Origin of the sequence: Streptomyces sp. NPDC001714, assembly GCF_042892755.1 — a bacterium.
In the GTDB taxonomy this organism is placed as follows: Bacteria; Actinomycetota; Actinomycetes; order Streptomycetales; family Streptomycetaceae; genus Streptomyces.
The window spans coordinates 111,453-166,622 of record NZ_JBIAUL010000012.1; the positions used below are offsets into that span (position 1 = coordinate 111,453).

The window sequence follows — 55,170 nt, forward strand, 5'->3', positions numbered from 1 at the left end:
CCATACAGCGGGGGTGGAACAGGCCACCGTACGAAACCCGGAAGTCGACTGGAGCGTGATCCGCGTGCGGCCCTCCGCCGTCGGCTGACGTAGGGGCGGGGGCCGCGGGGCTGACGGCGGCGACCCTATCCGGCGAGGCACCTCACCTCATGCCCGGCGGATCAGCGTCGCCGTGTTGCCGACAGGTCGTCCACCACCAGTCCGGCCAGGGCCTCCGCCCTGGCGAGACAGTCCGCCTGCTGCATGTGTTCCAGACTGCCCAGGCGCCGCGCGAGAGGTTCCTGGACCAGTCCTGAGACGGGAGCGATTCCAGCGAAGAACACGACATCCATCGGAACACGTGTCATGCCCCCGGAGGCCGTCAGCCTCGCGATACTGGGCACGACGAGGGCGAACGTCGGCTCGATGTCACGCTCGTAGAGGTACTCCAGCCGCTCGCTGTCCCGTGCGGACTCGTCCGCCATCAGCCTGGCGAGGTACGGCTCGTCGATACTGACACGGCAGAACTCCGTCACGAACTGCCGCACCAGGGCATGGACATCCACACCGACAACATCACCTGGACCAGCGCCGCCAAGGAGATACCCGACGAGTCCACCCGCTGGACCAGCCCGACCAGCGGCAAGAGCTACCCCACGCGCTGGAAGGTCACCGTCTGGCCGCGCCGGCACTGGGGTGCGGTCGATCGCGAGGTCGTCGCGGGTCATGAGGCAACCGAACAGCCCTGAGATGCTGGCGAGTCGACGCTTGATGGTCCGTGCCGAGAGCCCTGCCTCACCGTCCTCCAGCCGGACGACTCGGGATCCTCGCGGTCCTCTCCGCGGCTTGTTCAGCGCGGTGACGAAAACGAGGATGTCCGCGGTGACGACGTCGGTCGGCTCCTTTGGCATTACGGAGAAGAAGACCTTCAGGTCGTAGGCGGTGGCCAGCAGAGCGTTCCGTTGGCAGCGGCCTGCCGCGAACTCCAGGTAGTCGTCGACCAAGGCGTGCCCGAGCGATGCCGCAGGTTTCCCGCGGCTTCGACGCGACGCACCAACTGGGGCGCCAGGCCATCCGAGCTCCTCGGCGGGAGCGACCATCCTGGCCGGAATCGGCAGCCGCCCGGCAACCGCGACGGGGCTCCGCCCGCGCACGCCGGTCCGGATTGACGCAACCATCTGGTTGCCATAGTATCGCAATCAAGTGGTTGCTATATCTGTGGAGGTAGTCATGGCATTCCCTGATCGCATCGAGCGGACCATCGAGATCGCGCACCCGCCGGCCAAGGTGTGGGCGGCGCTCACCACGGCCGAGGGACTGAGCGCCTGGTTCGGCCAGCAGGCGGGGATCGATCTGCGCCCGGGCGGCTCGGCCTGGATGAAATGGGACGGCGGCCACACCGCCGACATGCGGGTGGAACGGGTGGAGGAGCCGACGGTGTTCGGCTACACCTGGAAAGTCCCGGGGCTGCCCGAGGACGATCCGCGCCGCACCTATGTGGAGTTCACGCTCGAACCGGTCGCCTCCGGCACCCGGCTGACGGTGGTCGAGACCGGCTTCGCCCAGCTCCCGGACGAGGTCCGCGGCAAGGAGTACGACGACCACACCAAGGGCTGGACGCACGAACTGGGCGAACTGGTAGACCACCTCGATGCCGCAGCCTGACGCCGAGGCGATCGCCGAACAGGTCTTCGCCGCCCTGGCCGACCCGAGCCGGCGCGCCATCCTGGCCGCGCTGGCTTCGGGAGGGCCGGCCACGGCCACGGACCTGGCCGCGCGGCTGCCGATCACCCGGCAGGCGATCGCCAAACACCTGGCCCTGCTGGCCGAGGCCGGCCTGGTGACGGCCGAACCGGGCGAGCGGCGCCGGGTTCGGTACCGGCTGTGCTCCGCGCCGATGCAGGTGGCGCAACAGTTTCTGGCCGCGCTGGCGCGCGACTGGGACGGCCCGCTCGGTGCGCTGAAGGACCACCTCGACGACCAGGCGCGCGGATCCACGTGACCGGGACCGGCGCGGAAGGAGATCCGATGGTGCACTCCGAATCCCGGCGGCCGGCCGAACCGGCGATCGCGGCGGGGGTGGCACTCGGGCTCGCCGCGACCTGCTGGGCGGCCTCGCTCTGGCTGATGCGCGGCATGGACATGGGGCTCGCGACCAGGCCCGGGGCGTCGGGGCTGTTCGCCGCGACGTGGACCACGATGATGGCGGCGATGATGCTGCCTGGCGCGGCTCCGGCCCTCGCCAGGCATGTCCGCCGGAACGGCGGGTTGCGTGGTGCACTGCCGTTCACCGGGTCCTACCTGGCCGTCTGGGTACTCGCAGGCGTGGTGGCGTACGCCCTGGACCGGCCACACGGGTCGGCGGCCGCCGGCGTGGTGGTGCTCGCGGCGGGCGCTTACGAACTCACGCCGGTCAAGCGGCGCTTCCGGCAACGCTGCCACGAGGACGCCGGTGGCGGACTCAGGTTCGGGTTGCACTGCGTCGGCTCCGGCATCGGGCTGATGGCGATGCTGGTGGCACTGGACGTGATGAGCCCGCTGTGGATGTCGCTGGTTGCCGTCCTCATGTGCGCCCAGAAGCTGCTGCCCGCGAAGATCGCGATCGACGTTCCGGCGGCCTTGGCGATCATCGGGCTCGGACTGGTGATCGTCGTCGCACCCTTCCTGATCCCGGGGCTCGCACCACCACCGATGTAAGAGCAGAACAGCAAGACAAGCACATCGAAGGAAAGCAAGAAACAAGACAAGGAGACAGACGATGACGACTCATAAGACGGGGACACGCGAGGAATGGCTGGCCGCGCGGCTGGAACTGCTCAAGGCGGAGAAGGAGCTCACCCGGCGCGGTGACGAGCTGGCCCGGCAACGGCAGGAGCTGCCCTGGGTCCGGGTGGACAAGGACTACCGCTTCGAGACCAGCGAGGGCACGGTGTCACTCGCCGGCCTGTTCCAGGGACGCTCGCAACTGCTCGTCTACCATTTCATGTTCGGGCCCGACTACACCGCCGGATGCCCTTCCTGCTCGGCGATCGCTGACGGTTTCGACGGCTCCGTGATCCATCTCGCCCACCACGACGTCGCGTTCTGGGCGGTGTCACGGGCCCCGCTCGCCAAGCTCCACACGTACCGGCAGCGGATGGGCTGGAGCTTCCCGTGGGCGTCGTCCTACGGCAGCGACTTCAACTTCGACTTCGGAGTGGCACACACCGAGCAGGAGTGGGAAGCGGGAGCCGTCGCGTACAACTTCGGCGAGCAGGACCTGCGGCTGGCGACGGCCGACGAGAAGGGTTCCCGCGACGCCTTCACCCAGTCGATCGTAGACACGGACTGGCAGACGTACCGGCGAGAAGGCCCCGGCATGAGCGCGTTCGCCCTGCAGGACGACGCCGTCTACCACACCTACTCGTCGTATTCCCGCGGCCTGGACGGCCTGTGGGGCATGTACCAGTGGCTCGACCGCGCCCCCCTCGGCCGCAACGAGAACGGCTTCTGGTGGCGCCGCCATGACGAGTACGACAACCAGTGAGCGAGGTGCCGGAAGTCGCTCACTGTTCTAACTTCGAACTCCCATCATTGAGGCGGGTGTGAGTCGCTGATCTCGTACTCGGGCTGGTCACGGGCGGGATGTCTGCTCCCGGGATCGGCTGCCGGCGGGCGACTTCGGTGGTGGTCAGCACGAGCAGCGCCCGCAGCAGTGTGGGGGCGTGGCGAACGTTCAGGCCGAACTTGGTGAGGATGCGCCAGTTCTTCAGACGTGCGAAGGCGTCCTCGCAGACCGCGCGGACGGACGCGCTCAGCGTGTTGCCCTGCTTCCGAACCGCCGTGAGCGGTTCGGTGCGCGCGGCCTTGTAGCACGTCAACGGAGTTCGACGGCGTATGTGGCGCCGGGGAACTCCCATCCGTCGGTGCCTTCACCGATGTCCTCGATGATGACGTCGTCGATGAAGTGATCTTCGAACTCGTCGTCGGTGAGCTCACCGGCCAGCCAGAGTTCCTCGATGTCGTCCCAGCGGCCCCGGCTGCCATCGATCCGCAGCGGCGAGGCCCGCCGGGTTCCGCGTTCGCGTTCGTCGTCGCCGGTCTTGACGATGCCGCTGATCTCGAACTGACCGCGCTTGACGTGGTCGGGGATCGGGTCGGCGGGGACGATCGCGGCGTTCTCGTAGGCGGTGTGGATGATGTCGCGGTAGCTGCGGCGGACGTTGTACTCCGAGTCGGACAGCCAGTTGATCAGCGTCTGGGTCGTCACCCCGAGGCCGGCATCCTCCAGGGCCTGGTAGCCGCGGCGGGTGCCGGTCAGCTGAGAGAGCTGGGCATGCCAGTGCCGGGCGGTGTACGTGGACAGCCGGTGGCGGGCGGTGACCTGGGAGCGCAGCAGGTCGCCCAGGGCGGCGCCGAGGGAGCGGCCGCGGCCGGTGGGCCCGGCCATCAGTCGTCACCTTCGAGGATGATCTCGCCGGAGTGGACGAACTTGCTCTTGACCTCGCCGAAGCCCGTGCCGATCCGGTACGTGTCAGGCGGCGCGCCGGGAGGGGTCCAGAAGATGCCCTGGTCGACGTTGCGCAGGCCAATGAGAAGGTGGCCCGCCTGGACGGCCCTGAAGGCCATGGACCAGTGCCGGACGGAGGCCTCGGCGACCACGCTCATGCGCCAGTCCGGCCGCCAGAACGGGGACCTCTGCTCGGTGCGTTTGGGCCACAGTAGGCGCAGCGCGATCGACAGCCGCGTCTTGTATGCCTTGTACGGCTCGCCGCCGGCGTCGACGAGTTCGGCCCGCGCCTTCTTGGTCGCCTCGTAGAACGGCTTGAACAGCGACTCGTTGGCCTTCCCGGTCCAGGAGTCGTGGATGGCCGGCGCGGCCTCGAGGTGGCCTTCGCGGACGAGTTTCTCCAAGTGCCTGATGTGCGGGGTGGTCACCCACACCCGGCCCTCCTCATCGGGCCGATCGACCAGCCGACCCAGCGGATGCGGCATGTCCCTGCGAGCCCACTGCGGGATGTCGATCAGATAGATGCCTGCTTTGGTCTTGTCGAACGCGTCAAGCGGACCGGTGTGCAGCAGCTTGTTCGGCGCGAGCGGCACCGCCGAACAAGCTGAAGGATAGGAGCCGTTGCGGTCGATCAGGCACAGCACGCCCTCGCCGAAGGAATCCGGGACATCGATCCTGTCGCGGCGTACGGTCCTGCCGTTGGACCTCGTGTAGGGGACGCGGGTGAGGGTGACGTCGGGGTGGACCCAGCGCGGCTCGCCGTCCATGTCCTCGCTGATCAGCGTCCACGGGGCCTGGTCACGGTCGTCGGCGCGGATCACGGGGATCGGGTGCATCTTCGAGCGGCCGACCGCGTCCTTGAGGATCCTCAGGCCCGGGAAGACCGCGCCCTCGGGTTCGTCCTCCTCGTCCCCGGGTTCGAGCCGGTCCCGTTCGTCCTCCTCTTCCTCAAGGTCCTCCGTCGCATCGTCGTGGACCTGTCCACTGTCCGCCGGGGTACTGCCGGTGGTGCTCGGCCCGGCGTGGGTGCGCAGGGCGGGGCAGAGATCACTCAGGCGGGGGTCGTAGGCGAGCAGGGCCGCGGTCAGGCGGCGTCCTTCGGCTGTGTCCGGCATCCGGGTCACCTTCGCGAACGCGGAGACCAGGGCGGCTCCCAGGTCGTCGACCTCGTCGGTGCCCGTGCCGGTCACGGCAGCACGCAGCGCGGAAAGGACGTGGACGGCCTCGGCCGGCAGGCCCCGCTGGGCGCCGGAGGTGTAGATCAGGGCGGCGTCCGCCAGTTCCACCGCCGTCGGATCGGCTGCCTGGTTCTCGGGGAGGTCGGTGAACCGGGCGTGGAGCAGGTCGGGCTGCAGGAAGACCGACCCCAGTGTGCCGAAGTCCCGCTCGGCGACGGTGACCTGAACCCGGGAGGGATCACCGGTCGGGGTCAGTGTCACCAGGACGTCGGCGTCCAGCAGCCCGAGAAGTGTGGGGTCGCTGCTGTCCACGACGGCCAGGACCGGGATGCGGAGGGTGCGGGCCAGCGCGGCCAGGACCTGAGAGGCATCCGGCAGACGGTCCCCGGACAGCGGCAGCCGCGCACTGTGCGCGGCCTGGAGACGGTCCACGACCACGAGGGCCAGGCCTTCGACGTACGGGGCGGTCTCCGCGATCGCCTCGGCAGTCAGATCACTGCCGTCGTCGATCATCAGCGGCGCCTGCCGCAACTGCTGGGCGACCTCCTGCTCGTACGGCGTCAGCCGGCCCTGCTTCAGGCGCGGGTACTCCCCACCGGTCTCAGCGGACAGGATCCGGCGGAAAATGTCGTCAGCGCTCGGGCCTGATGCCCCGTACAGCACCCGCCGCTGGTCAGCGAGCGCCGTCCGTGCGGCAGCCAGCCCCAGCAGACTTCCCCCGACGCTGGGGTCGGCCGCCACCAGCGTCAGCCGACCGGCTTGGAGCCGGCCCGCCACGAGGTCCAGTCCGGGAAGCCCGAACGCCGGGCCGCTCGCCGGCACGGAGCTGAGGGCGGTGCCGATCGCGTCGCCAAGCGTGGCAAGGCGACGGGGCATGCTGTCGCGGGCCGACGGGCCCACTGCACCTCCTGCGGTGACCGTGCCGACGGCCGCGGTCGGATCGGATGGCGAGGCGCCGCTTGTCGGGTCGTCGGGCAGCAGGACCGCGACCGGCGTGGAGCCCCGAAGGAGTACCTGCGGCTCCCCGAGAGCCGCCCGGTTGACGAGCTCGCCGAAGTTCTTCTGGGCGGCGCTGAGGGTGCAGGAGGGAAGTCCCGCGGAGTTCCGGGCGGCCGGGAACCGGTCCACGGGCACCAGCACCACGCTCACGGTGATGCCCTTGTCCCGCTTCTGGATCCGAACGGTCCGCCCGCTACCGGCCAGCGAGTACAGGTTGTTCCGAGCCTCCGTAGCGCTGAGAGCTGCCTGTTCCGGTGTACTCACTCACCCTCCCAAACCATTCAATCCACGGGATCCTAGCAGCGATCCACTCACCTCGACGAGGAAAGCCACCTTAAAGATGCGCTAGTTCCACACGTTCGGAGAGAAACCTATTGACGGCCCCAGGGTGTCCGCCGCGTCCTGGAGGGGATCGGTCGACCGCTCGGTCCTTCTGCGAGAACCGGTCGCAAGAGCGGCGGTCTGCGTGGTGGCTGTCCCTTCGGGTCGCGCAGGCGGGGCGGGGAGTTGGCACCGATCGGCCGCGCGGCCAACGCTTGCTGCTCCGCCACGGGGACCGGGAAGGCCGGGGCAAGCCTGCCTCGGCCGCCTGCCATGAACGGCGGTAGGGCAATCGCGATCTGCGTCGGCCGGTCGGCGTTGCCCCGCTCAAGCGGCTGTTCGACGTACTGGTGCCGGCCCGCCGGCCCAGCCGCCCATACCCGGAGTGCGCTACCGCCGCTGGCGCACGGACGCCTTCGACGGCTGCGGGAGCATGTCCGTCCCCGACCACGAACGCAACCGGTCCTGGCTCGCCCGCACCGAACGCCGCTACGACCCGACCGGCTACCCCTGGCCGATGCTCATGCCCCTGTGCGAAACAGGCACCCCCTCCCCCTCGTTGTGCTGGCCCGTGGCACCACCGCGACTGGCGTGTACGCCGCCTACGAGCTGAACAAGGCCGGGGAGTCCTACCGCCCATCCGGGTCCTCATCGCGGACGACCGGACGGTGGTCCGCACCGGCTTCCGGTTCTTCGCCGGGGCCGCCGACGGCGAGGAGGCGGTCGCACTGACCCGGAAGCCACGGCCGGACGTGTGCCTGCTGGACAGCCGGCTGCCCAGGCTGGACGCCCTGGCAGCACCCCGCCTGCTCGCCGGGGAAGATGCCGGGCGAGCCTTTCGACCGTGGTCGAAAGGTGTGACCGGAGTGCGGTGACCACTCCAGACTCGGACGAACGGACTCAGCCTGTGAAACCGAGGGGGAGCACATGCGCAAGGAAAATCGGCCGGGCAGGGGCACGAAGGCCAGCAGGGTGGGCGCCCTGTTGGCGGCCACGGCGCTCACCGTGGGAGTCGCGGTGGCGACCGCGCCCTCCGCGGCTGCCGCCAGCCCGTGTTGGAACGATGGCTCCACCAAGTGGTGGTGCAACAACGTCTCCGGCGCACGGGTGTACGGCACGGTCGGGGACAACCACATCTACCCGGACCCGAACACCGTCGTCGGCTACATGTACTCCAACCCGAGCTGGTTCTACTGCAAGGAGGACGGCCAGGCGTGGGTGGGCGGGCCGCACTCCACACTCTGGGAGATGACGGTCGCGGACAATGGCCAGCTCGGTTTCATGAAGGACACGGCGATCTCCAGCGAGACGGACCCGCTCCCCGACTGCTACAGGTGATCGGTGACGGCCGTGCAGCGCCACCGGCTGCTTTTCCATGAGTACCACCACCGCGCCAAGCGCCTCTGCGTGTGGGCGTTGCGCGGGGTGGTGGGTGAGGGCGTCTGGGTGCGGGCGGGTGCCGCCGTGGTGAACAGGGCGGTTATCAGGACCAACCAGGCCGCCACGAGGGCGAATCCGCCTCGCGGTCTGTGTGAGGGAAGGGTGACATGAACGACTCCCTGGTCCGGACGGGGCCGAAGGCGAACCGGTCGGGGCCGGCCACCGTCGCAGGGGCCGGCCCCGACACGTGTGTCAGCAGTTGCGGACGGACCAGACGGGGTTCCAGTCCTGGTCACCCACCTGCGGCGGGGAGAAGGCGCGCAGCACGTTCCCGTTGGCGTCGTAGAGGTAGGAAGTGACCGAGCCGGTCTGCTTGTTGAGGTAGTAGCCGTTGCCGTACCAGTTGGACAGGTAGTAACGGTTGCAGTTGTAGAGGTAGAAGATCTTCCACTTGGACACGGTCGGATCCCACACCTCGAGGCAGAGGTTCCCCGGTCCACAGGTGAACGTCTGGTCGTCGGTGCGGTAGCTGACGGTGGTGGAAGGAGAGATCGTCGGGGAGACGGCGGCCGCGGCCTGTGCATGGTTACTGGTAGGAGGGCCGGAGGCGGTTGCCGCCTGTGCCGGACCGGTGGCGAAGACGGCCATCAGCATGCAGACCACCACGCCGATGATGCCGAGCAGCGAGCGCTTCGCGCGCATGGATGAGACCTCCGTCGAGACGGCAGCGGGACATCTGGGACAGCGGCACGTAACGTGCCCTGACGGCGACGATCGCCGATCGCGCGAGCCCGGCAGAAGCCTTTCGAACCTCCTCGAAAGGCCGCTGTCCCCGGGCATGGCCGCATCACGCCCGCCGACGGCCAACCGTCCCAGGTCGCACGCCCGTTGAGGCGTGATCGGCCCACAGGACGGCCTCGGTACGGCCCATGAGCGTCGTTGACGTCGCCCGCACCGAACGCCACCGTGGTCCGGCCACACATGAAGGCCATGCGCGCCCCGGACGCGGTCATCGGACCGGGGACACCATGACACGGGCATGCGCGAACACCGCCATGCCGGACGGGAGACTGCCGAACCGTGCACACCAAGCGCTCACTTCTCGGACTGTGCGCCGCCCTCGCGATGGGGGCGGCCCTCCTCGCCACCGGAACCGCGCAGGCCACCCCGGCCTCGCACGGCACCTCCTCCGGGCATGTCATGATCATGCCCGCAGCGCCGACTACGGTCCGCCCTGCGCAGCTCCTGGCCACGGCCCCCTCCACTTCTCCGGCCGTCCGCACGGCCTATGCCGGCGCCGGCGGAGGCGTGTACTGCCAGAGCGGCTACTTCTGTGCCTCGGTCTGGGACCCGACGGCCGGCAAGTTCAAGATCTTCTTCTTCTACTCCTGCAACCGCTACGCCCTCTCGAACTGGATCGACTGGGCCGAGGCCCAGAACAGCCAGACCGGAGGTGCCGTCGCCGGTCTCTACGGCTCCGGAGGCGGTCTGCTGCAGACCGTCCCGGCCGACAACGCGGTCTACGCCGTCAACTGGTCACCGGTGTACTCGATCCGCAACTGCTGAGCCGGACGGCCTCCGCAGCCCGGCGCACAGGGCAGGGCTCAGGGACCGTAGGCCGGATCGGTCTCCGTCCGTCGTCCGGTGTCCGCGTCCAGCAGCCGGTGGCCCATGGACGTCACCGAGTGCCGTACGAACTGGCCCTCCCGGTGGCTCGCCACCAGTCCTCCGTCCCGCAGGACGGCGAGCTGGTAGCTGGCACTGGGAAGGGCGATGCCCACGGCCTGCGCCACCTCGGACGTGGTGCGGGTACGGCCACGTGCCACCTGGACCAGCACGGTGGCCCGGGTACGGCCCAGTAGCCGCTCGAGGCCGCCACCGTCGGGGGCCACCGTCTCCAACGGCCGTGCGGTGACCGGATGGACGAGGACCGGCCCGAGGGCGGGGTCTGCGAGTGCGGTGGGCCTGCGCCAGCAGAAATAGGAGGGCAGGAGCAGCAGACCCCGGCCCGCCAGATGCAGGTCCCGGTCGACGGGGTAGTCCACCTCCAGCACGGGGGGATGCCAGCGGGCGAACGGCAGACTCTCCAGCAGAGCGCGGACACCGCCGTCCAGGAGGGGGCGGGCCCGCAGGTCGACCTCGTCCTGCACGGCCCTGCGAACCTGCCCCCACCGCGGTTCGAGCAGCGCCTTGGAGGAGACCTCCAAGGCCCTGACCAGCGCTCCCATACCGCGGTCTCCCGGCCTGCCGAGCGCCGTCGTCCACGCCGGGAGAGGGCGGGCGCCGGCGAGGATGCCCAACTCCCGCTGCAGACGGCGGCGGGGCGTCGCGCGTACCTGCGCGAGGGCAGCGGGCAGACCCCCGTCCGGGACGGACGGGGTGAGGAAGTCGGGGATGTAGCCGACGGGCGGGACGAGCGTCCCCAGCAGGTGCAGTGCACGGCGCGCCTCCAGGTCCCGTACCGTCCGCTCAAGGACGCCGCGGCGCCACGCCCCGAACTCGAGCGGCCCCTGATTGGTTCCCAGCCGGCAGGCGGCGCAGACGAGTTCCCACAGCGGATCGGGACGCCGGGCCACGCGGATGCTCTGTAAGTCGGGCGGCGTGAAGTGGATGCGGAGCATGCAGGCCTCTTTCGTGGTGGTGGGGGGTTGGCCGAGGCGGTGCGCGACAAAGGTCAGCGAAGCGGTACGGGTCATCAATGGGGACGAGTGGGGAGCGCCCTTGGTATGACTGCGCTGTCGCCACCGGTAGACCCGACCGCTCACGCCGACGACGGAGGACGACCCGTATTGTCCTGTTCCGGAACCGCGGTGGCTGAAAATGTGTCTCTCAGAGCACGCATGGTTCAGCCGCTTCGGGAGTTGGCCAGGTACGGCGGCACGCCGTCTGGGGGGATGACGTGAGCACATGGGTGGTGCCCGGATACACCGAGTCTCTCGAACTCGGGTCGGGAGCGAGCGGTCGCGTCGTGCTGGCCGTGCACGCGGACACCGGCGTACGGGTCGCGGTGAAGTACCTCAGCGAGTCCCTGCGCACGCGGCCTGGTTTCGTGCACGACTTCCGGGCGGAGGCGCGCCTGCTCGGCGGACTGCAGAGCCTGTACGTGGCCGGCCTGTACGAGTACGTGGAGAGCCCGCAGGGCGCCGCCATCGTCATGGAACTCGTGGACGGTGTCTCGTTGCGGACGCTGCTGACCCGTCAGGGGCCACTCGATCCCGAGGCCGCGCTCGTCCTTCTCAAGGGATCGCTGCTCGGTCTCGCCGACGCACACCGCATCGGCGTCGTCCACCGCGACTACAAGCCGGAGAACGTCCTGGTCGGGACGGACGGGTCGTCCAAGCTCGTCGACTTCGGTATCGCGGTGGACGCCGGCACCAGCGCGGGTGTGGCCGGAACCCCGTCCTACATGGCCCCCGAGCAGTGGACCGGCGCCCCCGCCTCCTGCGCCGCGGACGTGTACGCGGCCACGGCCACCTTCTTCGAGTGCCTGACGGGGCACAAGCCGTACTCGGGCGACAACATCGCCGAACTGGCCCTGCAGCACGTCGACGCCCCCGTCCCGGTGGAGGAGGTCCCCGCGGCGGTGCGTGAGCTGGTCCGTCGCGGTCTGGCCAAGGAACCGGACCAGCGGCCGGCACAGGCCGGGGCGTTCGTGACGGAACTGGAGGCGATCGCCGGTGCCGTCTACGGGGCCGACTGGGAGGAACGCGGCCGCGCCCGGCTCGCCGCCCTGGTGGCCCTCCTGGCGCTGCTGCTGCCCTCGGCCCGCTCCCCCCGGTCCACCACGGACACCGCACTTACGGTCCTGAGCCAGGCACCACGCCACGACTGGGCCCGGTCATGGCGACCCGGCCGACCCGGCATGCTCGTCTCGGCTGCCGCCGTACTCCTGGGCCTCCTGCTCACCTACGGAATGCACCACGCTCCGTCAGGCGCCGCCGAGCGGACCGCCGATGCCCTGGCCACCACCACGGCCCGGGCCGGCACCGGAGCGGCGCCGCCCACCGCCCCGCCCACGGCGCCCACCCCGTCAGGTGACCTGCCGCCGACCTCCCCCTCGGGCCCGTCGACAACCCCGACCGGTCAGCCTTCCGGCTCCGCCGCCGACTCACCCACGGAGTCGACGACGCCCAGCGAGGCGACCACGTCCAGCCAGGCGACCACGTCCGCTCCGGCGACACCGACGACCGCCTCTTCCACCCCGCCTGTCGCTCCCGCCGTCAAGAACGTCGCGGTATCGGACTTCCAGCAGACGGGCCCCACGACCGCCACCGCGACCATCACCATCACCACGGACGGCAGCGGGCCGATCTCCATCACCGTCTCGTGGTTCACGGACCAGGCGAGCGGAGGAACCGGCTCCCCCGACGGTGCGTCCCAGACCTTCGAGCGCAGCGGAGCCACCCAGTACACGATCACCGTCGACCACACCTTCCAGAACACCGGCTGCTACTGGACGGTCCAGGCCACGACCACTCCGGCGCCGGCTTCCGGCGGCGCCTCGCAGCAGATCCTGACCAGGCAGTGTGAGATCGGATGACCGCTCAGAACGACAACACGCCCAGACCGGCGGTGACGGGTGAGGAGCCCACGCGGGCACTCGCACCCGCCGACGAGCACGGCACCACACTCCATCTCGGGCCCACCGCAGGCCACGTCCCCGACGACCGGCCCTCCAGCCCCGACAGCGAGTACAGCGCCACCGTGCTGGCCAGCCACTGGATCCAGCGACCCGAAACGGACGACACCCTCGTCGAACCGGTCCCGGCGAGCGCTTCCCCGACCCGGCCCGACCGCGTCGAGGGCAGCGTGCTGCGTTTCGGCCCCGGTGTGACGGCCGCCGTCGCGCACCGCACCGTCCAGAGCCTTCCCGCCACGTCGCCGGCTCCCGCGCCCTCCGGTCGGAGGCTCCGCAAGAACGCTCTGCCGACGCTGCTGGTGGTAGCCGTCCTCGTCTTCCTGGCCTGGCAGCGCTTCGGGCAGGCCGTGGCGGTCACCCAGGTTGCCGTCACGGCGAGGCCGACGGTTCTGGGATGCGACGGCACCGCGGACATCGTCGGTCTGGTCACCACCAACGGCCGTCGCGGCACCCTCTCCTACCGATGGGTCCGCAGCGACGGCACCGCGTCCGGCGTCCTGCACGAGGTGATGGTCCGGGGGGAGCGACACGCGCGCCTGCACCTTCGATGGACCTTCCAGGGACCGGGCCACCGTGCGGCACGGGCGGAACTGCGCATCCTGTCTCCCGGTCACCGGGCGACCGCCGCCCACTTCTCGTACGACTGTCGCTGACGGCCGACCGGGATCGTCGGCCGGCTCCGCCCGTTCGGGGCAGACAACTCACGACCAAGATCCGGACCATACACGGGCCAGCCCACACACCCCAGGCAACCGCGCACAACACCGGCCTGCTAGCCCGGTTCTCCGCGTAGTGCCGTCTGGCGACCAGGTCCCTGGCCGTCGACGTACTCCAGCGAGTGCTCCACCAAGTACGGAGATATCTGCACCAGCGTGAGGGCGGGACAGATGGCGTCAACTCGTGGGCATGGCGGGGCTGGGGAGGTGAACCTCCAGCACGACTGCGGTGCCTGCCACGGTCCGGTCCTCATGCATGTTGATCTGCTGGCCGGACGCCACCAGGGTCCGGCACGCCGTGCCCGCGGACCGTCCCGTCCGCCATGCAGACGAGGACGCCCCGTCCCACCGTGACACGCGCCACGACCGGTCCCGGGGTGGCCCGGACGACAGCACGCCCGGCCACCGGAGGCACGGCGGCCCGGACGACGGGTCGGGTCATGGTCGTGGCCGCGGATCGAACGACGCGTAGAGGGGCGGTCGCTGTTCCCGGAACGGACACCGCGCACGAGACCGGGTGGCGGACCGCGCCCGGGACCGTAGCCCGAACGGCGGGTGCGGTCAGTGGCGTTCGAACCGGCAAGCATGACACGTGAGGACGCGGGTCGGACGGCGGCGGGATCGTGATCCCGGTTTCCGGGTCCCGGGTCCGGGTGACCGCCCCCGGGCCACGCCGCCCAGCGGAAGGTGCGCGGGTAGCGCAACCGGGCAGACCTCGCGACCTGTCTCCCTGTCAACGCCCTTCAGAGCCATAGGGCTTGGGGCAGTCATCCGCCGGAGTCCGACAGGTACGACGGGGAGGGAGAGCCATGTGATGCCGTGTCGATCCGGTCGGGGCAGGCTCCGCTGCCCCGCCGTGTGCACCTTTCGCCGCTCCAACGCGGCTCGTCGTCAGCCCAGTCCGCGGGCGTCCTGCTTCAGAGCCGTGTCGACCGTCAGCGCCGTAGCGACGACCAGGCTACGCAACGGCTCGGGGAGTTGATGGTGGATCTGGAGAACGTAGTTGTCCGCCGTGGTGAACATGGTCTTCGCGAGGCCCTCCCAGGTCTTGGTGATCCGGGCAACCTCGGTGCCCGCCTGGTCGACGACGGCGAAGTTCCAGGCGCGCCAGTTCTCTCCCTTGATGGCGCCGATCTGGCTCCCACCGGCATTGATGGCGAAGTTGATCTTTCCGAAGACGTTCTGCTGGACCAACTCCCCCACCAGCTCCCCGTCCGGACGGGCAACGATCACCCGCGACTTGAATATCTTCGCGGGACGGGTCAGCTGCAGCACCGGCTGCCCCTGGGCGTCCCGGATCTCCAGCCTGTGAGTGAAGTACTGGTCCCAGTCGCTGATGAAGCGCACGACCTTGCGCAGCGCGCTCTGCCCGACCTCGGCCACGGACCCGAGCTGGTTGCCGTGCTGGTCCATGACCTTGTACTCGTTGGTCAGCTCTATGAGTTTGGCCTTCTGGTTCACGACCAGAACCGGTTCGGTGAAGAGGGTGCCGCCGCCGGGACCGCTCGGGGCGATCCCGGCCTGCTGCTGCACCTGGCGACTGACCTTCGGGTCAGGAGTGTTCGATTGTGTGGTCACTGCGGCAAGTTACTCCCCAGGGACCGCCTCCCGGTCCACCGCGCGCCGTCTCGTGGCCACACCGTGACGAATCGCGGGGCATCGACTTCGGCCGCATCGCATTTCGGCGGGATCGCAAGCGGTGGAGGTTCTCGCGGCACTATGCGCTGGGGTCGCGGAGGCCGACTGCGTCGTGCCGCCAGAACGGCTCGGCGTAGACCAGTGTCCCTGTCATCCATGGCGCGTACTCCGGGAGTCTGAGGGCCTGGAAGGCGCCATCTGGAATGCGCAGGGATGGTTTTCGGAAGCCCTGGTCGTCACCGGGCGCGAAGCCGAAGCGGGAGTAGTAGCCGGGATCGCCCTCCAGGAAGACCAGGGGGACGGCCCGCTCGGCGAGGGTCTTGAGCCCGTGTCGGACCAGGGCCGAGCCGATACCGCGCCTGTGATGCTCGGGCATGACGGCCAACGGGCTGAGGACATGCACCTCAACCAGTCGCCGAGGGGCATCGAGCAGACTGCGGGTGAACATGATGTGCCCGACGATCTGCCCGTCGAGCTCAGCGACCAGTGAGAGACCGTCCGCGGGAGTGATCGTGCCCCGCAGGGTATCGACCAGGTCGGCCACGACAAGGCCGTGGTCACCGAACGCCCGCAGGTGGATGTCCCGCACAGACTCTCTGTCGCCCGGACGTTCCTCGCGAAGATCCATGACTGGAGGGTAAGGACCCGTCCCACTCGCTCGCACACGGTTTTGAAGCCCGGAGGATACGCAGTGTGACACCGAGTTGCACACACCACATACAGCGTCCGAACGGCGCGTCATATGACCACAGGGCAAAGGTTCTCTGATGCGGCACCAGTAGCGCTCGTTGTGCAGCGCCTCAGCCGCTTACCAGGGTCAGGGCAAGACCGACGCGAAGGACGCCTACGGCATCGCCGACCAGGCCCGGATGCGTCGAGACCTGGACGCCTGTCCGGTGGATCATGCGATCGCCCTACGTAGCCAGGCCACTTTCCTTTCTGGCCTCCAAACGCGCCGGGCCGCCGCCGTAGAGTTCTGGCTGTGACAATTCAGCGCATGCCCGCCGCGGAGGTTTCAGTCTCTGTCGACCTGGTGCGCCGCCTACTCGACGAGCAGCAGCCCGACCTGGCGGACCTGCCCATCGAGGTGCTGGCCAACGGCTGGGACAACCTTGTGTGTCGGCTGGGCGAGGAGTTCCTCGTACGGTTGCCGCGGCGCGCCATGGCCGCTGAGCTCGTCGCGCACGAGCAGCGGTGGTTGCCGGAGTTGGCCGGCCGCCTGCCCTTGCCTGTGCCGGCGCCGGTGCGTATCGGGCAGCCGACGGCTGAGTACCCGTGGGCCTGGAGCGTCGTGCCGTTCTTCCCGGGCCTGATCGCTGCGCGATCGGAGCCCGACGACCCCTGGTCGGCCGCGACGACGCTCGGCGGTTTTCTTGATGCGCTGCACGTCCCGGCTCCATCACAGGCGCCCGTCAACTCGTTTCGCGGGATACCGCTGGCCGGACGCACCGAGGGCGTCCTGGCGGGGCTGGCGCACGTCGACCAGGCCGAGCGCGCCACCGCACTGCAGATCTGGGAAGCGGCTGCCGCCACGCCCGCTTGGGACGGGCCGCCGGTGTGGCTGCACGGGGACCTGCACCCGGCCAACATCCTGGTCGACCGCGGTCGGATCAGCGCCGTGATCGACTTCGGTGACATCACCTCCGGAGATCCCGCCGCTGACCTGTCCGTGGCCTGGATGCTGTTCACGGCGGAGCAGCGTGCCGCCCTCCGCCAGGCGTATGGCCGCGCGGACGATGCCACCTGGGAGCGAGCCCGCGGGTGGGCGCTCGCTCTGTCCCTGGTCTTCTTGTCGCACTCGGCGGACAACCCGCTGATGCGCGGTATCGGCGAGCGCGCCTTCCGATCGGTGCTGGAATAGCGGGCGGCTTTCAGGTTCGGCCTGGCAGAGCCCGGAGCCGTGCGCTCCAGGGCGCTTGACCTGCAGGAGCGGCCGGTGCGGGTGACGAGCGGTTCTTCTCGATGCTGCGCGCCTGGCACCGGGCCCGCCGCGGCAGCAGCGCCGACACCGCTACCTTCATCGCCCACGCCGCCTGCTGCATGCCTGCGACAGCAGAGCCACTGCTGCGCGCCTGGCTCTACGACACAAACACACCTACGCCTTCGCCACCGGCTGCGCTGGGCCCAGACGAGAATCAATGTCGCCGCGGGCTTCTGGGCACCATGTGGGCGGCCAGGCTGGACCTGACGGAAGTTGTCCAGGACGATGTCGACCACTGGCTGGCGGCGGGCCGCAGCACCCGTTACGAAGTCGGCGACTTCCTCGTCCGGGCCGCACGCCGCAGCCACGGCCCAGACCTCGTCGTCCCCGTGCGCCCCCGGCCGGACCCCGCCGCCCTGGACGAGGAGTCCCACTGGGAATTCCTCCGCCAGTGCCTGAACGACACCGCCTCCCGCTCGACGTCCGCGCGGCCGGCACACCCCGATCACCGGCTCTGACCTGCCCGGACGCGGCCTTCTCCAATACCCTTGGCGGGCCGGGCATCACGTCATGGCGTCGCGGACGAGCGCGGTGTCGACGAACTGTTCAAAGCGCACGATGACTCCTCCGCGTACGACGAAGTGGTGCGCGACGCGGACGTCGATCGGCTTGCGGGTGGCCTTATTGACGGCGGTGTAGCGGGCGAGGACGACGACGTTCTCACCGTCGACGACGTAGGTGTCGTCGTGGGCGGTCCAGTCGTCCCAGTCCTCGCCGAGCTTCTCCATGACGTGGGAAGTGACGCTGTCAGGGGTGCGGTAGGTGCCGGCGAGCGGGAAGCCGGCCATCTCCTTCCACTCCACGTCGGGGGCGAGGGTGGCTCGCAGTGCTTCCAGGTCGCCGTCCGCGGAGGCGAGGTACTGGCGTCGTACGACGTCCGCGGGAGCGGTGGAAGTGGCGAAGTCGCTCATGTTCAGCCCCACTTCATCTCGCCCTTGGCGACCTTCGCGCCTATCTGGGCGGCGATCAGCATGCCGTTGTCCGGGTAGCGGGCCACGAGCGCCTCGGCGAGCGCGGCGCCGTCGGCGGCCTTGCCCAGCTCGTCCTCGAAGGCGAGGAGGTAGTCGCGGGTGGCGGTGATGGCGGAGGTGTCCGCCGCCGCACCGGGCAGCCGGTGGCCGGGTACGACCAGCTCCGGGTCGAGAGCGGCCATCTCGTCCAGCAGCGAGATCCACCCGGCACGGTCGTCGGGGGTGGGGGTGTCGGCGACCCAGACGTGCTCCTGCTGGAAGAGCAGGACGCCGCCGAGGAGAGCGCGGTGCTCGGCCTGCCACAGGTAGTGGCGGTCGGGCAGGCCGGCCGGGCCGCCCTTGAGCTCGAAACGGTGGCCCTCCAGGGTGAGGTCGCCGGTCAGCGGGGTGAGGTCGACGAGCCGGGTGGGCAGGTTCGGGCCGAGGGCCGCCCAGGCCTTGAGCTTGCCCTCGTAGGAGTGGGCGATGTGCTCGATGACGATCGGGGTGGCGACGAAGACGGCGTCGGGGAAGGCGTCGGCGAGGACCTCGGCGCCGAAGTAGAAGTCGGGGTCGCCGTGGCTGACGAAGACGGTGGTCAGCTTCTTGCCCGAGTCGAGGATCGCGGCGGCCAGGCGGTGGCCGTCAGCGCGGGTGAACGCGGCGTCCACCAGCAGCGCCTCGTTCTCGCCGGTGACAAGGGTGGCGGTCTTGTTCTTGCTGCCTACGGGGAAGTCGAGGTCAAGGACCTGGAAGGTCAGGGTGCTCATGGATGACTCCTTGCGGGGAGAAAAGGCGGGTGGGGACGGAAGGCTCAGGGGGTACGAAGGGCCGCCAGCCGTCGGTCGACCTCGTCGGCGGTGGCATGGCCCCGGGCCACGGGAGTGACGGAGTCGCCGTCGACGGCCAGCAGTGTGGGAAAGCCCGTGACTCCCAGCGAGGCGCTGCGGTGGAAGTCGGCTGCCGCCGCCATCCTCGACTCGGCCCCTTCGAAGGCGGTGACCACGGCGTCGGCGTCCAGCCCGGCCTCCTCGGCGACCTTCCGGTAGGTCGCGGGGTCGGAGAGGCTCAGGCCGTCGACGTAGAAGGCCCGTTGCAGGGCGACGGCCAGCTTGGCCGCGTGGGCCGGGGCGGCCTGGCGCAGGGCGGCGACACCGCGCGCGGCGGCCTCCGAGTCCATCACGAACGAGCCGTCGGCGATCAGCCGCTCGTAGCCCTCGCCGAACTCCGCACCGGTCAGTTCGGCGATCTGGGCGTTCGCGCCCTGGACATAGCCGAACTCGCGGATCGGTACCCGGCGTGATCCCGTGAACAGGCCACCGGACACGACCTCGACGGGCAGTGCGGGATGGCGGGAGGCGACCTCGTTCAGCGTTCCGGAGAACCCGTGAGACCAGCCGCAGTAGGCGTCGAAGACGTAGACGAGCTGCATCGAGAACCTCGGCAGACGAGTGGCGCCCGCCGGGCGCGAGCGGTTTACCTGAGAACACAGTAACTGACGTGTCAGGTATTTATCCCTGTGACGGCCGCCACGCTTGCCCTCGGGCATGTCGGTACATCGGCGAAACCGTCCGGCCGCACCTTCGGCGGGACCGCCGGATTCCGTCAGGGCAGGCGGGGAAGCGCGTCCCGCGCGGAGTGGCTGAGGATCCGAAGGTCCTCCGCGAACCGATCGCGGTCCTCGGGAGGCAATGGGGTCACGAAGTAACGCCGGATGTTGTCCCTGTGCAGCCGGGCCGCCGTTACGGTGGTCTCCTCGCCGACCGGCGTCAGACGCACCAGGCGACCGCGTCGGTCACCGGGATCCTCGGCCCGCTCGACCAGCCCGGCCGCCTCCATCCGGTCGACCAGGCGCGTCACCCCGCCTGTCGTCAGCACCTGCTCCTGGGCGATGGCCCGCATCGACAGCCCGGGGTCACCCGCACGCCCGAGGATGAGCAGCACCTCGAACATCAGATGGCTGATCCCGCACTCCCGCTCCAGCGAACGCCCCAGGATGTACTCCAGCCGGTTCGCGGCGCCCTGCAACCGTCCGAACGCCAGCACCAGCGCGTTGTTCGCGGCGTCCTCGGGAGTCGAGATCTCCGCTCCTTCATCGCCGCTGTGTTCCTCCATGCCATGCATCCATTGATCATGCCTTGGGGGACGCTCCAGGCCAACGCACCGTAGAGGTACGTGTTGCCGATGCGAGATCAGGCACGACGACAGTGTGGCGCGCCTCGGGATGAAACAAGGGGGGTGCCCGTAGCACCCCTCCGCGTCACCACGACGAGGGCGCGAAGCACACGGGTCGGTTCAAGCGGATTCGGGACGCCCGCTTCGTCAGTCCGGCTTGGCGGCCCACGCCGCCTCGACCGCGTCGGCCAGAGCCTCACCCTTGGCGAAGCCGTAGTAGGCGGCGAACTGCAGCACGATCTCGTCCATCTCCTCCTTGGTGATGTCGCCGGAGTGGAGCGCGGCGGTGACGTGCGACCGCAGCGGGACGGGCGAGTCGTCGAGGGCGACGCAGGCGACGGTGATGATCCGGCGCTCGCGACGGGTCAGTCCGGGGCGCTGCCAGACGTGACCGAAGACGAAGTTCAGGATGCCGGCGTGCCGGTAGGGCGAGTTGGCGGGCGGGGCCGGCACGAGGTTGACGTCGATGAACTCCTCGACGCCACGCTTGAGTCGTTCCTCCCATGTGCCGGAACCGAGCGTGTCGTTGCCCAACTGCGGCCAGGGCGGCGCCTGTTCGCCGCGTTCGCGGTGGACGCGGTCCCACTGCCGGGCGATGGCACCCTCCAGATGGGACGCTTTGGGCCAGCCGCAGTACACCGCGAAGTGCAGGACGAACTCCAGCATGGCCTCCAGGCCGATGTCGCCGGACGCGAGCGCCGCGTGGACGTGGTCCTCGATGGGCTGGGGCGCGTCGGCCGCGGCCACGCAGGTCAGGGTCACCCAGCGGCGGTCGCGGCGGCTCAGGCCGGCGCGTGACCAGACCTCGGTGTAGAGGAAGTCGCGTGTGGCGCGACCGAACGGGGTGCTCGCCGCCCGGGGTTCGTGGTCGGGCAGCACCTCGGTCAGGGTGCGTGCCACGGGGGTGTCGTCCATCTCGGCCTCCAGGGACGGGAGTTCTGGTGCGTCGTCACGCACGGATGAAGACGTTCTTGGTCTGGAGGAACTCGTAAAGGCCCTCCTTGCCGCCTTCACGGCCGTAACCGCTCTGCTTGTAGCCTCCGAAGGGGGCGCCCGGCGGCTGGCCCGAGGCACCGTTGACCAGCACGGTGCCCGACTGGAGCTGCGGGACGACACGCTGGACGCGCGAGACGTCGTGGGTGTACAGGGTGGTGCCGAGGCCGTAGGAGGTGGAGTTGGCCAGCTCGACCGCTGCGTCCTCGCTCTCGAAGGGGATCATCAGGGAGAGCACGGGGCCGAAGACCTCTTGCTGGCCGACCTCACTGAATGGGTCGACATCGGCGAGGACGGTCGGGTCGATGAAGTAGCCGTCGCGGTTGTCCGATGGCAGGGTCGAGCGATCGGTGGCGTGGCCGCCGACGATGACGCGGCTGTCCTGGGCTGCGCGGTCGATCATGCCGAGGATGCGCTCGTGTGCCGCCTTGCCGACCACCGGTCCGAGGGCGGTCGTCTGGTCGAAGGGGTCTCCGACACGCAGGGCGGTGGCCGCCTCGCCGGTGGCTGCGACCACCCGGTCGTACACGTCGCGGTGCACCAGCATGCGGGTACTGAGGTTGCAGCCCTGGCCGGAGAGCTGGAAGCAGGAGCGGACGGTCTCGGCGACCGCCTCGTCGAGATCGGCGTCGGCGAAGACGATGCTCGCCGTCTTGCCGCCGAGTTCGAGCAGGACGGGCTTGAGGGTGTGGCGGGCAGCGTCGAGAATCTTCCTCGCGGTCGGGATGCCGCCGGTGAAGGAGATCTTCGCGACGTCGTGGTGCCGGACGAGCCGGTCGCCGGCTTCCGGGCCGCCGGGCAGGATGTGCAGCACGCCCGGGGGCAGCCCGGCCTCCAGGGCGATCTCCGCGAACCGGGCCACGGTGAAGGGGGCCAGGTCGGGAGCCTTGACCACCACGCAGTTGCCCGCCGCGAGAGCGGGGGCGATCTTCATGCCGACCGATACGATCGGCCCGTTCCAGGTCAGGATGACACCGATGACGCCGTAGGGCTCGGGGACGGTGTAGTCGAGGCCTTCCGTCACACGCGGGCTCGGTGGGATCGTCGCCCCCTCCAGTTTGTCGGCCCAGCCCGCGTAGTAGCCGAACCACCCCGCGGACAGGTAGGCCAGCGCGGCCGATGTCCGGATAGGGACGCCCAGTTCGAGGGTGTTGAGGCGAGCCAGCTCGGGCACGCGCTCCAGCATCAGCTCCTCCACCCGTTGGAGGATGCGGCGGCGACGGTCGGGGGACATCGCCCGCCACTCGGGAAATGCCCGCCTCGCCGCCGCGACGGCCGTGTCGATCTCCGGTGGCCCGGCCAGCAGGACCGCTCCGTTCGTACGGGCGGTCGCGGGGTTGATGTGGTCCTGCTGGCCGGCGGAGGTGTTGTCGAGCCAGGTGCCGTCGACGAGGGGGCTGGTGGTGCCGAGGTCGTGGGAGAGGGATGTGGTCATGTCGTGCCGCCTTGGGTCGTCCGGGTGGGGCGGTGATCAGGGCGCCGGGAACTCGCCCAGCTTCGACAGGGTGTGGGCGGTGAGGTCCGCGAGCGCCGGGGGGTGAGGGGCCCGGGCCGTGTCGGCGACGTCGAGCAGGAGGTTGACGTCCTTGCGCAGCAGCGGCAGGGCCCGGCGCAGCCCGGCGGTGTCGAACCCGGACGCGGCGAGGATGGCAGCCGCGCGGCTGCCTCCCGTACCGTGGGCCAGAACCTGCGCGACGGCGCCGCGGTCCATGCCCAGGCCGTCGGCCAGGGCGAAGGTGTCCAGCGCCAGACCGGCCTGGGCGGTGAACACGAAGTTGTTGAGCAGCTTGGCGAGTTGGCCGCTGCCCAGCGGGCCGAGATGGATCACCGGGTCGGCGAAGGTGTCGAACACCGGCCGGCAGCGGGCGACGTCCGCCTCCTGTCCCCCGGCCATGACCAGCAGCCGGCGCTGGGCGGCGGCCCCGCCTCCCCCGCTCACCGGCGCGTCCACCACGGCGATATCCCGCTTGGCGGCCTCGTCGGCGACGCGCCGGCAGGTGTCGGGGTGGACGGTGGAGTGGATGACGACGACGCCGCCGGGGGCCATGCCGGTCAGTACTCCGTCGGGCCGCAGCAGCACGTCCTCGACGTCCGTGTCCGCCACGACGCACAGGCACACGATGTCGCTGGCACCGCCGAGGGCGGCCGGTGTGGTGGCCACGGTGGCGGCGGTGTCGGTGAACGCGTCGGTTGCTGTACGGCGGCGCGCCCACAGCGTCAGGGGGAAGGCCTCCTCGGCGATCCGGCGGGCCATCGGGGCGCCCTGGCTGCCCAGTCCGATGAAACCGACCCGTGTCGCGGGTCCCCTCGCGCCGGTCACAGCCGGGTGACCCAGCCGCCGTCGACGCTGATGGTCTGCCCGTTGATCCATTCACCCGCCGGGGAGGCGAGCAGAAGCAGAGTGCCGAGGAGGTCTTCGGCGGGCGCGGACTTCTTCCCCGGGATGGCGGCCGTGAGGGCGGCGCGTGCGGGGTGGTCGGCGGGCAGGCTGCGGAGACCGGGCTCGTTCTCGACCAGGCCGGGGGCGATGGCGTTGACGTTGATGCCGTGCGGGCCGAGGGAGCGGGCGAGGCCTGCGGTGACGTTGACGAGGGCGAGCTTGCTGACGCCGTAGATGCCGCCGCCCATGAAGGCACCGGCGGAGACCTGGTTGATGATCCGTCCGCCGCCGCGCTCGACCATCGACGCCTTGACGGCGCCCGCGCAGACCACGGCGCCGAACACGTTGACGCGCATGACGCGGTCGAACCAGTCGCCGGGCAGGTCCAGGATGTCGACCTGGGGGATCTCCGCCATGAGGGCGGCGTTGTTGACCAGGATGTCGATGCCGCCGAACGCGGCGGTGGCCTTGGCTGCCATCTCGGCGGCGGAGGCGCGGTCGGTGATGTCGACGCGCACACCGAGCGCGTGCAGTCCGTCGGCGGCCAGGGTCTTGGCGGCCTGCTCGGCGCCGTCGCCGTTGAGGTCCGCGAGGACGACACGAGCACCGGCCTCCGCCAGTGCCCGGCCGTAGACCTGGCCGATGGCGCCCGCGCCACCGGTGACGACGGCGACCTTGCCGTCCAGGCGAAGCCGGTCGAGTGTGCTGCTGCTCATGGGGTGTCCTTCGTCAGGCGGGACAGGTAGGCGTCGACATCGGCACCGCGCTCGCGCAGTTCGTCGGCGGCTTCCGGTGCGGTGAGGATGAGGAAGCGGTCGTGGCTGACCCCTTCGACGACGAGTTCGCCGACCGCGTCGGCGTCCAGAACGGGAAAGTCGGGTCCGCGAGGCGGTGCCGGTTTCCCGTAGAAGGTGATCTGCTCGACGATGTTGGTGGCCACGCCGGCCGGGCACAGGCAGGAGACGCCGATACCGCGTGGGCGCAGGTAGAGCGCGAGTGCTTCGGACAGGCCGACGATCGCGTGCTTGGTCGAGGTGTAGGGAAGCCGGTCGTATCCGTAGGGCAACAGCCCCGCGGTGGAGGCGGTGTTGACGATGTGCCCGGCCCCCTGTTCCAACAGGCCCGGCAGGAATACGAGGTTGCTGCGGACGACGCCCAGCAGATTGACGTCGACGACGCGTTGCCACGCTGCCAGGGGGATGTCCTCGACCGGTCCGACGGCGAGGATGCCGACGTTGTTCATCACCAGGTCGATACGGCCGAAGCGGTCGAGGGCCAGCTCGCGGACCGCCACCAGGTCGTCGAGGCTGGTCACGTCGCAGACGGCGGCGACGGCCCGGGCCCCGAGTTCACCGGCGACCGCGTGCGCCCGCTCGCGGACGAGGTCGGTGACGACCACCCTCACGCCGCGCCGGGCGAAGGCGTGGGCGGCGGCGCGGCCGATCCCGCTTCCCGCGCCGGTGACGACCGCCACGGAGTTGTGCAGATCGATGCTCATCGGATTTTCGTCTCCCCGCTCGCGGGTGGGAACGCGGACGATCAGGGGTGCAGCGGCAGAACCGGCTCGCTCGGATCGTGCTCGCTCAGCACGGACGAGGTCGCGGCGGAGACCGGAGCCTGAAGGAAACCGATCAGGCCGTCCAGAAGGTCGCCGACGTGCACGGCGAAGGGCAGCACGCTCCCGCCACGGGAGCGGGTGCGCTCGCGGTGGGCAGCGGCGTGCACGCCGAAGGCCAGTGCCTGCGTGATGCGATGGCCGCGCAACCGCTCGGGAAGGTGTGGCAGTAGCGCGCCGACCCGGTCGACGAAGTCGATGGTCGGCGCGCTCAGCTCGGCCGAAAGGCGTTCGAAGACGTCTCGGCGGCCGTACTGCTGGAGCATCGCCACGAAGCTGAGGTAGTGGCTGCCCTCCTGCTCGCCCTGTTCCAGAACGGGCAGGATGTGGCACTCCACCCACGACCTGAGGCTGTCCGGGCGCCGACGCGCGACCAGCAGCCCGCGTCGCTCGTTCAGGTACGGCAGGCGGTACTCGAAGATCTCCTGGACCAGTCGCTCCTTGGTTCCGAAGTGGTACTGCACCGCCGTGTTGTTGCCGTTCCCGGCCGCCGCGCTGATCTGACGCAGAGACACCCCGTCGAGGCCGTGCTCGGCGAAGAGCCGCTCGGCGGCCAGGACGATCTGTTGCTTCACGGGCGGTTGAACCACGACACCAGACTCCCTGGAGAATAACGCTCCCGAGATTCGAGAACTTCATTTCCGTATGGCAGGAATCTAGTTGCGTCCTGGTGTGAAGTCAACTGCCTTAGGGGTAAGCGGGCTTGAGACAGGTTCAGGCGACGTGTGGCGGGAAGACCCGCTCGCCGCTGTCAGCGTTCTTGATGCCGATGGCTTCGATCGGGCAGGACTCGGCCACCTCCAGCACCTCCTCGGATGCCGGGAGGGTGGCGGACCTCGCGTGCCCCTGACCGTCCTCGTCGAGCTCGAACTCCTCGGGCGCGGAGGCGGCGCACAGGCCCGTGCGGACGCACACCCGTTTGTCGACGCTGACCGTCCACCGTTCCGTCATCACCGGGCTCCTTCGATGACGAGCGGCAGGGTCTTCCAGCCGCGGACGGTGGAGGTCTGCGCCAGTTCCGCGTGGTCCCAGTCGATGTCCCAGCCGGGGAACCGCTCGAGGATCTCCTCCGCGGCCACCCGGCCCTCCAGCCGGGCCAGGGCCGCACCCAGGCAGTAGTGGGCGCCGACGCCGAAGCTCATGTGCTGGGTGACCCGGTGGATGTCGAAGCGGTCCGGGTCGTCGAAGCGCCGAGGGTCGCGGTTGGCGGCGGCCTGGATGAACAGGATGGCGCTGCCGGCCGGGACCGTGCGGTCGTAGAGTTCGACGTCCTTGGTGACGTAGCGCGCGGTGAACGGGCCGGTCGGCTCGAAGCGCAGGATCTCCTCGATGGCGTTGGGGATGAGCGAGGGGTCGGCCGCCAGCTCCCTGCGTGCCTGCGGGTAGCGGGCCATCAGAGCGCCGAACCAGCCGATGAGGCGGCCCGTCGTCTCGTTGCCGGCGCCGGCGACCACCGTGCAGTAGGTCAGGACCTCCTCGTCGGTGAGGGTGCGGGTGACGCCGTTCTCGTCCTCGAACTCGGCGGTCATCAGTTCGGTCATGAGGTCGTCGGACGGGTGCTGCTTGCGCCACTCGATGTAGTCCCGGAAGGCGTCCGTGCTGAGGATGTCCTCGTGGTTGATCTTTCCGCCGCCCTCGGTGCCGAGGGTGTCGTCGGTGTAGTCGCGGATGGCGGGCTGGTCGGACTCCGGGATGCCGAGCAGCATCCCGATCACCCGCATCGGCATCTCGGCGCCGACTGCCTCGACGAGGTCGAACCGCTCGGCGCCGGTGACCGGTTCGAGCGCGCGCCGGCAGAAGGCCCGTACCCGGGGCTCCAGGGTGGCGATCCGCCGGGGCGTGAACACCCGGGCGAGCAGGCGGCGGTGGATGTCGTGGACGGGCGGGTCCTCGAAGATGAGGGTCCCGGGCGGGAGTTCGATGTCCGCCTGGATGATCTCCAGGATGTCGCCACGGGAGGAGGAGTAGGTCTGCCAGTCAGCCAGACCGCGCTGGACGTCGGAGTGGCGGCTGACGGCGTAGAAGTCGTGCTGCTCGTTGTAGTAGAGCGGCGCTTCCTCGCGCAGCCGTGCGTAGAGGGGGTAGGGGTCGCGGGCGAGGGCGGGGTCGAAGGGGTCCCAGTAGATCGTGTCAGCGGTGGTCATGGGCACAACTCCTCTGCTGCGGTTCACTTGAGCAGGGCGCCTGCATCGATCGGCAGGGTGACGCCGGTGACGAAACGGGACTCGTCACAGGCAAGGAAGAGAACGGCGTTGCTGATGTCCACCGCCTCCACCCACGGTGTGGGCAGCACGTGCATGGCCTGGGACACCGCCGCGAAGTCGTCGGCGGTGGGGTTCTCCAGGTCCGGGCGGAACATCCGGTAGGTGCCCTCGTGCATCACCATCGGTGTGTTGACCTGGGTCGGGTGAACCGTGTTGACGCGAATGCCGTACTGGCCCAACTCCCCCGCCATGGTGCGCATCAGACCCACCACACCGTGCTTGGCCGCGATGTAGTGGCCGATGTTGGCGTAGCCCTTGAGACCGCCCACCGAACTGGTCAGGACGACCGAGCCGCCCCGGCCACCCGCGACGATGTGCGGGGTGGACACCTTGGCGGACAGCCATACGCCGGTCAGGTTGACATCGATCATGTCCCGCCAGGTCTTCTCCTCCATGGCGTCGAGCGTGGCGCCGTCACTGCCGAGGCCCGCGTTGCCCACCACGATGTCCAGACGGCCGAACTCGGCGACACCGTCGTCCACGGCGGTCTTGAGCGCGTCGTGGTCGCGCACATCCGCCTGCACGGCGTGGATCCGTCGCCCCAGCTTCTGCACCTGGTTGACGGTCTCCTCCAGGTCCTCGGGTGTCGACATGGGGAAGGTGACGCCGTCGAGCTGCTTGCACACGTCGACGGCGATGATGTCGGCGCCCTCCTCGGCCAGCCGTACGGCATGGCTTCGGCCCTGGCCGCGGGCGGCACCGGTGATGAAGGCGACCTTGCCTTCGACTCGTCCGGGCATGAGATACCTCGATTCCTTGGTGGGGTGGTGGGGATCCGGCTGGGGTGACGAGAGCGGGGAGGCCTGGTCAGCGGGTGGAGCGTCGACGGCGGGCTGGACGAAGGCGGGCTCCAGGCTGCTCCCGCGATGTCCGCCGCCAGGTGGACGTCGACCGTCCCTGAGTACTGGATGCGGATCGCGGCGCCTTCGGCGCCGTGCAACGGGGACGGCGGCGATGCGGACGCGGGCCACAGGGGCGCGGACGAGGCAGGCGTGCCGGAGGCCGGGGGGCGAGGCAGGTGCCGGTTCCGGTCAGCCGGCTCACGTCCTCGAAGCGCGGGACAGCGCGGGACACAGGTGCCGGTGCAGCGATGCCGGAGGTCGCCTCGTCTGTGGTCCGCACCATCGGCCCGGTCCTCCGTTCGCGCGTTGAACGAATGTTTAACACGAGCGCTGAACAACTGTTTAACATCGCCCTCACGAGCCGTCAAGCACAATGAGCGGCATGACCGCACCTCGCCGTATGGGCACCGAGAACTCCAAGACGCGTCAGGTCCTGCTCGATGTCACCGAGCGGTTGATGCTCGAGGAGGGGTACGCCGCCGTCGGCATCCGCCGGGTGGCGCGCGAGGCCGACGTGGCACCGGCGCTGGTGCTGTACTACTTCCGCTCGCTGGACGATCTGTTCCTCGCCGTGCTCCGGCGGCGCGGCGACGCGGAAGTGGAGCGGGTGATCCGCCTTCTGGACGGCCCGCAGCCACTGCGCGCCCTGTGGCGCGTCGCCAGCCACCCGGGAAACGCACTGACCACGGAGTTCGCCGCCCTGGCCAACCATCGCAAGGCGATCCGCGCCGAGCTCGCCGCCCGCGCCGAGCACTACCGCGAGGCACAGTTGGAGGCACTCACCCGCCGACTCGCGGAGGCAGGCACCGCACTGCCGACCGAGGTGTCCCCCGCCGTGCTGCTCATGCTGACGAACGCCCTGGGCCGGATCCTGATGATGGAGAGCGCGATGGGCATGACGACCCGGCACGCGGAGGCGCTCGAGTTCGTGGAGCGGTTCCTGCAGCGGTACGAAGGCGCCGCCGCAGACGGATGAGACGGCGTTCGCCCCTCAGCGGCCGGCTCGGCGAAGATCCCCAGGTGGGCGCCGACAACCTTCCCGACCCGATCGAGGACGCGGCGACGGACCGACGGCCACACCCCGCTCCGCCCCCAGCCGACCGCGTCGCGGGAGCAGGCCGGGCGGGGCCCGCCCGGACGGCCGCGGCAAGCGGCTCGCCGATCCCGAGGCCGCGTCGAGGTCGCCCCCGTCCGCCAAGCGCCGACGGCCGCCGGATGCGGGGCGGACCCGGTGACACGATTCGGGTCACCGCCCACGTCCCGCCACCGGGTCCGCGGCCGGCTCGGCGGACACCATGCATCGAAGGCGGGCGTTCGGAATCGAGCGGACGAAGCCGACCGGACCGCTCCCCCCTCCGTTCGACTGCCTGCACCCCCGGACGCGCACCTGCCGACCCACGAGGGGCCGGGCAGGGGCGAACGGATCGGGGCGCCGAGGACCGAGAGGGCGGGTGTCCCATGCGCATGGGAGGATTCCTTCACCCTGGAACCAGCGCACACTGAGGCCTTCGCCCCAGGCGCCCACACCAACACTTACCAAGTGGTCGATTTCCAATGCGACACTAGGCCTGCACAGGAAGGGCGAAAAGAGTACGCTCGACGTTCGCAATCAGAGCGTTACCTCCACTCGACCCCGATGTGCGGCGCCTCAAATCCCGACCGTGTGGTAAATTTTTACGCCCGGACCGACCCTCACCACCGTCCGGACCAGCGCCGTCAAGGAGAGTGAGCGCACCGTGGGGCAGGCACGAGCCCGGGGACCGTACGCCAAGACGCCGGCCCGCAGGGCGGAGATCGTACGGGCGGCGCGCGACAGCTTCGCCGAGCGCGGCTATGCCAAGGCGTCCTTGCGGGATATCGCGGAACGGGCGGGCATCACCCACGCCGGGCTCCTGCACCACTTCCGCAACAAGGAGGAACTCCTTGCCGAGGTGCTCTCCGACCGCGACTCCGAGGAATGGCAGCGAGGCGTGGCCGAGGTCGACAGTCTCGACCGGCTCGGGCCCTATCTGGGCGAGTTGATGCGTCACCACCAGAAGGCCCCCGAGCTGATGCGCCTGTGGATCGAGCTCGCGGCGGCGGCCTCGCGGCCGGACCATCCCGCGCACACCTACTTTGTCGAGCGTTACGAACGCAGCCGCGCCCAGTTCGCCGACGGATTCCCCGACGAGACGTCCCGCGGCAAACTCCGCGACGGCGTCACCCCGCAGAGCGCGGCGGCCCTCTTCCAAGCCGTGCTCAACGGGCTCCAGCTGCAGTGGGTGCTCGACCAGGACCTCGACATCGTCGGACCGGTCACCGACTTCGTACGCCTGCTGTTCGAGCCCGACGACACCGAGGGCTGAACTCGAGTTCGAGCACGTCCAAGTCGGTGCAGTCCCTGCCGCGCACCGCAGCCCGGCAGTTGTGGACCCCAGCCCACAGCCCCGCCACGCCTGATGCGAAGAACGCCTGGACCGACGCGCCCGGAACTCCGCTCGGTCCGGATCCCCCGATCACGGGGGGCACGCCGTCCGACACGTCCGCCTCGGCGGCGGAGGCGACGACCCTGTCCATGTCCGTTCGGACTCCGTCGTGTTCGTGTCCCGGGTCCGCCGTGACCTGATCTCCCTCGCGCGGGGAAGGCGCTCTCAGGAGAGCGGAGGCTGTCCGGACCAGGCGGCGCGCAGGAGCCGGCCGAGGCCATCCGCGGTCACCTCACGGGGGTTGGCGTAGGGATGGGCCAGCGCCACCTGGACGATCCGGTCGATGTCGCTCTCCGCCATGCCGAGTTCGCGAAGGGATTGCGGAGCACCGAGCCGGCCGGCGAGGTCCCAGAGATGGGACGCCGGGTCGGCGGAGGCGCCCAGGGCGCGGCCGAGCGCGGCCACCGCCTTCGGCGCGGCGTCCTGGTTGTAGGCGAGTGCGTGCGGGAGCACCACGGTGTGGGTCTGGGCATGCGGCAGGTCGAGGGTGCCGCCGAGGGCGTGGCAGAGCTTGTGGTGCAGGGACATGGTGGTGGCTCCGAGACAGGCGCCGCACAGCCAGGCGCCGTACTGGGCGCGGGCGCGGGCGTCGAGGTCGGTGCCGTCGGCGACGATGCCCGGCAGTGCGGTGGCGAGCGCGCGCACCCCTTCCTCGGCCATCAGATCGATGACCGGTGAGGCGTCGGGCGCGTACAGGGCCTCGACCGCGTGCGCGATCGCGTTCATGCCGCTGGTCACAGAGACGGCCGCCGGCAGGGACACGGTGAGCCCGGGGTCGTACAGCACCGAGACCGGCAGGACGCGTGGATCCCGGCCGGTGCGCTTGACGCCGTTCTCCGTCAGGCCCCACACCGGTGTCATCTCCGACCCGGCATAGGTCGTCGGTACGGCGAGGACCGGCAGTCCGTGCCGGAGGGCGACGATCTTTCCGAGGCCGATCGCCGAGCCGCCGCCGACGGCGACGCAGCCGTCCGCGTTCACCTCTTCCGCGCGCCGCTGGGCCGCGTCCGCCGACTCGGCCGGTACGTGCATCCGGGCGTGGGGGTGGATGTCCACCGCACGGTCACCGATCAGGCCGGCGACGGTCTCGGCGAGCTCCCGCTGTTCGGGCGAGCACAGCACCATGACCCGCTTGAGGCCGGCGTGGTCGATCTCGTCGGCGAGCCGGCCGAGGGCGCCGGTGCCCATCACCACGCGCATCGGGAGCGCCTGGTAGCTGAAGTCGAGCGGGGTGTTCATCGGGCGTCCTCGGTCGTCTCCGGCTCGGTCGTCTCCGGCTCGACGACGATGTCGAACTCGGCTGTGCGGAACGGGGCGGTGACCTGGTACTCGCGTGCCTGCTCGACGTCGTCGACCTGCAAGAAGTCGATCACGAGGTTCTCCTTGACGGCGAAGACGGCGTCCGAGTCCAGGTAGGGGCCGTCGGCGACGAAGACGTGCGTGGTCAGCGGTCGGTGGCCGGCGGCCTCGACGATGAAGTGGATGTGCGCCGGGCGGTACGGGTGCCGTCCGGTTGCGTCGAGCAGCACTCCAACCGGGCCGTCGGTCGGAATGGGGTAGTGGCTCGGCACGATCGTGCGGAACCACACGCGGCCGTCGTCGTCGGTCCGGAACAGACCGCGTCCGTTGCCCAGAGGCTGGACGTCTGGCTGCTGCACGTCGTAGAAACCCTCCTCGGTGCACTGCCAGACGTCGACGCTCGCTCCGGGCAGCGGGCTGCCGTTCGACGACGTGACGCGCAGCGAGACGACACAGGGCGTTCCGGTGCCCATGAGATCTATGTTGTCCCCGCTCTCGCGCTCGGGGGACTCCACCACGTGAAACGGCCCGAGGACCGTGCTCTCGGTCCCGCCGCCCTGCTCGTTCAGCGTCTCGACCAGCATGGACACTCCCAGCACGTCGGAGAGGAGGATGAACTCCTGGCGGGTGGGATCGCATTTCTGCCCTACGGCCGTGAGATAGTCCACCGCGTACTCCCACTCCTCGATCGTGGGGCGCAGCTCACTGACGTAACCGTGCAGATGGCGAACGAGCCCTTGGAGCAGTTCACGCAACCGGGGGTCCGGGGTGTCGTGGAAGCTGTCGACCACCGCGGCGGTGATGGCCTTCGTCGCTTCGTCGGTGCCGGGCATGACATACCTCCAGTGGTGACAGGCGGGCGTCTTTCGGCCGGGGCCGGGGCGCCGGTGTGCGTCGGCTGTCGTTCGCCTACCGCTCCGTGGGGGGGCACGGGCGGTTCTGTCGACGGCTCGGGAGCCGGGCCGCGGCCGCGGCCGTTCGGCCGGGACGAGACCGGCGACGCGGACAGGGTTCCTCCTCGTGGACGACGATCCGGGACGAACCCACCGAGGAAAACGCTACGAAGGCGCGGCCAGGGGCGATATCCGCGGAGCGCGATCGGCAGCCGAATCGCGCGACGACTTCCGAACTGCCCGCCGGGGCAGCCGGTCGCAGGCGCGGAGGACTCGCACCCACCTCACTTGTGACAATGCTCTCAACCACCCGATGACCTGGCACTTCCTTCCGGAATCCGCCATTCACCCCTTGTTGGCCGAGCACGGCGGGGATAACAATGGAGCATGGGCCGCTCCCTCTTGGCGAGCCACGTGCTGTGCCGCGATTCAGGCTTCGAGGACTTCCGTGAACGCCTCAACGACCTGTTCTATCCGGCGGAAGTCACCTCGCTGTCCGGCTCCGGCGGCTCCGGCGGCGAGCTCCGGGGCACACGCACCGAGCACATCACCGTCGGCATGATGACCTTCGGCCAGCGCACGCGCGTCGATCCCGGACGGACGCCCTCGCACTACCACGTCAACGTCGTCCTGAGAGGCTCCATCGAGGCGGCAACCGGCCGCCAGGAGATGGTGGCCACCGCGGGGGACGCCATGGTCTTCACGCCCACACAGCAGCACCGGCTGCTGAGCTGTGGCAACGACGCGCGGCATCTGGGCATCAAGATCGACCGACGCCTGGTCGAGTCCGAACTCCAGGCCCTCCTGGGCCACCCGCTGCAGGTTCCGCTGGAATTCGCGTTCGGCTTCGACCTGACGACCGCGCCGGGCCGCAGTTGGCGCAACACCCTGGACCTGCTGCTGGCCGAGTCCGACAGCGCAGACGGGCTCATCGGCCGGCGTCCGGTCCAGCACCACTTCGAACGCCTTCTGGTGAGCGGCCTGTTGCTGGCCCAACCGCACAACTACACGGAGGAGCTGCTGCGTCCGCAGTCGCCCGCCTACCCGCGGACGGTACGCAAGGCCGTCGACCTCATCGACGCACACCCCGAGACCCCGTTCACCGTCGGGGAACTGGCCCAGGCGGCGGGCGTCAGCGCGCGACGCCTCCAGGAGGGCTTCAGGGAGCACGTGGGCGTGACCCCGATGACGTATCTGCGCAACGTGCGTCTGGAGCGCGTCCACGCCGAACTCCTGGCAGGCACCGCGGGAGTCACCGAAGCGGCCGGGCGCTGGGGCTTCACCCACCTGAGCCGGTTCTCCGCCGCCTATCGCCGGCGCTTCGGAGTCGCGCCCTCCGAGACACTTGCCCGATCCGACGGCCAGGACCGCGGCGAGCGGAAGGACCTCGAGTACGGCGGCGAACGCACGTCGGCATAGCCCGCGTCGCAAGCTGAGCGGTTACGGCAAGGAGCAGGCGCCGGCGAAACAGCTTCCGTGGTCACGGCGTTCGCCCACCGCCCGGGTTCCGGCACTCCCGCGCCGAAAGACGGCGTCCTGCCGGTGCGGACGTCCCTGGCAAGTCCGGCGCAAGGAGCGTGGCGCCACCGCTCAATCGAGCGATGGCGCCGTAGGCCGGTGCGGTGGCACTCACGGTGCAAGGCGGTGTACCGCCCGCCGGTCTGTCGGGTTCGCGTGGCTCCGGCGTCGGGCATCGGCCTCGAACGGGCGCTTGCCGGCGCGCCGGCAGATGTCCGACGACGGTCCGCGGTGACCCACCTCGTGCTCGTACCCGCAGGCCAAAGCTTGCGGTGGCGCTGTACGACGTCAGAGCCCAGCGCAAGAACAGCCCCCGCGCGCCGGGACGGGCAGGGCACCCGGCGACATCGCGGGCCGTATCCAGGACGACGAACGGCACGCGGAGGACGTCGGGTTGGCGGAGCGATCGGGTCGGGTCAGTAGGCGACGCTGAAGCGAGCCCGGTGATGGGCGGGCTTGTCGATCTCGTCGACGAAAGCGATGGCGTAGTCGGCGCCCGAGATGAAGGACCTTCCCTCGGCGTCGGAGAGCAGCACGTCGCCGCCGACGCGAAAGGCGCCGGTGCGCTCACCGGGAACCCAGGCGCCGAACTCCGCGGCCGGGCTGACGTAGAACCAGTGCGCGTCCGTGTCCGTGGCCCGCAGCGCCTCCAGGGCTCGCGCGTGCGAGCTCGCCTCGGCCTTGTAGGCCTCCGGGAAATCAGGGGAGTCGATCAGCCGCGGGCCGCCCTCGGTGGCGTGCAGGCTGCCCGCACCGCCCACCACGCCGAGCCGGGCACCGCCCTCGGCCGCCGCCGCCAGGAGCGAGGGGACGAGCGGAAGCAGGAACGGCTCCCCGTCCACGGTGCCGCGGACCGCGACGACCAGCACGTCGGACTTGGCCGCCAGGTCGCGCACCAGGGCCTCGTCTTCGAGGGACCCGGCGACGGGGGTGACTCCGGGGCGGGCCTCGGCGGAGCCGGTGCGGTTGACCGCGATGACCTCGTGGCCGCGGCGCAGGGCCTCGTCGGTGATGTGGCCGCCTGCGTAGCCGGTCGCGCCGAAGACGGTGATGGTCGCCATGGGGATTCTCCCTAGGTGTGTGTCGCTGTGCTGTGCTCCAGCGCCGGCTAATTCGAAACCGCGGCGCTTACGAATCAAACTGTAACAGCAGCAGGTACGGTTTCCGTGCGGGCCGTACCATGAACTCATGGCACAGCCCACGAACACCCAGTTCGCGGTCGGCGTGCACCTGCTCACCCTGCTCGCCGGGGCTCCCGGCGAATGGCGGGACTCGCAGTCCCTCGCCGTCAGCCCCGCGACCAACGCCGCGCACGCGCGCCGCATCCTCGGCCAGTTGCGCACGGCGGGGCTGGTCCGCTCGCAGCCCGGCCCGCGCGGCGGCTGGATGCTCGAACACGACCCGGAGCGGATCGACCTCGCCATGGTCTGGCTGGCGCTCAACGGCGAGGACCCGGTCCTGGGCATGCACGCCCCGCAGCCGGACTGCCCCGCGGGCCGACGCGTCCACCGCAGCCTCCTCGCGCTGGACCGGCGGGCACGCAGCGCCTTGCTGAGCGAACTGGCCCGCACCACCGTCGCCGACGTACTGCGCGAGGACACCGCGCCGGCGGTCGACGGAGGCTGAGCCCGCCGGCGGACCAACACCTCGCGGGGCGACCGGTTACGCGGTCGGCACAGCGGGGCGGGCGTCCGGGCCGATGACGGCAGCGAGCCGCAGGGCTACGCCCGGTTCGAGCTGCCGGATCCTGACGCCGTGTCCGAGCAGCTCCTCCGCGCGCCTGACGCGGTAGATGACCGTGTTCTTCGCCACGAACAGCGTGCGCGCCGCGTCCTGCGGTCTGCAGGTGCACTCCAGGTCCGCCCGCAGGGTCTTCCGCAGCACGCGCGGCGTCTCCCCGCTGTCGCCCAGCCTGCCGAGCTCGTCGTGCATGAAGCTCAGCGCGTCGCCCGGTTCGGCGGTGAGGAGCGCCACCAGGCGAACGTCGTGGTGGTCCACGACCTGCCCGCCGCTGGCCGCGTATGGGTTCAACTCGGCCACGCGTGCGGCGGCCTGCGCCTCGGCGTGAGAGGCCGCGAATCCCCGCAGGCCGGGGTGTCGTGTCCCCAGCGCGACGAGGACATCGGGGAACTCGGTGACGGCGGACGCGACCGGAGCGGACCGGCCGGTGACAGCCGCCCACGCCCGGACCTCCGTTCGGTCGACCACCATCACCAGATGTGCGGTCGCCCCCAGGCCGCGCAACGCCGACACGGCCACCTCACGCAACGGAGCGGCATTCCCGGCGGTGGCCGCGCTCCGCCGGAAGACCCTGAGGGCAGCGGCCCGTCAGCCGCACGCATGCCGTGGTTCCGGATCCGCTCACGTCGCCGTGGTCGCCGTGCATTCCCGTCGGCCGGTGCAGCAGTTCCCCGACCTCGGTGGCGGCGAACTCCCCGCCTGCCGGGCAGGGTGCTCACGGCCCGTCTGCCGGGTGCGGTTCCGAAGCGGGGGCCTGTCGGCCCATCGTGCTCGCGCGGGGGATGAGCCGGTGCGGGGCCCGGATCTCCATGCCGGGCACGGGGGTCGGGTTGCCGATCCGCCTGAACAGTCGATCCACCGCCGTCTCGGCGATCATCTTCTTGTCCGGCGAGACCGTGGTGACGGGCGGGTTGGAGTAACGGGCGTCCTCGATGTCGTCGTAGCCGACGATGGCGACGTCCTCCGGGACGCGCAGTCCGCGCGAGGCCAGGGTGTGCAGGGCGCCGAGGGCGACCAGGTCGCTGTAGCAGAAGACCGCGTCCGGAGGCTCCTCCAGGTCGAGAAGGTGAGCCATGGCCGTGGCTCCGTCGGAGCGGTTGAAGCGGGGGGTGGAGATGACGTACTCCTCCCGGACGGGGATTCCGGCCCGCTCGTGTGCCAGGCGGTAACCGCGGGTGCGGAGCTGAGCCGCCTCGCCCGTGCGGTAGGGCTGGTCGCCGATCGCGGCGACCCGGCGGCGGCCGAGGTCGAGCAGATGCTCGGTGGCCTCGCGGGAGGCGGTGACGTCGTCGATGCCGATGTGGTCGAAGCCTCCGTCACTCACCCGCTCGCCGAGCACGACGAGCGGCAGGTTCGCGTCGCGCTCGGACAGGTCGGACTGGGCCAGGCCCAGCGGGCTGAAGATGACGCCGTCGAAGAGCAGTTGCTGGGAGCCACGGGCGAGGAACATCTTCTCGTGCTCGGCGTCGCCGTCGGTCTGGTCGATCAGGACGTTGTACCCGCGCACCCGGGCCGCGCGGATGATGCCCTGCAGCAGCTCGGCGAAGTACGGCGTGTCCAGATAGGGCACGACCACCGCGATCTGGCCCGAGCGGCCGGCGGCCAGGTTGCGGGCAAGAACGTTGGGCCGGTAGCCGAGTTCGTCCACGGCCCGCTGAACCCGCTCGCGCGTGCCCTCCGAGACCGGCGCGTAGCCGTTGACCACGTTGGACACGGTGCGGCTGGAGACGCCGGCCAGGGCCGCGACGTCGCGGAGTGTGACGCCTTTCGCCATAGGTCACCTTCATCCCGGTCGGAGTTGTTAGAGGAAAGTTTCGGCCAGCCTCTTGCAGCGTGGCAATCCCTCGGTTAACACTTTTGCAGCGCTGCAGAGCCTAACAGAGGCCCGGGGGGCTGATCGGGCCCGCTTCTACAACTCTGCTGCGCAGCTGGTGGATTGCAACCAGTAGGAGCCGCGGTGACGCTCGTTTCTTTACTCCCCGACGCCTGACAACACCCCCTTTCTCCTCGTCCGAAATATCGAACGATGTTCGCTATGCGGACGGCGCCCGTCCCGCCGCGCTCTCTCTTCCTTCGTCCCCTCTTACGCCCCTCAGGCACCTCACCCAGGAGAATGCACATGTCGTCCAGCAGACAGCTTCCGACCCGCGCCGGACACCGAGTGCCCGCGTCCCTCCGGCGGGCCGCCGTCGCGACGGCCTCCGCGACCCTCGCCGGCGTGCTTCTCGCGGCTTGCGGCGGAGGCGGCAGCGACTCCGGCTCGGCGTCGAACGGCCCGGTGCACATCAAGGTGTGGGCGTGGTACCCGCAGTTCAAGCAGGTCGTGGCGGAGTTCAACAAGACCCACAAGGACGTCCAGGTCGACTGGGTGCAGGCCGGTGTGGGCCAGGACGAGTACACCAAGCTGAAGACCGCGCTGAAGGCGGGCCAGGGCGCCCCCGACGTCGTCATGCTGGAGTTCCAGGAGTTGCCGACCATCCAGCTCACCAAGGGCCTGCTCGACATGGGCAAGTACGGCGCGAACGACGACAAGGACAACTACGTCGACTGGGCCTGGAAGCAGTCCTCCGACGGCGACCACGTGTACGCCATCCCGGTCGACGGCGGCCCGATGGCCATGATGTACCGCGCGGACCTGTTCAAGAAGTACCACCTGAAGGTCCCCACCACCTGGGCTGAGTTCAAGGAGGAGGCCGCCAAGCTGCACAAGGCCGACCCGAACGCCTACCTGACCGACTTCGGCAGCGACGAGACGGCCGGCGGCTGGCGCCAGGGTCTGATGTGGCAGGCGGGTTCGCGCCCCTACACCTACTCGGCGAGCAAGCTCCCGGACATCGGCGTCAAGCTCAACGACGCGAACGCCAAGAAGGTGTACGCCTACTGGGGCGACCTGGTGAAGAACAAGCTGGTCGACACCCAGTCGTACGCCACCACCGACTTCTACAACGGCCTCAGCAGCGGCAAGTACGCCACCTACATCGCGGCCGGCTGGGGGCCGGGCTACCTCTCCAGCGTCGCCGCGAAGACCTCGGGCAAGTGGCGAGTGGCCCCGCTGCCGCAGTGGACGGCCGGTGACAGCGCGCAGGGCGACTGGGGCGGTTCGAGCTTCTCGGTGACCTCCCAGACCAAGCACCCGAAGGAGGCCACCGAGGTCGCCCGGGAGCTGTTCGGCACCTCCGCGGCCGCCTGGAAGATCGGCATCGACCAGGCCTACCTCTTCCCGCTGTCCAAGCCGATCCTCAACGGCTCGTACTTCGGGGACAAGAAGTACGACTTCTTCGGCGGCCAGCAGATCAACAAGGTGTTCGTGCCCGCCGCGAACGGCATCGGGGCCTTCGACTGGAGCCCGTTCCAGGACTTCGCCTACAACACCGACACCGCCGAGGTCGGCAAGGCCCTCCAGGGCCAGAGCGACTGGTCGTCGGTGAACGACAACGTCCAGCAGCAGGTGACCTCCTACGCGGACAAGCAGGGCTTCAAGGTCAACCAGTAGCCGGCCGGGGACCTCAAGCCCCTCCGTCCCCGCCGGCACCGGTGCCGGCGGGGCCCCCGAGAAGCGCAAGGAGAAGTGATGAGCCTGCTCAGACAGCAGGGACCGGCGGTGGCCGCGCCCCTGCGCCCACCCGCCGCGAAGGGCGGCGGTGCCCGCACCACCGTCCCGGACGCGGGCCGGCGCACCGCAGGGGTGTCCACCCGTACCCGGCACCAGGGCACAGGCCTGCTCCTGGTCACCCCGTTCCTGCTGCTGTTCCTGGCCTTCCTGGTGGCCCCGCTGGGCTACGCGTTCTGGCTGAGCCTTCGGACCTCCACCCTGGTGGGCGGCGACCACTTCAGCTGGTTCGCCAACTACAAGCAGACCTTCACGGACCCGCACTTCCTGTCCGGCGTGCGCCGGGTCGTCGTCTTCGGCGTGGTACAGATCCCGGTGATGCTGGGCCTGGCCCTGCTCGGGGCGCTGATCATCGACGAGGTGAGCAGTCGGCTCGCCAAGGTCTTCCGGATGACCCTCTTCATGCCCTACGCCGTCCCCGCGGTGATCGGCGCCCTGATGTGGGGCTTCCTGTACAGCCCGACCTTCGGCCCGGTGAACTCCCTGAGCGGCGCGCTCGGTCTCGGCAAGGTCGACCTGCTCGGGCACTCCCTGATGCTGACCTCGCTCGGCAACATCGTGACCTGGCAGTGGACCGGCTACAACATGATCGTCCTGTACGCCGCGCTCCAGGGCCTGCCGCGCGAGGTGTACGAGGCGGCGAAGCTGGACGGCGCCGGCCAGATCCAGACGGCCCTGCGCATCAAGATCCCGATGATCTCCTCGGCGCTGGTGCTCACCCTGATGTTCACCATCATCGGCACCCTGCAGTTCTTCACCGAACCGCGGGTGCTGGAGCCGACCGCGTCCTCGGTGATCACCCCGGACTACACACCGAACCTGTACGCCTACAACCTGGCCTTCCAGTACTCGGAGTTCAACTACTCCGCCGCCATCTCCTTCTCCCTCGGAGCGGTGGTCTTCATCGGCTCCTACATCTTCCTGTTCGCCACGCGCAAGAGGAGCGGACTGAAGTGACAACCGCCGCCGCACCCGCATCCGTCATGGGCCCTCAGGCCGCTCGCCGTCCGTCCGCCGCTCGCGGACGCATCACCGTCAACGTGGTGATGGTGGCGATGATCCTCTACTTCCTGATGCCGTTCTGGTGGCTGGTCGTCGCCGCCACCAAGGACAACGACGCGCTGTTCTCCACCGCAGCCCTGTGGTTCCACTCGCCGGGCTCCTTCTTCACCAACGTCCGGGAGCTGTTCACCTACGACGACGGCGAGTACCTGCGCTGGATGGGCAACACCGCGATCTACGCGGGCGTCAGCGGGGTCGGAGCCACCGCCGTGGCGACCCTCGCGGGCTACGCCTTCGCCAAGTACCGCTTCCCCGGCCGCAACCTGCTCTTCTCCAGCCTCCTCGGCGCCATCATGGTGCCCGCCACCGCGCTGGCCATCCCCACCTATCTGCTGCTGAGCAAGGTCGAGCTGACCAACACCATGTGGGCCGTCATCCTGCCCTCGCTGCTCAACCCGTTCGGCGTCTACCTGGTGCGGGTCTATGTCCAGGAGTCCCTGCCCGACGAACTCCTGGAGGCGGCCCGGATGGACGGGGCCGGGGAACTGCGCGTGCTGTGGTCGGTGGCGCTGCCCACCCTGAAGCCGGCCCTCGTCACCGTGCTGCTCTTCTCGATGGTCGGCACCTGGAACAACTTCTTCCTGCCGCTGGTGATGCTCAACAACGACAAGCTGTTCCCGCTCACCGTCGGCCTGCAGTCCTGGTACCAGGGGGCGCTGATCCAGTCCGGAGCCAACGCGCTGTTCACCCTTGTCATCGCGGGTTCCCTGGTGGCGATCCTGCCGCTGGTGGTCACCTTCCTCCTCCTCCAGCGGTACTGGCGCGGCGGTCTGACCGTCGGAAGCCTCAAGTAACCCGGCGGACCGGCCCGTTCCCCCTCTTCTTCTTACACGCACCTCTCGGAGCGCCCTTCATGCTGCACGCGTCCCTGACCGTCGACCCCGCCTTCCGCGTCGCCGACGTGAACCCCCGGACCTTCGGCTCGTTCGTCGAGCACATGGGCCGCTGCGTCTACACCGGCATCTACGAACCCGGCCATCCGTTCGCCGACGAGGACGGGCTGCGCCGTGACGTCCTGGACCTGGTGCGCGAGCTGGGCGTGACCACCGTCCGCTATCCCGGCGGGAACTTCGTCTCCGGCTTCCGCTGGGAGGACAGCGTCGGCCCGGTCGCCGAGCGGCCCACCCGTCTCGATCTCGCCTGGCACAGCACCGAGACCAACGCCTTCGGTCTGCACGAGTTCACGAATTGGGCGGCGCAGGCCGGTGTCGAGCCGATGATGGCCCTCAACCTCGGTACCCGGGGCGTCCAGGAGGCCCTCGACCTGCTGGAGTACTGCAACCACCCCGGCGGCACCGCCTGGTCCGACCAGCGGATCAAGAACGGCGCCCGGGACCCCTTCAACATCCGCATGTGGTGCCTGGGCAACGAGCTGGACGGCCCCTGGCAGACCGGCCACAAGACCGCCGCCGAGTACGGCCGGCTCGCCGCCGAGACCGCCCGCGCGATGCGCATGATCGACCCCGGACTGGAACTCGTCGCGTGCGGCAGCTCCAGTTCCTCGATGCCGACCTTCGGCGCCTGGGAGGCGACCGTCCTGGAGGAGGCCTACGACCAGGTCGACTACATCTCCTGCCACGCCTACTACGAGGAGCTCGACGGCGACCTCGGCAGCTTCCTGGCCTCCCCGGTCGACATGGACGGCTTCATCGAGTCGGTCGTCGCCACCGCCGACCACATCCGGGCCAAGCAGCGCAGGAAGAAGCGGATCAACCTCTCCTTCGACGAGTGGAACGTCTGGTACAACACGCGCTTCGAGGCGCAGGGCAAGCCCGCCGAATGGGCCGTCGCCCCGCGCGTGATCGAGGACGAGTACAACGTCGCGGACGCCGTCGTGGTCGGCGGCCTGCTGATCAGCCTGCTGCGCAACAGCGACCGCGTCACCGCCGCCTCCCTCGCCCAACTGGTCAACGTCATCGCCCCGATCCGCAGCGAGGCGGGCGGCCCGAGCTGGCGGCAGACCACCTTCCACCCCTTCGCCCAGGCCGCCCGGCACGCCCGGGGCACCGTCCTGCGTGTGGAACCGGTCTCGCCGACGTACGAGACGAACCGTTTCGGCGAGGTACCGGTCGTCGACGCCGTGGCCACCCACATCGCGGGCGCCGACGGCCCCGACGAGCTCACCGTCCTCGCCGTCAACCGGCACCGGAGCGAGAACGTCGAACTCGCCCTGGACCTGCGGGGCTTCCCCGGCTACGAGCCGGTGGCGCACTCGGTGCTCAGCGACCCCGACCTCCGTGCCACCAACACCCAGGAAGACCCCGACCGCGTACACCCGCGCGAAGCCGGCACCTCCCCCGTCACCGACGGCCGGCTCGCCGTACAGCTGCCGCCGGTCTCCTGGAACGTCGTCCGGCTGCGCCGCGCCGGCTGACCCCCTCAACGCCCGCCGCTCCCGCTCTCCCTTCTCCTCGGCGCGGGCGGCGGGTCCAGCACCACCTTCCGCTCTCCTCCTAGGACAGTCATCGGGAGCCGCACCATGCCCACCACCAAGGATCGCGCCGCTCGGCGCTCCGTCACCAGACCCCAGGCGATCACTCTGCTGCTGGCCCTGCTGGCAGCCGCGATCGCCGTCGTCCTGCCCGCCGCCGGCCCGGCGCACGCGATCTCGCGTGCCTCGCAGACGATGTACACGCCGCCGGCGGGCTCCCCGTCGCCCGGCTCTCTCTACCCGCGCGGTCTGCGCCTGCAGTACAGCGGTTCGTCCAACGGCACGTTGCTCGCCACGTTCGAGCAGTACAGCTCGGGCACCCCCGTCTTCCCGATCTACCGCAGCACCGACAACGGCAACAGCTGGAGCCAGATCTCCAGCATCAGCGACACCCACAACGGCTTCGGCATGCGCTACCAGCCATTCCTGTACGAACTGCCCACCCAGATCGGCAGCTTCCCGGCCGGCACCATCCTGGCCGCGGGCAACTCCATCCCGAACGACCTGTCCTCGACCTCGCTCGACCTGTACGCCAGCACCGACCACGGCGTCAGCTGGTCCTACGTCAGCACCATCGCCACCGGCGGCGAGGCCGACCCCACCAACGGCAAGACGCCGGTGTGGGAGCCGTTCCTGATGGTGTCCGGCAGCAAGCTGATCGCGTACTACTCCGACCAGCGTGATCCCAACCACGGCCAGAAGATCGTCCACCAGGTCTCCACGGACGGCGTGACCTGGGGCTCCGTGGTCGACGACGTGGCCACCTCGACGTACGGCGACCGGCCCGGCATGCCCGTGGTCGCCAAACTGCCCAACGGCAACTACGTGATGACGTACGAGTTCTGGGGCGCTCCCGAGGGCGGTTTCGCCGTCTACTACAAGATCTCCTCCGACCCGGAGGCCTTCGGCTCCGCCACCGGCATCGCGCTCAAGGCGACCGACGGCACCCAGCCCAAGAGCTCCCCGTACATCACCTGGCTGCCCACCGGCGGCGCCAACGGTACCCTGGTGGTCAGCGCCAACAGCAGCGACGACCTGTTCCTGAACACGCAGAACGGCGCCGCGAACACGTGGACGCGCATCGCCTCCACCGTCCCCGGCGGCTATAGCCGAGGCCTGCTCCCGCTGGCCGACGGCCACAGCCTGCTGGTCCTCAGCGGCGGGCACCTGACCAGCACCGGCCTGAATCCCGTCAGCTACGGCACCATCGACCTCGGCGGCGGCATCTCCGACGGCGCCACCTACACCGCGTCGAACGCCAACAGCCACCTGATGCTCGCCATCGTGGGGGGTTCCACCACCAACGGCGTCAACGCCACCCAGCAGAACGCCGACAACGCCTCCGACCAGAAGTGGAAGTTCGTCCAGCAGACGTCCGGCTACTTCAAGATCTTCAACGTGGCCAGCGGCAAGGTCCTGGGCGTGCAGAACCAGTCCACCGCCAACGGCGCCAAGGTCCTGCAGTGGGACGACAACGGCACCCTCGACCACGAGTGGGCGGTCGCTCCGAACCCGGCGGGCGGCTTCACCGCCACAAACCGGATCAGCGGCAAGTACCTGGAGATCCCCAGCGCCTCCACCACCGTCGGCACCGCCGCCGGGCAGTGGTCCGACACCGGCTGCGCCTGCCAGCGCTGGAACCTCACCCAGACCGCCCTGCCCACCCTGTCGACCGGCCAGTACCGGCTGATCAACAAGAACAGCGGGAAGTTCCTGGAGATCCCCGGCGCCTCCACCACCGTGGGCAAGCAGGCCGGCCAGTGGGTGAACACCGCCAACAACTGCCAGCTGTGGACGTTCACGTCGGCCGGCGGCGGGGCTGCGTGGACCGTGAAGAACGTCAACAGCGGTCTGTACCTCGACTCCAACGGCTCGACCTCGTCCGGCGCGGCCATCGTGCAGAACTCGTCCTCCGGCGCCACCTCCCAGCAGTGGACGCTGACGGACGCCGGCAACGGCTACTTCAAGCTCGTCAACTCCGGTAGCGGACTGGTCGCGGACGTCGCCTCCGCCTCCACCGCCAACGGTGCGCTGATCGTCCAGTCGACGGACACCGGCGCGGACGACGAACTCTGGCAGGTCGTCCGGGTCAACTGACCCGTACCGGGGCCCGGTTCACGGCCGGGCCCCGGCCCCTTACGGCCGTACAGAAACAACATCACTTTTGTTCGAGATCTCGAACGCGAATCGGGATATCGATCGACCGTCATACGAGAAGGAGGGCCACCATGTCCGAGGAGACCATGGCCGGGGAGACATACACCGTAGGAGTCGACTTCGGCACCCTGTCCGGCCGCGCCATGGTGGTACGAGTCCGGGACGGCGCGGAACTGGCGTCGGCGGAGCACGCCTATCCGCACGCCGTCCTCGACCGGACGCTGCCCGACGGCACCCGGCTGCCTCCCGACTGGGCGCTCCAGGTCCCCTCGGACTACCTCGACGTCCTGCGGACCGCCGTACCCGAGGCCCTCGCCCGCGCCGGAGTACGGCCCGAACAGGTCATCGGCGTCGGCACCGACTTCACGGCCTGCACCGTCCTGCCGACGCTCGACGACGGCACCCCCCTGTGCGAACTCCCCGGACTCGCCGGCCGCCCGCACGCCTATGTGAAGCTGTGGCGCCACCACGCGGCACAGGGCCAGGCGGACCGGATCAACGCACTGGCGGCCGAACTGAAGGAGCCGTGGCTGGAGCGGTACGGCGGCAAGATCTCCTCGGAGTGGGAGTTCGCCAAGGCGCTGCAGGTGCTGGAGGAGGACCCGGAGATCTACCGGCGCACCGAGCGGTGGCTGGAGGCGGCGGACTGGATCGTGTGGCGGCTGTGCGGGACGTACGTCCGCAACGCCTGCACGGCCGGCTACAAGGGCCAGTACCAGAACGGTCTGTACCCCTCCCGTGAGTACCTCGCGGCCCTGAACCCGGACTTCGCGGACTTCGTCACCGGCAAGCTGGAGCACCCCATCGGCCGGCTCGGCGAGTGCGCCGGGCGGTTGACGGCGGAGGCCGCCGCCTGGACCGGGCTGCCGGAGGGCATCGCGGTCTGCGTGGGCAATGTCGACGCCCATGTGACCGCACCTGCGGCGGGGGCCGTCGAACCGGGCCGGATGGTCGCGATCATGGGCACCTCCACCTGCCATGTCATGAGCTCCGACCAGTACGGCACCGTCCCCGGCATGTGCGGTGTCGTCGACGGCGGCATCCTGCCCGGGACGTGGGGCTACGAGGCCGGACAGAGCGGTGTCGGCGACATCTTCGCCTGGTTCGTACGTACCGGCTTCCCCGCCGAGTACGCCGCGAAGGCCGAGGCTCTCGGCCAGAACGCGCACGACTACCTCACCGACCTGGCCGCCGGGCAGAAGGTCGGCGAGCACGGGCTGATCGCCCTGGACTGGCACAGCGGCAACCGCAGCGTCCTGGTCGACCACGACCTCAGCGGTGTCGTCGTCGGCCAGACCCTGTCCACCCGACCCGAGGACGTCTACCGCGCGCTGCTGGAGGCGACCGCGTTCGGCACGCGCACCATCATCGACGCCTTCGAGGCCGCCGAGGTCCCGGTGACGGAGCTCATCATCGCGGGCGGCCTGACCAAGAACGCCCTGCTGATGCAGATCTACGCCGATGTCACCCGGCGCCCGCTGAGCATCATCGGCTCCACGCAGGGCCCAGCCCTCGGCGCCGCCATGCACGCCGCCGTCGCCGCCGGGGCGTACCCCGACATCCGGGCCGCCGCCGGCGCCATGGGCAAGGTCCACCGCCGGGTCCACCTCCCCGACCCCGGGCGGGCCGCGGCGTACGACCGGCTGTACGCCGAGTACCGGCGGCTCCACGACTACTTCGGGCGCGGAGCCAACGACGTCATGCACCGCCTGCGCCGCATCCGGGCCGAGGCGGCCGCGTAACCAGAGAACCACCGAGAGGAACAGCCATGAGCACCGCAGCACAGCCGTACGACAGCCACGAGGTCTGGTTCCTCACCGGCAGTCAGGGCCTGTACGGAGAGGAGACCCTGCGGCAGGTCGCCCACCAGTCCCGGCAGATCGCCGAAAGGCTCGACGCCGCCCCCGCGATCCCGTTGCGGATCGTGTGGAAGCCGGTCCTCACCGACGCCGAGTCGATCCGGCGGATGTGCCAGGAGGCGAGCGCCTCCGACACCTGCGTGGGGGTGATCGTGTGGATGCACACCTTCTCACCCGCCAAGATGTGGATCGCCGGGCTCAGCGCCCTGGACCGGCCGCTGCTGCACCTGCACACCCAGTACAACCTGTCGCTGCCCTGGCCGAGCATCGACATGGACTTCATGAACCTCAACCAGGCGGCCCACGGCGACCGCGAGTTCGGCCACATCGAGTCCCGGGTCGGTGTGAACCGCAAGATCGTCGCCGGTCACGCCACCGACGCCCGGGTCGTGGGCCGCGTCGCCGCCTGGAGCCGGGCCGCCGCCGGCCGGCACGCCGCCCGTACGCTGCGGCTGGCCCGGTTCGGCGACAACATGCGCGACGTCGCCGTCACCGAGGGCGACAAGGTCGAGGCGCAGCTGCGCTTCGGCTACTCGGTCAACACCTACGGTGTGAACGACCTCGTCGCGGTCGTCGACGAGGTCGAGGACAAGGCGGCCGCCGAACTCGCCGCCACATACCTGGATTCGTACGACGTCGTCCCCGCCCTGCGGCCGGACGGCATCCTCCACGGTTCGCTGATGTACGCGGCCCGCCTTGAACTGGGGCTGCGTGCCTTCCTCACCGAGGGCGGCTTCACCGCCTTCACCACCAACTTCGAAGACCTCGGCGGCCTCCGCCAGCTGCCGGGTCTGGCCGTCCAGCGTCTGATGGCCGACGGGTACGGCTTCGGCGGCGAGGGCGACTGGAAGACCTCCGCCCTGCTGCGCACGATGAAGGTCATGGGCCAGGGGCAGCCCGGAGGCACGTCCTTCATGGAGGACTACACCTACCACCTCGGCCCCGGCGAGCCCCGCATCCTCGGTGCCCACATGCTGGAGGTCTGCCCCTCCATCGCGGCCGGCCGCCCCAGCTGCGAGATCCACCCGCTGTCCATAGGCGACCGCGAGGACCCGGTCCGGCTGGTGTTCGACGCCGCTCCCGGGCCCGCCCTCGTCGTCGGCCTGTCCGACCTCGGCGACCGCTTCCGCCTCACCGCGAACGCCGTCGACGTGGTCGCACCGAGCCAGCCACTGCGCCGGCTGCCCGTCGCCCGCGCCGTATGGACACCGCGCCCGTCGTTCGCGGAGTCCGCGGAGAGCTGGCTGCTGGCCGGCGCCCCGCACCACACCGTGCTCAGCACCGCCGTCGACCGGGAGGCGCTGAGCGACTTCGCCGCCATGACCGGGGTGGAACTTCTGACGGTCGACGAGAACACCTCCGTCGACCAGCTGGCCAAGGAGATCCGCTGGAACGCGGCCTACCACCGACTGGCCCAGGCCCTCTGAAACCGTCCGTAAGGGAAAGCACCATGACCACAACCGTCCGGACAGGCCTTCACCAGGAGGTCCTGGAGGCCAATCTCGCCATCCCACAGGTCGGGCTCGCCACCCTGACCTGGGGCAACGTCAGCGGAGTCGACCGCGAGGCGGGGGTCTTCGTCATCAAGCCGTCGGGAGTGCCGTACGAAAGGCTCACGATCGACGACCTGGTGACGGTACGCCTGTCCGACGGGGCGGTGGTGGCGGGCGGCCTGCGCCCCTCCACCGACACCGAGACCCACCGCTGTCTCTACCTGGCCTTCCCCTCCGTCGGCGGGGTGACCCATACCCACTCCACCCACGCCGTCGCCTTCGCCCAGGCCCGCCGGGACGTCCCGGTCCTCGGCACCACCCACGCGGACACCTTCAACGGGCCGATCCCCGTCACCCGCGACCTCACCCCGGCGGAGTGCGCGAAGGACTACGAGTACAACACCGGCCACGTCATCGTCGACCTGCTCGGCGGCGACGACCGGAAGGCCGTCGAGGTGCCCGCCGCGCTGGTCGCCGGGCACGGCCCGTTCACCTGGGGCACGACCGCACGCAAGTCCCTGGAGCACGCGATCATCTGCGAGGCCGTCGCCGACATCGCCCTCCACACTCTGTCCCTGTCCCCGACCGCTCCGCCCCCACCCCACCTGCTCGCCCGCCACTACACCCGCAAACACGGCCCCGACGCCTACTACGGCAATCCGGACACAGCCGCCGTCACCCGCTGACCAGAACGACCCCTCCCTCCTCGATCCGCCACCTCGTCAGGAGACCCGATGACGCGTCCCAGACCCGGAAGGGCCCTGTTGCCGGTCCTGTTCGCCGCGTTGGTCGCCCTGCTGGTCCCCGCGCTCGCCCAGCCCGCGGGCGCGGCCGACGGCGCGACCTTCGCCAACCCGCTCAAGTCCAGGGCCGGAGCCGACCCCTGGCTCCAGTACTACGACGGCAACTTCTACCTGATCACCACCTCGTTCACGAACGAGATGTTCATGCGCGAGTCCCCGACCCTCGCCGGTCTGAACACGGCCCCGAACGTGCTGATCTGGCACGACGACACCGCAGGCCGCAACGCCAACATCTGGGCACCGGAGATCCACCTCTTCAACGGTCACTGGTACCTCTACTACTCCGCCGCCCAGTCCGGCGCCGCCTGCTGCGACACCCAGCGCACCGACGTCCTGGAGAGCGCCGGCACCGACCCGCTGGGCCCCTACACCTTCAAGAACCAGCTCAGCGGCTCCAACCTGACGCCGGGCGGCTGGCTGATCGACGCCAGCGTCCTGGAGTACAACAGCAACCTCTACCTGGTCGGCAGCGGCTTCGTGGGCGGCAGTGCGCAGAGCCTGGTCATCGCGCCGATGTCCAACCCGTACACGCTGTCCAGTTCGGCCTTCACGGTCATCTCCAGCCCGACCTACGACTGGGAGAAGGTGGGCAGCCCGGTCAACGAGGGACCCGAGCCGCTGTACCACAACGGCCGCACCTTCCTGACCTACTCGGCCAGCAGCTGCCAGACCGCCGACTACAAGCTGGGCCAGCTGGAACTGACCGGCAGCGACCCGCTGGACCCGGCCTCCTGGACGAAGTCGGCGACGCCGGTGTTCCAGCGCAGTGACACGAACGGCGTCTACGCGCCCGGCCACAACGGCTTCTTCACCTCGCCCGACGGCACCCAGAACTGGATCGTCTACCACGCCAACAGCGCGGCCAACGGCGGCTGCGGCAACAACCGCACCACCCGAGCCCAGCAGTTCACCTGGAACGCCGACGGCACCCCGGACTTCGGCACTCCGGTCGCCCTCGGCACGTCGCTCGCCGAACCGTCCGGCGAGACCGGGACCACCCCGGCCGCGTACACCCTCGTCAACAAGCACAGCGGCAAGTGCCTGAACGTCTCGCAGTCCAGCACCGCCGACGGCGCCGACGTCAACCTGTGGACGTGCAACGGCGGCGCCAACCAGAAGTGGACCTTCTCCGACCCCGGCAACGAGACCAACCGCGTGACCAACGCGGGCAGCGGCAAGGTCCTCGACGTCAGCAACTGCGGCACTGCCGACGGGACCAACATCCAGCAGTGGAGCTGGCTGAACAACAACTGCCAGAAGTGGAAGCTGGTGTACACCCAGACCGGCTACGTCCGTCTCGTGAACGTCAACAGCGGCAAGGTCGCCGACGTGGCCAACTGCGGTACCGCCGACGGAACCGACGTCCGCCAGTGGACCTGGCTGACCAACGACTGCCAGCTCTGGCAGCTCAAGCCGGTCTCCTGACGGCGGCTTCTCCCGGTGACCCGGCGGCTTCAGGTGAACGGAAGCCGCCGGGTCACCGGTTCGGGCGTGCCGGCGCGCAGCTTGATCATGGCTGCGGTCTCTGCGACTGGCGCGTCCGGACAGGGCCCGGAGTGTGACGGTGGAGCCGTGCCGGCACCTACGGACAACGGACCGATGCACACGGTCCGGCAGTCGCGCAACGGTGGTCGGACGCGCCCGACCACGGCGCCCGACCCGCTCCGGGCCGTCCGCGAACCTGTGGGAGTACGACCACGAGGCGGAGGCCAGGGCGATCATCGAGGGCATCCGCACCACGGCCCCCGCGACCCGGCCCCCTGGAACCTGCGAGGTCCTCACGGCCGTGCCACCTGGCGGAGCGCGCCTTGCCGCACGCGGCACGCAACGCCGGGTGCCGGACTCAGCCCCGCTGCAGGATCTCGACCTGGTTGCCCCACGGATCGAGGACGTCGACTGACCGGGAACCGTCCGGCCCCTCGAACTCGGCCTGGATTCTCGCGCCGTTCGCGACCGCGCGCGCCTCCGCGACGTCCTTGTCGGGAACCTGGATGATGAACGCACCGTGCTTCTTCCTGTCGTAGGGGCCCTTCTTGATCAGCACCAGCCCCGGCCCCCCACTGGGAAACACCACGATGTGCACGTTGTCGCCCTGCGCGACGGCGAACCTCGCACCGAACACGTTGCCGTAGAACCGCTCAGCGGCATCGAGGGTGCCGACGTAGAGCTTGACCATGACGATGGTTCCGGTCGGTGCGGGCGCGTCGTCCGAAGCCGAACCTGTCGTCGACGCGGCGTTGCCCGTCGAATGGACGGCCCGCGCGGCGATCGCCTTCACGGGCGCTCCCTGCGAGTTGGTGGCCGTATGGGTCGCGGCGGGCGCACCGCACCCGACCGCCAGCAACAACGGCACGGCGAACAGCATGGCTCGTCTGCGTATCAAGGATTCTCTCCAGTTCTCGGGGTGTGGGCGCGATCCGGGTCCGGCGGACGGCTCCGACGGCGGGCGCGCGGTCAGCCTTGGCAAACGTGATGCGGCTTCACGTACAGCCGGAAAGGTGCGCGAGGTGCCGTCGTGCGTCATGCCGACGCCTGCACCGCCTCCCGGTGGAGAACTATGATCTCCCTGAGGAGAAGGCAACTCTGGCATGCCGCAAACGGAGTTTCAACCACGGGGAGTTTCGTTCTTCTCGATGAGAGGAACCACACCGGGAGGCCGGGCGGCACCGTGTCGTTTCCCGTCGGCGACCGCCCGAATGTAACGCTCGGATTACGAAACACCCCGGCAGCCTTCCCCGGCCCTCGATCTCGGATTACGTTCCAGCGAAAACCAACCACATGGTAACAGTTGGTCGGCGCGCCGCGGGGCCCGTCACCATCGGCACTCAGGAAGGCAGTCGACGATGACCGAACTCGCTCCCGGATTCCTCTGGGGCGCGTCCACCGCACCGCACCAGATCGAGGGCAACAACCTCAACAGCGACTTCTGGGCGAACGAGGGACGCATCCCGGGCATGGAGCGCAGCGGCGACGCCTGCGACAGCTACCACCGGTACCGCGAGGACATGAAGCTGCTCGCGGACGCCGGGCTCAACGCCTACCGCTTCGGTATCGAATGGGCTCGGATCGAGCCGCTCCCCGGCCTGGTCTCGCGCGCCGAACTCGCCCACTACCGGCGCATGATCGAAACAGCCTTCGAACTCGGTCTGACGCCGGTCGTGACCCTGCACCACTTCACCAGCCCGCTCTGGTTCGCCCAGGAGGGCGGCTGGCTCGGCGACCGCGCGGTGGACCGGTTCCGGACCTACGTGGAGACGGTCGCGCCGATCCTCGACGGCGTCCAGTGGGTCGTCACCATGAACGAGCCGAACATGCTGGCCATCATGGTCGGCATGGCGCGGGCCTTCCAGAGCGCGCAGGCCGGCGGGGAGTGGCAGAGCCCCACCCTCGACAACGAGGGCCCCCGCCCGCAGTTGCCCGCGCCCGACACGGCGATCGGCGAGCGGCTCGTCGAGGCGCACCACGCCGCACGGAAGGTGCTGCACGAGCGCACCGGCGCCAAGGTCGGCTGGACGGTCGCCAACCGCGCCTTCGTGGCCCGCCCCGGCGCGGAGGAGAAGAAGCGCGAGCTGGAGCACGTCTGGGAGGACCTCTACCTGGAGGGGTCGCGCGGCGACGACTTCGTCGGCGTGCAGTCCTACTCCAGTCAGTGGGTCGGCCCGGACGGCATCGAGCCCTACCCGCCGCACCCGGACAACACGCTCGTGGGAACCGCCTACCGGCCCGACGCCCTGAGCATCGCGGTACGGCACACCGCCGAGGTCACCGACGGCCTGCCGATTCTCATCACCGAGAACGGCATCGCCATCGGCGACGACACCCGCCGCATCGCCTACACGGGCGAAGCTCTGGAGCACCTGGGCAAGGCGATCGCCGACGGCGTGGACGTCCGCGGCTATCTGCACTGGAGCCTGCTCGACAACTACGAGTGGGGCCACTGGGCGCCGACGTTCGGTCTCGTCGCGGTCGACCGCGAGACGTTCGAGCGCCGGCCCAAGCCCTCTCTCGCGTGGCTGGGCGAGACCGCCCGCCGCGGCCGGATCTGACCCCCCCCACACGGAGGACACATCGTGCAGGTATCCGTACCCGACGTCTCGGCCAAGTCCCTGGCCGAGCTCGTCTCGCTGAACGGACGACGCGCCGTCGTGACCGGCGCGGGCCAGGGGCTCGGCCGGGCCGTCGCCGAGCGGTTGGCCGAAGCCGGAGCGGACGTGCTCGTGGCGGACATCCAGGACAAACTGGCCACCGCCGCCGCCGAGGAACTCGGCGCCCGTGGCCGGGGCCGTGCCCTGGCCGCCCATCTGGACGTCACCGACTCCGACAGCGTCGCGGCCGTCGCCGACCTCGCGGTCCGGGAGCTGGGCGGGGTCGACATCTGGGTGAACAACGCCGGGATCTTCCCCAGCGTCCCCGCGCTGGAGATGTCCGACAAGGCCTTCGACGAGGTGTTCGCCGTCAACACCCGCGGCGTCTTCCTCGGTTCCCGGGAGGCCGCGCGGCGGATGAGCGAGGCCGGGCACGGGGGCGTCATCGTCAACGTCGTCTCCACGGCCGGGTTCCGCGGGACCGCCCCCGGGCTCGCCGCGTACGTCGGCTCCAAGCACGCGGCACGTGGCCTCACCCGTCAACTCGCCCTTGAGTTCGCTCCGTTCGGTATCCGGGTGCTGGGTGTCGCGCCGACGTTCGTGCCGACCGAGGGGAACCTGGCGGCGGCCGCGGCGGCCGGCGTGGACTCCGAAGCGATCATGTCCGTGATGCAGCCCGGTCCGCTGGGCCGACTCGGCGTGCCGGACGACATCGCCCGGGTGGTGCTGTTCTGTGCCAGCGACCTCTCGGCGTTCATGACGGGCAGCACGCTCCTCGCGGACGCCGGTGAAACGGCTTGACGCACGCCGCCCCGACCACCCCGAACACCCGGTAGGAATCCCCATGCTCTCGCCCCGTACCAGCCCCACCCGTGACGTCGTCGGTCTCGACGGCCTCTGGCGGTTCGCCCTCGGCACCCGGGCCGGCGCCACCCCTTGGACGTCACGGCTCGCCACGCCCCTCGAAGTCGCCGTCCCCGCCAGCTACAACGACCTGTTCGTGGACGCGGAGATCCGTGACCACGTCGGCGTGGTGTGGTACCAGCGCGACGTACGCGTCCCACGCGGGTGGACCGACGAGCGCGTGGTGCTGCGCTTCGGGTCCGTCACCCACGCCGCGCAGGTCTACGTGGACGAACGGCTCGTGGCCGAGCACACCGGCGGCTACACGCCGTTCGAGGCGGACCTGACCGGGGTCGTCGAGCCCGGCGCGGAG

At 69.9% G+C, this 55,170-nt stretch carries 55 protein-coding genes and 2 pseudogenes (2 of these 57 running past the window's edge); 30 read left to right on the forward strand and 27 right to left on the reverse strand.

The genetic code is table 11. The features are described 5' to 3' along the window. Positions 1–88, forward strand: partial view of a hypothetical protein gene (locus tag ACFY0P_RS29240; RefSeq protein WP_388919367.1) — the 3' end only. Its footprint begins 653 nt before the window's first position; 88 of the gene's 741 nt are visible here — the last part of the coding sequence; its start codon lies beyond the left edge, outside the window; it ends in the stop codon at positions 86–88. Between the two features lie 73 nt (positions 89–161). Here ACFY0P_RS29240 and ACFY0P_RS29245 read toward each other — a convergent pair whose 3' ends face one another. Next, positions 162–545, reverse strand: coding sequence for a hypothetical protein (locus ACFY0P_RS29245; RefSeq protein WP_388919370.1), 384 nt, complete (start codon positions 543–545; stop codon positions 162–164). On the opposite strand from ACFY0P_RS29245, the gene ACFY0P_RS29250 reads away from it, so the two are divergent. From ACFY0P_RS29250 to ACFY0P_RS29270, 5 genes are all read left to right on the forward strand, one after another. Then, on the forward strand, positions 534–728 hold the full coding sequence (locus tag ACFY0P_RS29250) for a hypothetical protein (protein WP_388919373.1): 195 nt from the start codon (positions 534–536) through the stop codon (positions 726–728). The two genes, ACFY0P_RS29245 and ACFY0P_RS29250, sit on opposite strands and share 12 nt — an antisense overlap. A gap of 481 nt (positions 729–1,209) precedes the next feature. Further along, entirely contained in the window at positions 1,210–1,644 is a 435-nt protein-coding gene (locus tag ACFY0P_RS29255) for an SRPBCC domain-containing protein (RefSeq protein WP_388919376.1), read from the forward strand. Further along, on the forward strand, positions 1,631–1,981 hold the full coding sequence (locus tag ACFY0P_RS29260) for an ArsR/SmtB family transcription factor (RefSeq protein ID WP_388919379.1): 351 nt from the start codon (positions 1,631–1,633) through the stop codon (positions 1,979–1,981). The genes ACFY0P_RS29255 and ACFY0P_RS29260 overlap by 14 nt, the downstream gene beginning before the upstream one ends. A gap of 26 nt (positions 1,982–2,007) precedes the next feature. Further along, positions 2,008–2,676 carry a DUF2182 domain-containing protein gene (locus ACFY0P_RS29265; RefSeq protein WP_388919382.1) on the forward strand — a complete coding sequence of 223 codons (669 nt, stop codon included), beginning with the start codon at positions 2,008–2,010 and terminating at the stop codon, positions 2,674–2,676. 61 nt (positions 2,677–2,737) lie between these two features. Then, the gene (locus ACFY0P_RS29270) at positions 2,738–3,505 is read left to right on the forward strand and encodes a DUF899 domain-containing protein (protein ID WP_388919385.1); all 768 of its coding nucleotides are present in this window, start codon (positions 2,738–2,740) and stop codon (positions 3,503–3,505) included. A gap of 19 nt (positions 3,506–3,524) precedes the next feature. On the opposite strand, the gene ACFY0P_RS29275 is transcribed toward ACFY0P_RS29270, so the two are convergent. Genes ACFY0P_RS29275 through ACFY0P_RS29285 form a run of 3 tightly spaced genes read right to left on the reverse strand, consistent with a single transcriptional unit; the run spans position 3,525 to position 6,909 of the window. Then, a complete protein-coding gene (locus ACFY0P_RS29275; protein WP_388919388.1) occupies positions 3,525–3,839 on the reverse strand; it encodes a transposase family protein in 315 nt (104 codons plus the stop codon). Beyond that, positions 3,836–4,408: a hypothetical protein gene (locus ACFY0P_RS29280; protein WP_388919391.1), complete on the reverse strand. Its 573-nt coding sequence runs from the start codon at positions 4,406–4,408 to the stop codon at positions 3,836–3,838. The genes ACFY0P_RS29275 and ACFY0P_RS29280 overlap by 4 nt, the downstream gene beginning before the upstream one ends. Next, positions 4,408–6,909 (reverse strand): DnaB-like helicase C-terminal domain-containing protein, encoded by a 2,502-nt coding sequence (locus ACFY0P_RS29285; RefSeq protein ID WP_388919394.1) that lies wholly within the window; start codon positions 6,907–6,909, stop codon positions 4,408–4,410. The genes ACFY0P_RS29280 and ACFY0P_RS29285 overlap by 1 nt, the downstream gene beginning before the upstream one ends. A gap of 695 nt (positions 6,910–7,604) precedes the next feature. Between ACFY0P_RS29285 and ACFY0P_RS29290 the strand changes: the two are divergent. Further along, positions 7,605–7,784, forward strand: a pseudogene (locus ACFY0P_RS29290) (DNA-binding response regulator); the annotation flags it as partial. Positions 7,785–7,893: 109 nt separating this feature from the next. After that, positions 7,894–8,304: a hypothetical protein gene (locus ACFY0P_RS29295; protein ID WP_388919397.1), complete on the forward strand. Its 411-nt coding sequence runs from the start codon at positions 7,894–7,896 to the stop codon at positions 8,302–8,304. A gap of 294 nt (positions 8,305–8,598) precedes the next feature. Here the strand turns inward: ACFY0P_RS29295 and ACFY0P_RS29300 are convergent, their stop codons facing one another. Next, positions 8,599–9,048 carry a hypothetical protein gene (locus ACFY0P_RS29300; protein WP_388919400.1) on the reverse strand — a complete coding sequence of 150 codons (450 nt, stop codon included), beginning with the start codon at positions 9,046–9,048 and terminating at the stop codon, positions 8,599–8,601. Between the two features lie 378 nt (positions 9,049–9,426). On the opposite strand from ACFY0P_RS29300, the gene ACFY0P_RS29305 reads away from it, so the two are divergent. After that, positions 9,427–9,912, forward strand: a complete 486-nt coding sequence (locus tag ACFY0P_RS29305) for a hypothetical protein (RefSeq protein WP_388919403.1) — start codon at positions 9,427–9,429, stop codon at positions 9,910–9,912. A 38-nt stretch (positions 9,913–9,950) separates the two neighbouring features. On the opposite strand, the gene ACFY0P_RS29310 is transcribed toward ACFY0P_RS29305, so the two are convergent. Next, the gene (locus ACFY0P_RS29310; RefSeq protein ID WP_388919406.1) at positions 9,951–10,967 is read right to left on the reverse strand and encodes an ArsR/SmtB family transcription factor; all 1,017 of its coding nucleotides are present in this window, start codon (positions 10,965–10,967) and stop codon (positions 9,951–9,953) included. 278 nt (positions 10,968–11,245) lie between these two features. On the opposite strand from ACFY0P_RS29310, the gene ACFY0P_RS29315 reads away from it, so the two are divergent. Both ACFY0P_RS29315 and ACFY0P_RS29320 read left to right on the forward strand, forming a co-directional pair. Continuing rightward, positions 11,246–12,886 (forward strand): serine/threonine-protein kinase, encoded by a 1,641-nt coding sequence (locus tag ACFY0P_RS29315; RefSeq protein WP_388919409.1) that lies wholly within the window; start codon positions 11,246–11,248, stop codon positions 12,884–12,886. Further along, positions 12,883–13,638 (forward strand): hypothetical protein, encoded by a 756-nt coding sequence (locus tag ACFY0P_RS29320; protein ID WP_388919412.1) that lies wholly within the window; start codon positions 12,883–12,885, stop codon positions 13,636–13,638. Before ACFY0P_RS29315 ends, ACFY0P_RS29320 begins: the two co-directional genes overlap by 4 nt. Before the next feature lie 954 nt (positions 13,639–14,592). Here the strand turns inward: ACFY0P_RS29320 and ACFY0P_RS29325 are convergent. Then, the gene (locus tag ACFY0P_RS29325; protein WP_388919415.1) at positions 14,593–15,279 is read right to left on the reverse strand and encodes an LURP-one-related/scramblase family protein; all 687 of its coding nucleotides are present in this window, start codon (positions 15,277–15,279) and stop codon (positions 14,593–14,595) included. Positions 15,280–15,418: 139 nt separating this feature from the next. Beyond that, positions 15,419–15,967, reverse strand: coding sequence for a GNAT family N-acetyltransferase (locus ACFY0P_RS29330; RefSeq protein WP_388919418.1), 549 nt, complete (start codon positions 15,965–15,967; stop codon positions 15,419–15,421). Positions 15,968–16,121: 154 nt separating this feature from the next. On the opposite strand from ACFY0P_RS29330, the pseudogene ACFY0P_RS29335 reads away from it, so the two are divergent. From ACFY0P_RS29335 to ACFY0P_RS29345, 3 genes and pseudogenes are all read left to right on the forward strand, one after another. Next, a pseudogene (locus ACFY0P_RS29335) lies at positions 16,122–16,230 on the forward strand (transposase); the annotation flags it as partial. A 106-nt stretch (positions 16,231–16,336) separates the two neighbouring features. Beyond that, positions 16,337–17,200 (forward strand): aminoglycoside phosphotransferase family protein, encoded by an 864-nt coding sequence (locus tag ACFY0P_RS29340; RefSeq protein WP_388919421.1) that lies wholly within the window; start codon positions 16,337–16,339, stop codon positions 17,198–17,200. A gap of 302 nt (positions 17,201–17,502) precedes the next feature. Continuing rightward, positions 17,503–17,778: a hypothetical protein gene (locus ACFY0P_RS29345; RefSeq protein WP_388919424.1), complete on the forward strand. Its 276-nt coding sequence runs from the start codon at positions 17,503–17,505 to the stop codon at positions 17,776–17,778. Between the two features lie 45 nt (positions 17,779–17,823). Here ACFY0P_RS29345 and ACFY0P_RS29350 read toward each other — a convergent pair whose 3' ends face one another. The 13 genes from ACFY0P_RS29350 to ACFY0P_RS29410 all read right to left on the reverse strand — a co-directional run bounded on the left by ACFY0P_RS29350 (position 17,824) and on the right by ACFY0P_RS29410 (position 28,437). Next, entirely contained in the window at positions 17,824–18,231 is a 408-nt protein-coding gene (locus ACFY0P_RS29350) for a nuclear transport factor 2 family protein (RefSeq protein ID WP_388919427.1), read from the reverse strand. Positions 18,232–18,233: 2 nt separating this feature from the next. Further along, the gene (locus ACFY0P_RS29355) at positions 18,234–19,040 is read right to left on the reverse strand and encodes an MBL fold metallo-hydrolase (RefSeq protein ID WP_388919430.1); all 807 of its coding nucleotides are present in this window, start codon (positions 19,038–19,040) and stop codon (positions 18,234–18,236) included. A gap of 44 nt (positions 19,041–19,084) precedes the next feature. Next, complete coding sequence (locus ACFY0P_RS29360; protein WP_388919433.1) at positions 19,085–19,702, reverse strand: DsbA family protein; 618 nt, start codon at positions 19,700–19,702, stop codon at positions 19,085–19,087. A 173-nt stretch (positions 19,703–19,875) separates the two neighbouring features. After that, positions 19,876–20,385: a MarR family winged helix-turn-helix transcriptional regulator gene (locus tag ACFY0P_RS29365; protein WP_388919436.1), complete on the reverse strand. Its 510-nt coding sequence runs from the start codon at positions 20,383–20,385 to the stop codon at positions 19,876–19,878. A gap of 207 nt (positions 20,386–20,592) precedes the next feature. Beyond that, on the reverse strand, positions 20,593–21,402 hold the full coding sequence (locus ACFY0P_RS29370) for a carboxymuconolactone decarboxylase family protein (RefSeq protein WP_388919439.1): 810 nt from the start codon (positions 21,400–21,402) through the stop codon (positions 20,593–20,595). Beyond that, positions 21,395–22,873, reverse strand: coding sequence for an aldehyde dehydrogenase family protein (locus tag ACFY0P_RS29375; protein WP_388919442.1), 1,479 nt, complete (start codon positions 22,871–22,873; stop codon positions 21,395–21,397). Before ACFY0P_RS29375 ends, ACFY0P_RS29370 begins: the two co-directional genes overlap by 8 nt. A 36-nt stretch (positions 22,874–22,909) precedes the next feature. Next, positions 22,910–23,758: an NAD(P)-dependent oxidoreductase gene (locus ACFY0P_RS29380; RefSeq protein ID WP_388919445.1), complete on the reverse strand. Its 849-nt coding sequence runs from the start codon at positions 23,756–23,758 to the stop codon at positions 22,910–22,912. Next, positions 23,755–24,534 (reverse strand): SDR family oxidoreductase, encoded by a 780-nt coding sequence (locus ACFY0P_RS29385; protein WP_388919448.1) that lies wholly within the window; start codon positions 24,532–24,534, stop codon positions 23,755–23,757. The genes ACFY0P_RS29380 and ACFY0P_RS29385 overlap by 4 nt, the downstream gene beginning before the upstream one ends. After that, entirely contained in the window at positions 24,531–25,316 is a 786-nt protein-coding gene (locus tag ACFY0P_RS29390; RefSeq protein ID WP_388919450.1) for an SDR family oxidoreductase, read from the reverse strand. The genes ACFY0P_RS29385 and ACFY0P_RS29390 overlap by 4 nt, the downstream gene beginning before the upstream one ends. 41 nt (positions 25,317–25,357) lie before the next feature. After that, the gene (locus tag ACFY0P_RS29395) at positions 25,358–26,023 is read right to left on the reverse strand and encodes a TetR/AcrR family transcriptional regulator (protein WP_388919453.1); all 666 of its coding nucleotides are present in this window, start codon (positions 26,021–26,023) and stop codon (positions 25,358–25,360) included. A gap of 124 nt (positions 26,024–26,147) precedes the next feature. Further along, positions 26,148–26,384, reverse strand: coding sequence for a ferredoxin (locus ACFY0P_RS29400; protein ID WP_388919456.1), 237 nt, complete (start codon positions 26,382–26,384; stop codon positions 26,148–26,150). Then, positions 26,384–27,577: a cytochrome P450 gene (locus ACFY0P_RS29405; protein WP_388919459.1), complete on the reverse strand. Its 1,194-nt coding sequence runs from the start codon at positions 27,575–27,577 to the stop codon at positions 26,384–26,386. The genes ACFY0P_RS29400 and ACFY0P_RS29405 overlap by 1 nt, the downstream gene beginning before the upstream one ends. Before the next feature lie 23 nt (positions 27,578–27,600). Next, the gene (locus ACFY0P_RS29410; protein WP_388919462.1) at positions 27,601–28,437 is read right to left on the reverse strand and encodes a mycofactocin-coupled SDR family oxidoreductase; all 837 of its coding nucleotides are present in this window, start codon (positions 28,435–28,437) and stop codon (positions 27,601–27,603) included. A 484-nt stretch (positions 28,438–28,921) separates the two neighbouring features. Between ACFY0P_RS29410 and ACFY0P_RS29415 the strand changes: the two genes are divergently transcribed. Beyond that, positions 28,922–29,515 carry a TetR/AcrR family transcriptional regulator gene (locus tag ACFY0P_RS29415; protein WP_388919465.1) on the forward strand — a complete coding sequence of 198 codons (594 nt, stop codon included), beginning with the start codon at positions 28,922–28,924 and terminating at the stop codon, positions 29,513–29,515. A 760-nt stretch (positions 29,516–30,275) separates the two neighbouring features. After that, positions 30,276–30,884: a TetR/AcrR family transcriptional regulator gene (locus ACFY0P_RS29420; protein ID WP_388919469.1), complete on the forward strand. Its 609-nt coding sequence runs from the start codon at positions 30,276–30,278 to the stop codon at positions 30,882–30,884. Between the two features lie 285 nt (positions 30,885–31,169). Here the strand turns inward: ACFY0P_RS29420 and ACFY0P_RS29425 are convergent, their stop codons facing one another. Together ACFY0P_RS29425 and ACFY0P_RS29430 are read right to left on the reverse strand one after the other, a co-directional pair. Beyond that, positions 31,170–32,243: a maleylacetate reductase gene (locus ACFY0P_RS29425; protein WP_388919471.1), complete on the reverse strand. Its 1,074-nt coding sequence runs from the start codon at positions 32,241–32,243 to the stop codon at positions 31,170–31,172. Beyond that, positions 32,240–33,136 (reverse strand): dioxygenase, encoded by an 897-nt coding sequence (locus tag ACFY0P_RS29430; protein WP_388919473.1) that lies wholly within the window; start codon positions 33,134–33,136, stop codon positions 32,240–32,242. Before ACFY0P_RS29430 ends, ACFY0P_RS29425 begins: the two co-directional genes overlap by 4 nt. A 447-nt stretch (positions 33,137–33,583) precedes the next feature. Here ACFY0P_RS29430 and ACFY0P_RS29435 point away from each other — a divergent pair, with 447 nt between their 5' ends. Beyond that, a complete protein-coding gene (locus ACFY0P_RS29435; RefSeq protein WP_388919475.1) occupies positions 33,584–34,615 on the forward strand; it encodes an AraC family transcriptional regulator in 1,032 nt (343 codons plus the stop codon). Between the two features lie 515 nt (positions 34,616–35,130). Here ACFY0P_RS29435 and ACFY0P_RS29440 read toward each other — a convergent pair. Next, a complete protein-coding gene (locus ACFY0P_RS29440; protein ID WP_388919478.1) occupies positions 35,131–35,775 on the reverse strand; it encodes an NAD(P)-dependent oxidoreductase in 645 nt (214 codons plus the stop codon). 127 nt (positions 35,776–35,902) lie between these two features. On the opposite strand from ACFY0P_RS29440, the gene ACFY0P_RS29445 reads away from it, so the two are divergent. Further along, entirely contained in the window at positions 35,903–36,340 is a 438-nt protein-coding gene (locus ACFY0P_RS29445; protein ID WP_388919481.1) for an Rrf2 family transcriptional regulator, read from the forward strand. A 36-nt stretch (positions 36,341–36,376) separates the two neighbouring features. Here ACFY0P_RS29445 and ACFY0P_RS29450 read toward each other — a convergent pair whose 3' ends face one another. After that, entirely contained in the window at positions 36,377–36,973 is a 597-nt protein-coding gene (locus tag ACFY0P_RS29450; RefSeq protein ID WP_388920009.1) for a helix-turn-helix domain-containing protein, read from the reverse strand. A gap of 196 nt (positions 36,974–37,169) precedes the next feature. Beyond that, positions 37,170–38,228: a LacI family DNA-binding transcriptional regulator gene (locus tag ACFY0P_RS29455; protein ID WP_388919484.1), complete on the reverse strand. Its 1,059-nt coding sequence runs from the start codon at positions 38,226–38,228 to the stop codon at positions 37,170–37,172. A 345-nt stretch (positions 38,229–38,573) separates the two neighbouring features. On the opposite strand from ACFY0P_RS29455, the gene ACFY0P_RS29460 reads away from it, so the two are divergent. The 9 genes from ACFY0P_RS29460 (at position 38,574) to ACFY0P_RS29500 (ending at position 51,294) form a co-directional block, all read left to right on the forward strand. Next, a complete protein-coding gene (locus tag ACFY0P_RS29460) occupies positions 38,574–39,947 on the forward strand; it encodes an ABC transporter substrate-binding protein (RefSeq protein WP_388919487.1) in 1,374 nt (457 codons plus the stop codon). Positions 39,948–40,025: 78 nt separating this feature from the next. Next, on the forward strand, positions 40,026–41,021 hold the full coding sequence (locus tag ACFY0P_RS29465; RefSeq protein WP_388919490.1) for a carbohydrate ABC transporter permease: 996 nt from the start codon (positions 40,026–40,028) through the stop codon (positions 41,019–41,021). Further along, complete coding sequence (locus ACFY0P_RS29470) at positions 41,018–41,920, forward strand: carbohydrate ABC transporter permease (RefSeq protein ID WP_388919493.1); 903 nt, start codon at positions 41,018–41,020, stop codon at positions 41,918–41,920. Before ACFY0P_RS29465 ends, ACFY0P_RS29470 begins: the two co-directional genes overlap by 4 nt. 59 nt (positions 41,921–41,979) lie before the next feature. Then, on the forward strand, positions 41,980–43,500 hold the full coding sequence (locus tag ACFY0P_RS29475) for an alpha-N-arabinofuranosidase (RefSeq protein ID WP_388919496.1): 1,521 nt from the start codon (positions 41,980–41,982) through the stop codon (positions 43,498–43,500). 105 nt (positions 43,501–43,605) lie between these two features. Further along, positions 43,606–45,654, forward strand: coding sequence for an RICIN domain-containing protein (locus ACFY0P_RS29480; RefSeq protein ID WP_388919499.1), 2,049 nt, complete (start codon positions 43,606–43,608; stop codon positions 45,652–45,654). 131 nt (positions 45,655–45,785) lie between these two features. Continuing rightward, the gene (gene araB / locus ACFY0P_RS29485; protein WP_388919502.1) at positions 45,786–47,456 is read left to right on the forward strand and encodes a ribulokinase; all 1,671 of its coding nucleotides are present in this window, start codon (positions 45,786–45,788) and stop codon (positions 47,454–47,456) included. 26 nt (positions 47,457–47,482) lie between these two features. Further along, the gene (gene araA, locus ACFY0P_RS29490; protein ID WP_388919505.1) at positions 47,483–49,000 is read left to right on the forward strand and encodes an L-arabinose isomerase; all 1,518 of its coding nucleotides are present in this window, start codon (positions 47,483–47,485) and stop codon (positions 48,998–49,000) included. Positions 49,001–49,023: 23 nt separating this feature from the next. Further along, a complete protein-coding gene (gene araD, locus ACFY0P_RS29495) occupies positions 49,024–49,752 on the forward strand; it encodes an L-ribulose-5-phosphate 4-epimerase AraD (RefSeq protein ID WP_388919508.1) in 729 nt (242 codons plus the stop codon). Between the two features lie 48 nt (positions 49,753–49,800). After that, the gene (locus ACFY0P_RS29500; RefSeq protein WP_388919511.1) at positions 49,801–51,294 is read left to right on the forward strand and encodes a family 43 glycosylhydrolase; all 1,494 of its coding nucleotides are present in this window, start codon (positions 49,801–49,803) and stop codon (positions 51,292–51,294) included. Between the two features lie 418 nt (positions 51,295–51,712). On the opposite strand, the gene ACFY0P_RS29505 is transcribed toward ACFY0P_RS29500, so the two are convergent. Next, positions 51,713–52,234 carry a VOC family protein gene (locus ACFY0P_RS29505; protein ID WP_388919514.1) on the reverse strand — a complete coding sequence of 174 codons (522 nt, stop codon included), beginning with the start codon at positions 52,232–52,234 and terminating at the stop codon, positions 51,713–51,715. Between the two features lie 478 nt (positions 52,235–52,712). Here ACFY0P_RS29505 and ACFY0P_RS29510 point away from each other — a divergent pair, with 478 nt between their 5' ends. The 3 genes in view from ACFY0P_RS29510 to uidA are tightly spaced (at most 43 nt apart) and all read left to right on the forward strand, a layout consistent with a single transcriptional unit that may run on beyond the window. After that, complete coding sequence (locus ACFY0P_RS29510) at positions 52,713–53,915, forward strand: glycoside hydrolase family 1 protein (protein WP_388919517.1); 1,203 nt, start codon at positions 52,713–52,715, stop codon at positions 53,913–53,915. A gap of 24 nt (positions 53,916–53,939) precedes the next feature. Beyond that, positions 53,940–54,755, forward strand: a complete 816-nt coding sequence (locus ACFY0P_RS29515) for an SDR family NAD(P)-dependent oxidoreductase (protein ID WP_388919519.1) — start codon at positions 53,940–53,942, stop codon at positions 54,753–54,755. Between the two features lie 43 nt (positions 54,756–54,798). Further along, a protein-coding gene (gene uidA, locus ACFY0P_RS29520) for a beta-glucuronidase (protein WP_388919522.1) crosses the window boundary here: on the forward strand, positions 54,799–55,170 show its beginning. The gene runs 1,440 nt beyond the window's last position; the window shows 372 of its 1,812 coding nt (coding positions 1–372); its start codon is at positions 54,799–54,801; its stop codon lies off the right edge, out of view.

What these genes read in the sequence shown, in the direction of transcription:
- ACFY0P_RS29250 (WP_388919373.1), top strand. Translation starts at nt 534, where the DNA reads ATGGACATCCACACCGACAACATCACCTGGACCAGCGCCGCCAAGGAG.
- ACFY0P_RS29255 (WP_388919376.1), top strand. Translation starts at nt 1,210, where the DNA reads ATGGCATTCCCTGATCGCATCGAGCGGACCATCGAGATCGCGCACCCG.
- ACFY0P_RS29260 (WP_388919379.1), top strand. Translation starts at nt 1,631, where the DNA reads ATGCCGCAGCCTGACGCCGAGGCGATCGCCGAACAGGTCTTCGCCGCC.
- ACFY0P_RS29265 (WP_388919382.1), top strand. Translation starts at nt 2,008, where the DNA reads ATGGTGCACTCCGAATCCCGGCGGCCGGCCGAACCGGCGATCGCGGCG.
- ACFY0P_RS29270 (WP_388919385.1), top strand. Translation starts at nt 2,738, where the DNA reads ATGACGACTCATAAGACGGGGACACGCGAGGAATGGCTGGCCGCGCGG.
- ACFY0P_RS29280 (WP_388919391.1), bottom strand. Translation starts at nt 4,408, where the DNA reads ATGGCCGGGCCCACCGGCCGCGGCCGCTCCCTCGGCGCCGCCCTGGGC.
- ACFY0P_RS29295 (WP_388919397.1), top strand. Translation starts at nt 7,894, where the DNA reads ATGCGCAAGGAAAATCGGCCGGGCAGGGGCACGAAGGCCAGCAGGGTG.
- ACFY0P_RS29300 (WP_388919400.1), bottom strand. Translation starts at nt 9,048, where the DNA reads ATGCGCGCGAAGCGCTCGCTGCTCGGCATCATCGGCGTGGTGGTCTGC.
- ACFY0P_RS29310 (WP_388919406.1), bottom strand. Translation starts at nt 10,967, where the DNA reads ATGCTCCGCATCCACTTCACGCCGCCCGACTTACAGAGCATCCGCGTG.
- ACFY0P_RS29320 (WP_388919412.1), top strand. Translation starts at nt 12,883, where the DNA reads ATGACCGCTCAGAACGACAACACGCCCAGACCGGCGGTGACGGGTGAG.
- ACFY0P_RS29330 (WP_388919418.1), bottom strand. Translation starts at nt 15,967, where the DNA reads ATGGATCTTCGCGAGGAACGTCCGGGCGACAGAGAGTCTGTGCGGGAC.
- ACFY0P_RS29340 (WP_388919421.1), top strand. Translation starts at nt 16,337, where the DNA reads ATGCCCGCCGCGGAGGTTTCAGTCTCTGTCGACCTGGTGCGCCGCCTA.
- ACFY0P_RS29345 (WP_388919424.1), top strand. Translation starts at nt 17,503, where the DNA reads ATGTGGGCGGCCAGGCTGGACCTGACGGAAGTTGTCCAGGACGATGTC.
- ACFY0P_RS29350 (WP_388919427.1), bottom strand. Translation starts at nt 18,231, where the DNA reads ATGAGCGACTTCGCCACTTCCACCGCTCCCGCGGACGTCGTACGACGC.
- ACFY0P_RS29355 (WP_388919430.1), bottom strand. Translation starts at nt 19,040, where the DNA reads ATGAGCACCCTGACCTTCCAGGTCCTTGACCTCGACTTCCCCGTAGGC.
- ACFY0P_RS29360 (WP_388919433.1), bottom strand. Translation starts at nt 19,702, where the DNA reads ATGCAGCTCGTCTACGTCTTCGACGCCTACTGCGGCTGGTCTCACGGG.
- ACFY0P_RS29365 (WP_388919436.1), bottom strand. Translation starts at nt 20,385, where the DNA reads ATGGAGGAACACAGCGGCGATGAAGGAGCGGAGATCTCGACTCCCGAG.
- ACFY0P_RS29375 (WP_388919442.1), bottom strand. Translation starts at nt 22,873, where the DNA reads ATGACCACATCCCTCTCCCACGACCTCGGCACCACCAGCCCCCTCGTC.
- ACFY0P_RS29385 (WP_388919448.1), bottom strand. Translation starts at nt 24,534, where the DNA reads ATGAGCAGCAGCACACTCGACCGGCTTCGCCTGGACGGCAAGGTCGCC.
- ACFY0P_RS29390 (WP_388919450.1), bottom strand. Translation starts at nt 25,316, where the DNA reads ATGAGCATCGATCTGCACAACTCCGTGGCGGTCGTCACCGGCGCGGGA.
- ACFY0P_RS29400 (WP_388919456.1), bottom strand. Translation starts at nt 26,384, where the DNA reads ATGACGGAACGGTGGACGGTCAGCGTCGACAAACGGGTGTGCGTCCGC.
- ACFY0P_RS29405 (WP_388919459.1), bottom strand. Translation starts at nt 27,577, where the DNA reads ATGACCACCGCTGACACGATCTACTGGGACCCCTTCGACCCCGCCCTC.
- ACFY0P_RS29410 (WP_388919462.1), bottom strand. Translation starts at nt 28,437, where the DNA reads ATGCCCGGACGAGTCGAAGGCAAGGTCGCCTTCATCACCGGTGCCGCC.
- ACFY0P_RS29415 (WP_388919465.1), top strand. Translation starts at nt 28,922, where the DNA reads ATGACCGCACCTCGCCGTATGGGCACCGAGAACTCCAAGACGCGTCAG.
- ACFY0P_RS29425 (WP_388919471.1), bottom strand. Translation starts at nt 32,243, where the DNA reads ATGAACACCCCGCTCGACTTCAGCTACCAGGCGCTCCCGATGCGCGTG.
- ACFY0P_RS29430 (WP_388919473.1), bottom strand. Translation starts at nt 33,136, where the DNA reads ATGCCCGGCACCGACGAAGCGACGAAGGCCATCACCGCCGCGGTGGTC.
- ACFY0P_RS29435 (WP_388919475.1), top strand. Translation starts at nt 33,584, where the DNA reads ATGGGCCGCTCCCTCTTGGCGAGCCACGTGCTGTGCCGCGATTCAGGC.
- ACFY0P_RS29440 (WP_388919478.1), bottom strand. Translation starts at nt 35,775, where the DNA reads ATGGCGACCATCACCGTCTTCGGCGCGACCGGCTACGCAGGCGGCCAC.
- ACFY0P_RS29445 (WP_388919481.1), top strand. Translation starts at nt 35,903, where the DNA reads ATGGCACAGCCCACGAACACCCAGTTCGCGGTCGGCGTGCACCTGCTC.
- ACFY0P_RS29455 (WP_388919484.1), bottom strand. Translation starts at nt 38,228, where the DNA reads ATGGCGAAAGGCGTCACACTCCGCGACGTCGCGGCCCTGGCCGGCGTC.
- ACFY0P_RS29460 (WP_388919487.1), top strand. Translation starts at nt 38,574, where the DNA reads ATGTCGTCCAGCAGACAGCTTCCGACCCGCGCCGGACACCGAGTGCCC.
- ACFY0P_RS29465 (WP_388919490.1), top strand. Translation starts at nt 40,026, where the DNA reads ATGAGCCTGCTCAGACAGCAGGGACCGGCGGTGGCCGCGCCCCTGCGC.
- ACFY0P_RS29475 (WP_388919496.1), top strand. Translation starts at nt 41,980, where the DNA reads ATGCTGCACGCGTCCCTGACCGTCGACCCCGCCTTCCGCGTCGCCGAC.
- ACFY0P_RS29480 (WP_388919499.1), top strand. Translation starts at nt 43,606, where the DNA reads ATGCCCACCACCAAGGATCGCGCCGCTCGGCGCTCCGTCACCAGACCC.
- araB (WP_388919502.1), top strand. Translation starts at nt 45,786, where the DNA reads ATGTCCGAGGAGACCATGGCCGGGGAGACATACACCGTAGGAGTCGAC.
- araA (WP_388919505.1), top strand. Translation starts at nt 47,483, where the DNA reads ATGAGCACCGCAGCACAGCCGTACGACAGCCACGAGGTCTGGTTCCTC.
- araD (WP_388919508.1), top strand. Translation starts at nt 49,024, where the DNA reads ATGACCACAACCGTCCGGACAGGCCTTCACCAGGAGGTCCTGGAGGCC.
- ACFY0P_RS29500 (WP_388919511.1), top strand. Translation starts at nt 49,801, where the DNA reads ATGACGCGTCCCAGACCCGGAAGGGCCCTGTTGCCGGTCCTGTTCGCC.
- ACFY0P_RS29505 (WP_388919514.1), bottom strand. Translation starts at nt 52,234, where the DNA reads ATGCTGTTCGCCGTGCCGTTGTTGCTGGCGGTCGGGTGCGGTGCGCCC.
- ACFY0P_RS29510 (WP_388919517.1), top strand. Translation starts at nt 52,713, where the DNA reads ATGACCGAACTCGCTCCCGGATTCCTCTGGGGCGCGTCCACCGCACCG.